The sequence below is a fragment of the Burkholderia sp. RS01 genome, assembly GCF_039748055.1.
GTDB lineage: Bacteria > Actinomycetota > Actinomycetes > Actinomycetales > Micrococcaceae > Arthrobacter.
The window spans coordinates 1-57,671 of the sequence record NZ_JBDLAK010000015.1 but is presented as its reverse complement, the minus strand read 5'-3'; the positions used below and the strand labels follow the sequence as shown (position 1 = coordinate 57,671).

The window sequence follows — 57,671 nt, the reverse complement described above, 5'->3', positions numbered from 1 at the left end:
CCCTGGTAGTTGAAGCACCCGCCCATGATGACCAGGCCCTTCAGCAGCCTGGGAAGCTCAGGCTCACGGCGCAGGGCCAGCGCGAAGTTGGTCAGCGGGCCGGTGATCAGCCCGGTGATTTCTCCCGGGTGTTCCCGGACCGTCTCCACCCACACGTCCACGGCGTGCCGCGGTGATATCTCCTGTGCCGGCTTCGGCAGCTCCGCGTAGCCGATCCCCTGCGGGCCGTGGGTCTCCTCGGTGGTCACCAGGGGGATTTCCAGCGGCACCTCGGCGCCGACTGCCACTTCCACGCCGGTGCGGCCGCAGAGTTCCAGAAGTGCCAGGTTGTTCAGGGCCACCTGCCTGGCACCCACGTTGCCGGCCGTGCACGTGATGGCCCGGATGGCGATCTCGGGCCGGGAGAGCAAGTAGACCAGTGCAAGGGCGTCGTCAATCCCGGTGTCGACGTCCATCAGGACGGACTGCATCAGAACAGGGCCACCTTGGGTGTCTGCGGGAAGATGGCATCCAGTTCGTCCAATTCGGCCGCGTCCGGCACCCAGGCCACGGCCTCCGCATTCTGGCGGACCTGCTCGGGCCGCGTGGCGCCGGCTATGACGCTGCCGACGGACGGCTGGGCGGCCAGCCAGGAGAAAGCCACCTGCACTTCGGTGAGGTCCCGGGCAGCCGCGAACGCACTGAACTGCTCCAGCTGCTGCCAGTCCGCATCCCGTACCAGGCTGGTGCGGGTGTGGCTGAGCCGCGAGCCGGCGGGGGCCTGGTCCGGCGCGTACTTTCCGGTCAGGAGCCCATTGGCCAGCGGGAAGTACGGCAGGAGGCCGATCCCGTAGGCCTCGGCCGCGGGGGTGACCTCCAGTTCGGCACGCCGGTCCAGCAGGTTGTAGTGGTTCTGTGACGAGATGAAGCGCGAGCCGCCGCGGGCACGGGCCACGAATTCGGCCTCGGCGATCTGCCAGCCGGCCCGGTTCGAGTGGCCGATGTACCGCACCTTGCCGCTCGTCACCAGCTCGTCGAGGGCGTCGAGGGTCTCGTCGATGGGGGTCAGCGGGTCCGGGGTGTGGAACTGGTAGAGGTCGATCCAGTCTGTACCGAGCCGGCGCAGGGAGGCCTCCGCGGCGCGGATGATGTAGCGCCGCGAGCCGCGGGCCCCGAAGTCCTTGCCGTTGCCACCCTGCATGTCCATGCCGAACTTGGTGGCCACGATGGCTTCCTCGCGCCTGCTGCCGAGCGCCTTGCCGAGCATGGTCTCGCTGAGTCCCGGCTCGCGGCCGTAGGTATCGGCGACGTCGAACAGCGTCACGCCGGCGTCAAGGGCGGCATGAACGACGGCGTCTGTCCCCTCCTGCGATTCCGTCACCGTATTGGCCCGGCCCAGGTTGTTGCAGCCGAGCCCGACCACGGAGACAGTCAATCCGGATTTTCCAAGACGGCGATATTCAGTCATGGAAACACCCTATAACGGCACGGACGGCCGCCCGTTGGCCGGCGTAAGCTTGCGGCCGCCCTGGCGCCCGCACAGCCCCGTCAGCCCGCGCAGCTCAGGCGGATTGGAATTCCAGTCCGTGCTCGTCGAGGGCGTCCTGAAGCTGCGCCAGGGTCTTGGCGCACATGCCCGGGAGTGCCGCCACCTGGCGCTGCCCGAGCTGCGCCACCTGCTCAAGCGTCTCCACCCCGGAGTGGGCGAGAAGCCGGCGCGCAGGCGAGGCGATGCCCCGCGGAAGCGGTGTCCGGCCTGGTTGGACTGACTTCGGTGTCATGACGTCCTGCCTTCCTTGTGCGTGGAACTACTCTTAGAGGCTGAAGCTGGCGGCCTGCTTGGGTGAGTGCTTAAGCTTCAACGCCGTCGGGTCGCTGAACGGAGCCGCGCCGATGCTCAGCTTGGTGAAATCCAGGTCCTCGCCGCGTATGCAGACCTTGATGGCGGCCACGGCCTTGTTCACATCCGGGCACAGGCAGAAGATATTGAGCTTGGAGTCGCTGAATTCCGAGCGGTCCACGACACCCAGGCCGCGCCACGCCAGGTGGCTGATCAGGGCGTCCTTGGCCTTTTCCTCAAGGTAGCGGTCCCGGCTGGTGCCTTCCTTGGTCTTCAGCGCGTACTGCGCGACCACCCAGAACTGCTCCTCCTCCGGAATCTCGGCGTAGCCGTCCTCGGCACACTGCACCGCGAAGGCGTCCATCAGCCTCTCGGCGGCCTCGGCATCCGGTACGTCCGTCTCCTCGGTCTTGCTCTGGTGCCCCACTACCCCGTGGTTCATGATGAACTGGCTGTAGTCCTCGTCGAACCAGGCTTCCCTAAACTGGAGGGCCCCTTCTTCATCGCGCTTGTAGACCCGGATAATTCCGCTCATGCCCGTCCTTTCCTAAACCATTCACGGTCTGTGCCGTCGAACGGTGGCTGTTGTGCCTTTACGGCCTGGTAGAGCTCGTCGGATGCCGACCTGATCCGGTCAACAAGCTGCACGGGGTAAGCCATCTCAATCCTGTGCTCTGCGAATTCGTCCTCGTCATCGACGAATACGCCGCGATCCGCCGAGCGGATCACGTCAAGGTCCATGTCAATCACGTGGAATTCCGCCACGCCGGGCCTGACGTTCTTCCATTCATGGGCTGTGGCGAGGTCGACGTAGACGCGGAAATCACCGGGATAGGCGTCGTCATAGAACGTGACCACGAATTCACCGGTCCGGGGAACCAGGAGCACCGCGTCTGACGCCGTGTAGAAGGCAGCGCCGGGACGGGCGCAGAATTCGTTGGTGCCCTGGAAAATCCACCAGCCGTGCGCGTCCTCGCCGAGGTACCGGCCGGGAACCACCCAGTGTGCCCGGCCGTCCCACTTGCGGTTGCGGGCCACCACCAGGTCGCCCTGCTTCAGTCCGTGCGGAATCCTCACAGGATTGGCAGGCTGCCGGTGCTGGGGTGTTCCTGGCCCGGCAGGGGACGGGCAAAAGGCACCTTCGTCCCGAGAACCTGCGCCACGACGTCGTGCGTGATCTTCTTGGCGGTGAGTCCCACCCGTTCCAGGACCTGGCCGCGGGTGCCGTGGTCAAGGAAGTCGACCGGGAGTCCGACCTCGTTCAGGGCGGTGTCCACGCCGGCGGCGCGCATCTCCTGGCGGATCCGCGATCCGACTCCGCCGGCGCGCACGCCGTCTTCGATGCAGATGACGAGGCGGTGGTGGGATGCGAGGGCCACGATGGACCGGCGCACGGGAAGGACCCACCGGGGATCCACCACCGTGGAGCTGATCCCCTGTGCGCCGAGCCGGTTGGAGACATCCAGGGCGAGTTCGGACATGGCGCCGACGCTCACGATCAGGACATCGTTTTCGCTGGATCCGGCGGGGCGGCGGGCCAGCACATCGACGCCGTCGCCCAGCCGTTCTATGGCTTCGACTTCCGCGCCGACACTGCCCTTGGAGAACCTGACCACGCTGGGGGCGTCCTTGATGGCGACCGCTTCCCGGAGCTCCTCGCGGAGGCGGGAGGCATCGCGGGGTGCGGCGAGGTGGAGTCCGGGAACGATCTGGACCATGGCCATGTCCCACATGCCGTGGTGGCTGGCGCCGTCCGGGCCGGTCACGCCGGCCCGGTCCAGGACGATCGTCACGCCCGCCTTGTGCAGGGCCACATCCATGAGCAGTTGGTCGAACGCCCGGTTGAGGAACGTGGCGTAGATGGCCACCACCGGGTGGAGTCCGCCGAAGGCCATGCCGGCCGCGGACGTGAGGGCATGCTGTTCGGCGATTCCGACGTCGATGACCCGCTCAGGGTGGCGCGCGGCGAACTTGTGCAGCCCTACGGGGATTAGCATGGCGCCGGTGATGCCGACGATGTCCGGGCGTTCGTCCGCGATATCGGCAATTTCATTGGCAAAGACGGAGGTCCAGGACTGGGCGCCCGAGCCTTCGGTGGGCTCGCCGGTCTCGGGATCGATGACGCCGACGGCGTGGAACTGATCCGCCTCGTGGGCGCGGGCCGGGGCGTAGCCGTGGCCCTTCTCCGTGATGGCATGGACGATCACCGGCCCGGCGTACTGCTTGGCCTGCGCGAGGGCGTGCTCCATGGCGTGGAGGTTGTGCCCGTCCACGGGCCCGATGTACTTCATGCCCAGGTCCTCGAACATGCCCTGGGGTGCCCACCAGTCCTTGATGCCCTTTTTCATGGCGTGCAGGCTGCGGTACGTCAGCTGGCCGAGCGGGCCGCCGTTCTGGAGCTTCTGCTTCCACCAGTCCAGGGTGCCCTCGTAGGCCGGGGCCGTGCGGAAGGAGTCGATGGTGGGGCGCAGCGAGGCCAGGTAGTCGGCGAAGCCGCCCACCGTGGGCGCATACGAGCGGCCGTTGTCGTTGACGACGATCACCACGCGGCGCTTCTTGTCCGCGGCGATGTTGTTGATGGCCTCCCAGGCCATGCCGCCGGTCAGGGCGCCGTCGCCCACCACCGCAATGACGTAACGGTCGCCGTCGCCGGTCAGCTGACGGGCCCGTGAAATGCCGTCCGCCCAGGACAGCGAGGAGGACGCGTGCGAGCTCTCCACGATGTCGTGTTCGGATTCGCCGCGCGCCGGATAGCCGGACATGCCGCCCTGCTGGCGCAGGGTGCCGAAGTCCTGCCGGCCGGTCAGGAGTTTGTGCACGTAGGACTGGTGCCCGGTGTCAAACACGATGCTGTCCCGGGGCGAGTCAAAGATGCGGTGCACGGCCATGGTGAGTTCCACGACGCCGAGATTGGGTCCGAGGTGTCCACCGGTCTGTGAGACGTTGCTGATCAGGAATTTCCGGATGTCGGTAGCCAGCTGTTCGAGCTGCGCTGCGGACAATTTGCTCAGGTCCTGCGGGTTCCGGATGGTCTCCAAGATTCCCAACGGCCCCTCCTTCGGTGGTAGACGTGCCTTTTAACTCTAACGCCTCTGCCGTTGCCGCCGCGCCGGAACGCGAAAGCCCCGGCTGGTCTGTGACCGGCCGGGGCCTTCGCGTGCGTTACCGGTATTGGCCGGCGACTCCGCCTAGTTCGCGGAGATCTGGCGCAGAACGTACTGCAGGATGCCGCCGTTGCGGTAGTAGTCGGCTTCGCCCGGGGTATCGATGCGGAGCACGGCATCGAACGACTTGGCGGTGCCGTCTTCGGCGGTGGCCGTGACCTTGAGGGTCTTCGGCGTGGTGCCTTCGTTCAGGGCGGTGACGCCCTCAACAGCGAAGGTTTCCGTGCCCGTCAGCCCCAGGGTGGCAGCGGACTCGCCGGCCGGGAACTGCAGCGGAAGGACGCCCATGCCGATCAGGTTCGAGCGGTGGATGCGCTCGTAGCTTTCGGCGATGACAGCCTTGACGCCCAGCAGCGCGGTGCCCTTGGCGGCCCAGTCGCGGGACGAGCCGGAACCGTACTCCTTGCCTGCCAGGACCACCAGCGGGGTGCCGGCTGCCTGGTAGTTCTGGGCGGCGTCGTAGACGTAAGCCTGCGGGCCGTCCGCCTGGGTGAAGTCGCGGGTGAAGCCGCCCTCCACGCCGTCAAGCAGCTGGTTCTTGATCCGGATGTTGGCGAACGTGCCGCGGATCATGACCTCGTGGTTGCCACGGCGCGAGCCGTAGGAGTTGAAGTCCTTGCGCTCCACGCCGTTGGCCAGCAGGTACTGGCCGGCCGGGGTGTCCGACTTGAACGAGCCGGCCGGGGAGATGTGGTCCGTGGTGACGGAATCGCCGAGCTTCAGCAGCACCCGGGCGCCGGAAATGTCCGTGACCGGCTCCGGCTGTGCCTTCATGCCTTCGAAGTAAGGGGGTTTCCGGACATACGTGGACTTCTCGTCCCAGGCGAAGGTGTCGCCGGCCGGGGTGTCGAGGGCCTTCCAGCGGTCGTCGCCGTCGAAGACGCCCTCGTAGCCGCGGGCGAACATTTCCTTGTCGATCGAGGAATCGATGACCTGCTGGACCTCGACCGGGTTCGGCCAGATGTCCTTCAGGAAGACATCGTTGCCGGCCTCGTCCTGGCCCAGGGCGTCGGTGTCGAAGTCGAAGTCCATGGAACCGGCCAGGGCGTAGGCGATGACGAGCGGCGGGGAGGCCAGGTAGTTCATCTTTACGTCCGGGTTGATCCGGCCTTCGAAGTTGCGGTTACCGGACAGGACGGCGGTGACGGAAAGGTCGTTGGCCTGGATGGCCTCGGAGATTTCGGCGTCCAGCGGTCCGGAGTTTCCGATGCAGGTGGCGCAGCCGTAGCCCACGATGTAGAAGCCGAGCTTCTCCAGGTACGGGGTGAGGCCGGACTTCTCGTAGTAGTCGGTGACGACCTTGGAGCCGGGAGCAACCGAGGTCTTGACCCACGGCTTGGAGGCCAGTCCCTTGTCCACGGCGTTGCGCGCCAGCAGGGCTGCGGCGAGCATCACGGACGGGTTGGACGTGTTGGTGCAGGACGTGATCGACGCGATGGATACCGCGCCGTGGTCCAGCTCGAACTCGCGGCCGTCTTCGGTGACAACGTGCACCGGGTTGGACGGGCGCCCTGCGGCGCCGTTGGCTGCGGACTCAACGCGTGCCGTTTCCGTGGTGTGGGAATCGGCGTGCGTGAAGGAGGGCGGATCCGAGGCCGGGAAGGACTCTTCCAGGGACTCGTCGACGCTGCCGTCTTCGATGCTCACGTAGTTGTGGATGTCCTTGCGGAACTGCTCCTTGGCATCCGTGAGCACGATGCGGTCCTGGGGACGCTTCGGGCCGGAGATGGAGGGAACAACCGTGGACAGGTCCAGCTCGAGGTACTCGGAGAACTTGATCTCGTGCGAAGGATCGTGCCAGAGGCCCTGTTCCTTCGCGTAGGCCTCGACGAGGGCGACGTTCTCCTCGGAGCGGCCGGTGAGGCGCAGGTACTCGATGGTGACGTCGTCGATCGGGAACATGGCGGCCGTGGAGCCGAACTCCGGGCTCATGTTGCCGATGGTGGCGCGGTTGGCCAGCGGCACTGCCGCCACACCCTCGCCGTAGAACTCCACGAACTTGCCCACAACACCGTGCTTGCGCAGCTGTTCGGTGATGGTCAGCACGACGTCGGTGGCCGTGGCGCCGGCCGGGATGGACCCGGTCAGCTTGAAGCCCACGACGCGCGGGATCAGCATGGACACGGGCTGGCCCAGCATTGCGGCCTCGGCTTCGATGCCGCCGACGCCCCAGCCGAGCACGCCCAGGCCGTTGACCATGGTGGTGTGCGAGTCGGTGCCGACGCAGGTGTCCGGGTAGGCCCGGACGACGCCGTCAATTTCGCGGGTCATGACGGTGCGGGCCAGGTATTCGATGTTCACCTGGTGCACGATGCCGGTTCCCGGCGGGACGACCTTGAAGTCATCAAACGCGGTCTGGCCCCAGCGCAGGAACTGGTAGCGCTCACCATTGCGCTGGTATTCGATCTCCATGTTGCGCTCCAGTGCGCCGGAGTTACCGAATGCGTCGATCTGCACCGAGTGGTCAATCACCATCTCGGCAGGTGCCAGCGGGTTCACCCTCTTCGGATCGCCGCCCAGCTCCTTGACCGCTTCACGCATGGTGGCCAGGTCAACAACGCAGGGCACGCCAGTGAAGTCCTGCATGATCACGCGCGCCGGCGTGAACTGGATTTCAGTGTCGGGCTCGGCATTGGGATCCCAACCGGCCAGTGCTCGGACGTGATCGGCCGTGATGTTCGCGCCGTCCTCGGTCCTCAACAGGTTTTCAAGCAATACCTTGAGGCTGAACGGAAGGTTTTCTGCACCTTCAACGGAGTTCAACCGGAAAATTTCGTATTCGGTACCGGCTACATTAAGTTTGCCTTTTGAACCGAAGCTGTCCACAATGCTCATCGCAGGACTCCTCTCGCAACAGTTTCATCTTTGTCGCGCGGTAGACCGCTTGCTAGTTAGGGGAACCTAATTAGTGCAGGCCCTGACAAATTGCATGGGTCAACCGTGATTACGGAGCGCGACGTGGGACTACTAGGCCCATAGTAGTGGTATCAGCCGCGGGGAGTCAGCAGTGCCACCGTCTCCAGGTGGTGGGTGTGCGGGTACAGGTCGAAGGCCCGAAGCGCCGACAGGGACCAGCCGCCCTGCTGGAAGTACCCGATGTCGCGGGCAAACGATGCCGGGTCGCAGGACACGTAGGCGATGGCACGGGGGCTTGAGGCCACCAACTGGTTGACCACTGCCTTGCCTGCTCCGGCGCGCGGCGGATCCAGCAGGAGGGCGTCAAAGCTGCGCGGCCGCTCGCGCAGCACGCGCTCCACGCGGCCCTGCACGATTTCGACCTGCGGTGCACCGTGCAGGTTTTTCCGCGCGTCCCGGCTCGTTCCGGGCGCGCCTTCCACCGACAGCACCGAACCTGTCTCGCCGACGGCGTCCGCGAGCGGTGCCGTGAACAGCCCGGCCCCGGCGTAGAGATCGGCGACCGCCGCGCCCGGCTCCAGGAACCCGCCGTCGTGCAGGAAGCCCGTCACGGCGCCCACCAGCGTCTCCGGGGCGTCGCGGTGGATCTGCCAGAAGCCGGCACCCGTGACCCTGTAGTCGTGCCCGGCGGCGGACTCCTGCACCCACGTGCGGCCGCGCAGCTGCAGCGTCTCGTCCTTGAGGGGATCGTAGCTCGCCACGGAAACGTCCGCGGGAAGCTGGGCGAGGATGGTGCTGAGCCGTTTGGCGCGGGTCCCGGGCGCCGGTGCCAGGAGCACCAGCGGCCGCGAGCCGTTGGCCGGCACCGCCACCTCCACGCGCTCGATGCCCTGCAGGTCGATCTCCCACAGGCGCAGGGCGTTGACGCCGTCAACGGCGAGTGGCATCTCCCGCACCGGAATGATGTGGTCCGAGCGGTGGGCGTGCATTCCCAGCTTTCCGGCGGCGGTCACCGCAAAACTCGCCCGCGTGCGCCACGCGAGGCCGTCACCGCCGTCGTTGGTTGCCGCGTCTGCGGCGCTGGCCGCGCCCACCGGCTCAACATCGGTGGACAGTTCGACGCCGGCCAGCCGCTTGAGCTGTTCGGTCAGTACCTCACCCTTCAGGCTGCGCTGGCGGGACAGGGAGACGTGGCCCAGTTCGGCACCGCCCACCGGCGGGTGCCCGTGGGCCCAGGAACTGGAGGAGTCGGCCACACGCCAGAAGTGCGGGACACGGTCGGGCGACGGTTCGAGGACGTCCACGACGTCGGCGCGCCAGAATTTGGCGGACTCTCCCGCGTCGGTGAGCCGGATCCGGGCGCGTTCCCCGGGGATGCCGTGACGGACGAACACCACCCGGCCTTCGTGGCGTGCCACGCAGTGGCCGCCGTGGGCCACGGGGCCGATGTCCACGACCAGTTCGGCGCCGATTGAATGGGTGGTCTGGGTGTCCGGCACGCTCATTGGATGTCCTGCAGTTTCTTTGCTTCTTCGGATGATTTGAGTTGCCACGGAACGCTGGCGACCATGACCCCGGGCTCAAAGTGGAGCCGGGTCTTGATCCGCAGCGCCGTCTGGTTGTGGACCAGTTGCTCCCACCACTTGCCCACCACGTATTCCGGGATGTACACCACGATGAGGTCGCGGGGAGAGTCCCGGCGCATGCTCTTGATGTAATCCATGATCGGGGTGATGGTCTCGCGGTAGGGGCTCGCGAGCACCGTCAGCGGCACCGGGATTTCGAGCTTGTCCCAGTCGGCCAGCGTATGCGCCGTTTCCTCGGCGTTGATGTCCACGGTGATCGCATCCAGCCGGGAAGGGCGGGAGGCGCGGGCGTAGGCGAGGGCCCGGAGGACGGGCTTCCGGACGTGGGACACGAGCAGCACGGCATGGACGCGGGTCGGGAGCGCGCGGGGCGAGGAGTCCTCGTCCACGGCCAGTTCCTTGGCCACGTTGTCGTAGTGGGCGCGGATGCTCCACATGATCAGGAACAGCACGAACATCGCCAGCAGGGCGATCCAGGCGCCCTGCTCGAACTTGGTGATGAGCACGATCACCAGCACCAGCGCCGTCATGCCGAAGCCGATCATGTTGATGGTGCGGGACTTGATCATGCGGCGGCGCAGCGCCTTGTCCTTGGCCAGCTTCAGCTCCCGGCCCCAGTGCCGGACCATGCCGATCTGGCTCATGGTGAACGAAATGAAGACGCCCACGATGTACAGCTGAATGAGCTTGGTGACGTCGGCGTTGAAGGCGAGGATGAGCACGAGCGCACCGGCGGCCAGGGCGAGGACGCCGTTGCTGAACGCCAGCCTGTCGCCGCGGGTGCGCAGCTGGCGGGGAAGGTAGCCGTCCTGGGCGAGGATGGATCCCAGGACCGGGAAGCCGTTGAAGGCCGTGTTGGAGGCAAACACGAGGATGACGCCGGTGGCGGCGACCACGATGTAGAAGGGGATGGAGCCGGCCCCGAAAATTGTCTGCGCAATCTGGCTGATGGCCGGGTTCTGGATGTAGTCCTCCGGCAGCGGCTTGCCGTTCAGCAGGAACTCTTTGGCCGGGTCCAGGACGATGTGAACCTTCGTGGCGTTGGCAAGGTAGATGATGCCGGCCAGCATGGCCGAACCGATGACTCCTAGCAACAGCAGCGTGGTGGCCGCGTTTTTGCTCTTCGGCTTTTGGAAGTTGGGGACACCGTTGCTGATGGCTTCCACCCCGGTCAGGGCGGCGGCTCCGGAGGAAAATGCGCGGAGCAGCAGGAACGCCCCGGCCAGTCCGACGAGGCCCTGATCGAAACCCGGGTCCGGGACAATGGTGAACGCGGCCGACGGCGCCTCGCCAAGCTGGCCTGTTACCGCCTGGAACACGCCGACGGCGGTCATGCCCAGGATCGACGCCATGAAGATGTAGGTGGGCACGGCAAACACGCTGCCGGCCTCCTTGATGCCGCGCAGGTTGACGAGCGCCAGGATCACCACGCCGATGGTGGCGATGATGGCCTGCTGGCCGTGGAGCGACGGAACGGCGGTGGTGAGGTACGCGGCCGCCGACGACATCGACACGGCCACGGTGAGCACGTAGTCCACGAGCAGCGCGGAAGCCACGGTCAGGCCGGCGAACTTCCCCAGGTTCACGTTCGCGATCTCGTAGTCACCGCCACCGGAGGGGTAGGCGTGGACGTTCTGCCGGTAGGAGGCCACGACCGTCAGCAGGACCACCATGACGGCTAGGCCGACGAGCGGCGAGAACGCCACGGCGCTGACGCCTGCCAAGGCCAGCGTGAGCAGGATCTCGTCCGGAGCGTATGCCACGGACGACAAAGCGTCCGAGGCGAAAATGGGCAGCGCGATCCGCTTCGGCAACAGCGTGTGGGCCAGCCGGTCGTTCCGGAAGGGCCGCCCCACCAGCACCCGCTTCACGGCATTCAAAATTGTCAGCACCACACAAAGTTAGTCTGATTCGGACGCGATGTCATGGCAGGATTCCGGCGGTAGAGTCTTACGGAGCAGTCGGCGAGAAGTTGAGGAGACAGTGTGGCGCACTTCGTGATCATGGGTTGTGGACGCGTAGGGGCAACCCTGGCGCACACGCTGGAGGATGCAGGCCATTCCGTGGCCATCATCGACCAGGATGACCGCGCATTCCGCCGGCTCCGTTCCGGCTTCACCGGCCGGAAAGTGACGGGCGTCGGCTTTGACCGTGACACGCTCAAGCAGGCCGGTGTCGCCGACGCGTACGCCTTCGCCGCGGTGTCCAGCGGCGACAATTCCAACATCCTCGCCACGCGGGTGGCCCGCGAAACCTTCCATGTACCGCACGTCGTCGCCAGGATCTACGATCCGGGCCGTGCCGAGATCTACCAGCGCCTGGGCATCCCCACAGTCGCGGCAGTGCGCTGGAGCGCCGACCAGGTCCTCAGGCGGATCCTGCCGGAACAGCACCTCGCCGGTGACTTCCGCGAGCCGTCCGGCCGCCTGGTGCTGGCCGAACTCGAACTGGATCCCGCCTGGATCGGCCATACCGTGTCCTCGATCGAGAAGGCCGCCGATGTCCGCGTCGCGTACCTGACCCGGTTCGGCGAAGGCGTCCTTCCTTCCCCCGGCACCTCGTACCAGGAAGGCGATACCGTCCACGCCATGCTGCGTGTGGACCGCAGCGCCGAAGTGGCCCATGTTCTGGCCAAAGCACCCGCCAAGGAGTCTTAAGTGAAAGTCGTCATCGTCGGAGCCGGAAGCGTGGGCTCCTCGATCGCCCGTGAGCTGCTTTCCCACAAGCACGAGATCCTGCTCATCGATCTCAAACCGGAAGTCATTGGCCGGAGCGGGCTGCGCGGGGCGCACTGGCTGGTCGGTGACGCGTGCGAGCTCAGCACCCTGCAGGACGCGAAGCTCGACGACGCGGATGTGGTGGTGTCGGCCACGGGTGATGACAAGGTGAACCTCGTCGTGTCGCTGCTGGCCAAGACCGAGTTCGGCGTCGGGCGCACCGTGGGGCGCGTCAACAACCCGAAGAACGACTGGATGTTCAATGATTCCTGGGGCGTCGACGTCGCCGTCAACACGCCGCAGCTCATGACGGCCCTCGTGGAGGAAGCGGTGGAGATCGGAGACCTCGTGCGGCTGCTCACGCTGCAGACCGGAGTGTCGTCGCTCGTGGAGTTCACGGTGCCCCATGACTCGCACGCGATCGGGCTGACCGTGGGCGACATCGACTGGCCGGAGGACTCGACGCTCGTGGCCATCCTGCGGGACCAGGCCCCGATTACCCCCAGCCGGGACGACGTGATCGACGGGGGCGACGAACTGTTCTTCGTCACCACCATCGCCGCGGAGGACCAGCTGCGAGAACTCCTGTCACCCGGTTCCAGCGTAGGATCCGGCGCCGGTGAAGAGTCAGCAGGGGAAGCCGGGGCGCAGTTGCCGGCCGCCGTGCAGACCCGGCTGGATCAGTCGCCGGAGGCTGACGGCTTCGACGGCTGAACCGCGGCAACGCCCGCGGGCCGGGTGACCAGCCAGGCCAGCCATACGCCCAGGATGTACAGCGGCGCACCCATGATGAGCCTCGTGGTTGCCAGCGCCGCCAGGCCGTCGGGGCCCATCAGATACAGCGGCACCTGCACCAGCAGGCGCAGGGCAAGTACGCCGACGATGATCCACGTGCCGAGCCGGTAGGCGCGGACCCTGGCAGGGTGCCGGCGCCAGTCCAGCCCCTCGTTCCGGATAAAGCCGAACAGCAGCCCGGCAATGGGCCACCTGACGGCAATGGAGATCACCATCGCGACGATGTAGGCCGCGTTGGTGAGGAATCCGGGCAGGTAGAAGTCCTCCGCCTTGCCGGTGCTGTTGGCGAACCACGCGGAGATGGCGACGCCCACGATCCCTGCCAGGGCCTGGGTCAGGGGGCGGCGCTGCACGAGCCGGACCACGGTAAACACGGCTGCTGCGCCGAGGGCCGCGATGAGCGACGGCGTCAACGCACCGGTCGCGGTGAAAGTAATGAGGAAGACCAGCCCGGGCAGGATGCTCTCCGCGATGCCCTGGTAGCCGCCGGCGCTCTTGAGCACGTCGATGCGCCCGTCATCGGTACGGTGCAGGCCGGCTTTGGACGCATACCCTTCGGCCAGCCCGGCAAAACCGGGAGCTTCCGGCGCCGAGTCCGGCTCCGGCCGTCCAGTACCCCGGTCCGGGTTCTCGGGCAAAGTCATTGGTTCTCCTGGTGGGACAGTATTTCGTAGCGGGGGTTGAAGATGGTGGGCAGTCCGTCCCGTACCGTCAGCATGCCTTCGAGCCGCAACTCCGTTCCGGCATCGATGCCCGGAATGCGGCGGCGCCCCAGCCAGATCACCCGCAGGCGGTTCCGTCGCCCGGACGAAGGACGGTTCCTGCCGGCACCGGCAGGGGCCTGGGACGATGCCGCGGGGGCGGGTTCGGCGGGCCGGGTCCGGCCCGGACGGTCGTGGTCCGTGACAATCGCGGTGAACGCCGCCACCTGCGTTGCCGGCGCGTACGTCACGGATTCAATGAAGCCCTCGCAAAGGACGCGCCCCCGCTCCGGCAGTCCGCTGATGTGTACTGCCGCGCCCGGGGGTTGGCTGGTATCAACCAATCTGGGTGATCTCCGGACCGCGTTCGGGCTGCTCGAACTCCGGCGCGCCGGGCGGCACCGAGCCCGTGGCATCCTTGGGGAGCCGCAGCTGCAAGAGGTCACGGGGAGGCATGGGGTTGTCGCCGCGGATCACAACGATTTTACGGAACAGATCCTCCAGGCCGGCTGCCGCACCGCGGTCAATCGCTGCTTCGCCGCCGAATACCCCGCGGAGGAACCAGCGGGGACCGTCGATGCCGATGAACCGGGCAACGCGGTAGCCCTGGCTGCCGTCGGCAGCTCCGGCCGGCAGCTTGGCCACCAGCTCCGTGCCGAAGTCACCGGTGACTTCCTCCACCTGGCCGCCCTGGCTGCCCACGGACTGGCCGATCTGTTCGCGGATTTCCTCCCAGAGGCCTTCCGAGCGCGGCGCAGCGAAGGCCTGCAGCTGCAGGCTCGAGCCGTCCAGGTCCATGGTCACTGCCACGACCCGCTGCGTTGCCTCTTCGACCTCAAGCCTCAGCTGGAGACCCTCACGCGGTGCAATGAGGAGGGCGCCGAGATCCACGTAGCCGTCGCGGCTGCTGATCTCGGAGACATCGAAGGGGCCGGTGGCGCTGCGGCCGTCGGCGGCGTCGTCAGCTGAATCGGCCGCGATGTCCGCCTGGACGTCCTCAGGCTCTGCCGCCTCGTGCTTCTTGGCTTTCCTGCCACGCCCAAAAACCATGGGTTGTCTCCTTAGTTGTGATCTTGCCGCGCCAGCCCCGCAGGCGCCGCGTCATGTCTTGCTGACCGCCGGCGGCGTCGCGGGAGGCTTCGCCCTCGCGGAACGCTCGGGGTGTCCGGTGTGAAGCTAGGCGTCCGGAACGTTGAAGCCGCCCGTGGAGCCGAAGCCTCCGGCACCGCGGACGGAGTCGTTCAACTCCCCCACGGCGACGAACTGCGCATGCTCCACGCGCTGGATGACCATCTGTGCAATTCTATCGCCGCGGCGCAGTTCTATTACCTGGTCACGGTCGGTGTTTAGCAGCGTCACGGCGATTTCGCCGCGGTACCCCGCATCGACGGTGCCCGGCGCGTTAACCACCGTCAGCCCGTGTTTCGTGGCGAGGCCCGAGCGCGGGTGGATGAGGGCCACAAAGCCGTGCGGAAGGGCGATGGAGACGCCGGTCGGCACCAGCCGCCGCTCGCCTGGCTGCAGCACAACATCCTCGCGGGCCCGCAAATCGGCTCCGGCGTCGCCGGGGTGGGCGTAGGACGGTGCTTCCAGGCCGGCGTCGAGCATTTTCAATTGAACCTGCACAGTTGGCGACCCGAACCCTGCGGGAAAGGGCTCTGCCGGGCCGGCGGGTGCCGCTGCATGCGGCGGAGGCGTAATAGGCGTTGTTTCGTCAGTCACAGTCCCTCACTCTATCGCCCGCGCGGTGCATACTCCTACCGGCCGCGGGGGCGTTCGGCGCCGTACCGCGCGGGATGAAAAGACTCGGCAAAGGTGGAAAGCTGGGTGCATGCCCGATTCAAGCGCAGCCATGCCTGCCCACCACCAGTCCTCCCCCGATGAGACCGTTCTTTTCAGCGAAAAGCTGTGGCCCGGCGTCTGGATCTGGGTGGTCGCGGCGGGCATCGCCGGCGCCGGCATCCTGGTCTTTGCCCCCATCAGCATGGCGGCCGGGATCACGGCTGCCTGCGTGCTGTTTGCCATCGAGGCGGTCCTGCTGATTGTGTCCACCCCTGCCGTGACCGTGACGGCAGGGCGGCTCCAGGTGGGCCGGGCCAGCATTGAGCGCAGCCTCACGGGACAGGCGTCCGCCTACCGCGGCAGCGAGGCGACGGCGGAACGCGGCACGCGCCTGAACGGCCTTGCATACCTTTGCATCCGCGGCTGGATCGATCCCGTGGTGCGGATCGAGATCACCGACCCCTCGGACTCCACTCCCTACTGGCTGACTTCCACGCGCCGCCCGGACGAACTCGTGGCCGCGCTGACGGGAAAATAGGCAGACGGAAAAAATAGGCAGGTCGGCAGCCTGGCCGGTGGGGCCTAGCCTTCGCAGTCCTTGCAGTACAGGTGGCCGTCCTTTTCGCGGGCGATCTGCGAGCGGTGCCGGACCAGGAAGCATGAGGAACAGGTGAACTCGTCAGCCTGGGCGGGCATGACGCGGACCAGCAGCTCTTCACCGGACAGGTCCGCCCCGGGCAGCTCGTATCCTTCCGCGAGATCGGCTTCATCCTCTTCGACGACTGCCGTCGGTTTGTCGGCGCGGCGGGTTTTCAGCTCCTCGATCGAGTCCTCGTTGAGGTCCTCTTCGGATTTCCTCGGCGCATCATAGTCTGTCGCCATGGTCTGCTGTTCACGCTCCGTCGACTCGCTTGATTAATTCACCGTACACAACACCGAACACGTGCGATTTGTGCCCGATCACGGGCACATTTTTCCCTAAGCCGCAAGGAAAAGCCAGAGTCCAGCCGAAGACTGGCGATGCCTTGGCCCCACGGCACCGAAAGTCCCGGAATATCGCGGCGCGCCCTCCGTCCTAACAGGAAATGACCGCCTTGGGTGGCAGAGTTTCGATTGATAGTAATGCCAGGGTGGAGGATTGTATGCAGGATCTACGGCTTGTAGGCGTCCACGACGACGGGGAGCATCTCCTGTTAAGCGGCACCGGCGGCGAAATGTTCCAGTTGCCGATCAACGAAGCATTACGGATGGCGGCCAGCCGGCCCTCGGTGAGGACATCGGCGGCCAGTGTTGTGGCCATGTCCCCCCGCGACATCCAGGCCAGGATCCGCAGCGGCTCCACGGCTGCGGAGGTGGCGGCGGCTTCCGGCATGCCGCTCGAAAAAGTTGAACGTTACGAAGGCCCGGTCCTGGCCGAGCGCGAATACGTCGCCCAGCAGGCCCGCAAGGTGGAAGTCGCTTCGCCGGCCCCCGGCCACGACATCTACCGGTCGGCGTTCGGTGACAACCCCGCCACACTGGCCGACATGGTGGCCCACCGGCTCACCGCGCACGGCATTGATTCGTCCTCGCTTGAGTGGGACTCCTGGCGGCGTCCCGACGGCACCTGGACTGTAGTGGCCCGGTTTGAGGTCGCGCCGGGCGGTCATGCCAGCATTGGCGAAGAACCCCCGGCCATGTGGACGTTCAATCCCTCGCGCAAGTCCCTGCAGAACGCCAACCGTTGGGCGCAGCAGCTCAGCGAGCTGGAGCCCCTGGACGGGCCGGTGCCCGCCCGCCGGCTCTCCGCCGTCTCAGACCGGCCCTTTGATTTCGAAACCGATGCCGAGGCCGCAGCCCGCACCGGAGCAGAGCAGCAGAAGGACCCTGACGGGCTCCTGGACATGCTGCGCTCCCGGCGGGGCCAGCGGATCGGTGTTGACGAAGATGGCGATGACGCCCTCGCCCTGCTGCTGACCAACGGCGTCCCCGCGGCCCACCCGAGGCCTTCCGAAGTTCCTGCCGCCGTCGACACCGACCCGGAGCCGGAAGAGCAGGAACAGGGCCCGGCCGAAGGGGATCTGTCCGATTCCCCGGCCGCCCAGTTTGGCCAGCCGGGCCGCAGGCGCGATGGCCGGCCCTCGATGCTCTCCCGCCTCAGCCTTGCACCCCAGCACCAGGATTCCGACGACGATTCCCTGAAGCTGCACGACGGCGTCAGCACGGACACGCGGGAAATCACCATTGTGCCGTCCCGGCTGCGCCCAGTCAGCACTGCGGGTAAGGACACCGCCGCGGTTTCCGCGGCGGGTCCGGCAGCCGACGACGCTGCGGCGGACCAGCCTGCCGAGGCCCCGCAAAGGCCGGCGGCCGGCAACGTCGGGTTGGACGAATTGCTGGGCCGCGGTACTCCGCGCCGCCGGCTGGAAGCCAACCGGACACAGCCGGGCCAGGGAACCACGCCCCGCCCCGACCAGGAACGCGATGAACCCGAACGCCAGCCATCGAGGCCGAAGCGCTCCAGCGTTCCCAGCTGGGATGAAATCGTCTTCGGCACCCGGGGCGACTAAGCGGTCCTGTCGCCGGTCCCGTGCCAGAGGCATGCATCAACCTCGAACGGCAGCAACTGGTCCTGCTGGGCCATGATGTTGGCTCCGTGGGCGGTGACGCGGCGCATGAAATGGCGCCGGCACAGTGTCTCGTAGCCGACTGCCGGCATGTGGCCGGTCTCCGCGGACACCGCATCGCCTGCCATGTCGACGTCGCCCACCACCACCTGCGCACCTTCCATCACCATGACGCCGTCCACTGTCCTGGCGTTGTGCGTGGCGCGGCGCCCGCACCAGCACAGGGCTTCCACTTGGAGGACCTGGACGCGGTCCGCAAGTTCAATCAGCCGCTGCGATCCGGGGAAGAGCCGCGTGCGGAAATCTGCGGTGATCCCGAAAGCAAAGACGTCGACGTCGATCTCGTCCACCACCCGGGCAAGCTGCTCCACCTGGGCCGGCGAATAGAACTGGGCTTCGTCGCAGATGAGGTAGTCAACGCGGATCCCCCGGGTGCGGCGGAGCACCACTTCGTCCCAGAAATCGGTGGTGTCCACGACCTCGACGGCGTCCGTCTCCAGCCCGAGGCGGCTGGAGATACGGGACCCGCCGGCGCGGTCGTTGCGGCTGAACCGCACTCCGCCGCGTCCGCGGGCGCGGTGGTTGTAGTCCATCTGGAGCGCCAGTGTCGATTTTCCGCAGTCCATGGTGCCCGAGAAAAAGACGAGCTCAGCCACGGGCTCCCCTCCGGCCGGCGGGCTTCCCTGCCGCCTTGAAGCAAAGCAGCGGAACTTCCCGTTCCGCCTTGGTCAGGGAGCCGTGCTGACCCACCACCTCCAGGGCGGTCGCCCGCACGCGGCGGGTGTCGTACAACGCCAGGGCATCGCGGGCGGCGATCATCACATCCCCCACGCGCCCGGCAACTTCCGGCCGGACCGGGCCGAAGAGTCCGGCAGCCAGGGCTTCTTCCCGGGTAAAGGCCCAGATCCTGTCGCCGAACCGGCCGCGCCAGGCGTCCAGCAGCCGCTGCCGGGCGTTCCCGTCGGCACCGTCTTCCAGGTACAAGTGGACCATCCGCGGCTCGCCGGCCGTGTGCCGGACCCCGGCGACCAGCGCAGGCTCGGCGGAATAGTCGATGCGCTGGGCCTCGGCGACGTCAAGCATTCCGTGATCGGCTGTGACCAGGACTGTGGTCCCGGTAGGGAGGGTGGCGTCCAGGCGTTTGACGGTGGCGTCCAGCTCTTCAAGCTGATGCTCCCACTGCGGCGATTGGGAGCCGTAGCGGTGGCCGGCCTTGTCGAGGTCGTTCAGGTAGAAGTACATGAGGCTCGCGTCCGCCCCGGCCATCGCCTCGGCGGCGGCAGCGGTCCGGGCGTGCGAGGTGGTAGCAGAGATGAACCTGCCGCCGCGGAGCGCCGCGAGGGTCATGGGCGAGCTGCCGAACTGCGGAAGGCTGACGGTGGCGACGTCAACGTGCTCCGCCGCGCGCTCGAAGACCGTGGGGAAGGGCTGCCATTTCAGCGGGTCGACGCCGGCATCCCAGTTGCCCAGCATGTTGACCACCTTGTCCTGGGCCGGGTCCAGGACGTCGTATCCCACCAGTCCGTGCTGGCCGGGAGCGAGCCCCGTGCCCAGGCTGGCCAGGGAAGCCGCCGTGGTGGAGGGGAACGCGGAATCCAGCCACACGGGGACTGCGCCCTGCCCCTGCTGCATGATTCCGCGGAGGAAGGGGGTATGGGCGGACTTCTGCTTGAGCAGGCTGCGGCCCAGCCCGTCTGCGAGGACCACACAGATGCGCTTGGCCGGCGGCAGGCCCAGCGCGTTCTCGAACCCGTCCACACCCAGGCTGGCCGCCGCGCTGCTCAGTACTTCAGCGACCGAGCGGCGCCCGTAGGCCGGGGCGGCGGGCAGTTCAGCCGCTGCCGGTTGCGACTGCACGGCCGCGGATAGCTGCGGGGAAAGTGTTGACCGGGTGGCGGAGGAGGGCGTTTCGTGTTCCGGCCCCATCTCAGCGCTGGTGCCCGCGGCTCAGGCGGTTCGAGAACACGCCCATGCGGGGACGCGGCTGGGGTACGGGCAGCCCGTGCGGAACAGGGGCGGCGGACGCGGTGTTGACGGCCCGGAGGGCACGGGCAAACAGCTTGGCGTCCTGGACCGCCTGCAGTCCGTCCGCCTCGGCGCTGATGCGCAGGACGATGTCCTCCTGGGCGATGGTTCCGCTGTACCCGTGGTCGGCCTCGCACTGCGGATCGCCGCAGCTTGCCGGGCCCATGTCGAGCCGCTGCCCGCCGGACCAGGCAATGGAAAGGGTCACTTCGCGGACCGGATCCGACGGCTTGTAGTTCTGCGGCTGCGAGTACATGTAGCTCAGCACCACCGAACGGATCTGGGTCACGGGCACGGACTCCGTGGAAATCTGCGCGACGATCTGTTCGCCCGCCTCATCCAGCTGCTGGTCGTCAACGTGGGTGATCACCAGCATGTCGTCGGTGAGTACCAGCACGGTGATGTGCCGCCGCACCTCGGCGCGGTCAAAATGCGTCTCCAGGTGGACGAGGTGGGCCACGCAGTCGCGGCCGTCCAAGGCGTCATCGACGACGTCGGCCACCAGCCGGGGGTAGAAGCCGGCCTGCTGGAGCGCGCCTTCAAGGCTCTGGCCCTGGGCGCTGTGGTTGTGTGAGCCGTGGTGGAAAACCTGCTGCGGGCTGTGGTCGGGCGCTTGAGGCTTCGAGGTGGGAGGCTGGGAGCTCATTTCCCCATTTTCACAGATCGGCTTGGCACATGCTAACCCGGCGTCAACTGCGCATGGCCCGCCGTGCGCTGTCGGTCCGCTGCGCGGCGTTGCCGATCCGGACGTCGGCGGCCAGGATGAACGCCCCCTGGGGGGTGGCCTGGACGGGGTTGAACTCCACGAGGGCAATTTCCGGGTGGGCGTCCTTGAGCCGGGCCAGCCGTGCGGCCAGGTCCTCGAGGGCTGATACGTCCACGGCGGGCAGGCCCTGGTAGCCGAAGAGCTTGCGGGACGCCCGCGGGCTGCGGATGAACTCCCGCAGGTCGGCGGCGGACAGCGGCGGCACCCGGTGCGCCCAGTCGTCCAGCAGGTTCACCGCGTCGCCCGCCAGCCCGAAGGAGACCACGGGCCCCAGCAGCGGGTCCTCGATGGCCCGGAACGTGCAGGCCTGGCCCACCGGCGCCATCGCCTGGACCTCCAACGAGGACGAACCGTACGGCTCAAGGGCGCGGCGCATCTGGAGGATGTTCAGCCGCAGTGACTCCGCGTCCTGGATGTCCAGCCGCACGCCGCCCAGGTCCAGCCTGTGCCGCAGGGTCGGATCAGTGGTCTTGAGCGCCACCGGCCAGCCCAGTTTTCCGGCTGCCTCCACCGCCTCATCGGCGGTGTCGAAGCCGGCGGCGGGCAGCACGTCGATTCCGTAGTGGCCCAGCAGGCGGGCGGCGTTCGCGGAATCCAGTTGCTTCAGCTGTTCACCGCTGACGTCGGCCAGCAGCCGCTCGAGATCGGCATGGGCGGCTTCCGCGTCGCACCCGTCGGGTTCCGCAAAGAGGCCCTGGTCCCGCCCCGCCCACTCGGCGTAGCGCACCACCGCTGCCAGGGCGGCGACGGCGGCTCCGGGGTTTGAGTAGCACGGGACCGGCGACGTGCCGGCGTCCGCCGCCACCATTCCCTCGACGTACACGGACGGGTCCAGGATGCCGGTAAAGGCCGCGACCACGGGCTTTCCCGCCTCGGCCGAAGAGTCAGCCAGGACCCGGGCGATGTTCTCCACGGTCAGTCCCCGGGCCGGAAGGAACGCTACCACCGCCGAGTGCACTGGCTCCCTGGCCAGGACCTCCCGCAGCCTCTCCCGCAGGGCCGGCAGCGCGAGCGACATGCCGGCGTCGAGGTCCAGCTCCGCGACAAGTTGTTCCACACCGAGGCCGTGGGCGGACGCACTGTCCGCCACCACCTTCCCCAGCGCCCCCGAGTTGCTGAAGACCGCCACTCCGGCGCCCTTGGGCAGCGGCTGCCCGGACACGATCTGCGCGACGTCCATGAGCTGCTCGATGGTCTCCACGCGGATCACGCCCGCCTGGCGCATCATCGCATCCAGGGCATCGGCGGGGGCCTGCGTGGTCCGCACGGCATGACCGGGCGGAAGCTGCAGGCCCATGGAGTCGGACTTGGCCACGATGACGGGTTTGGTCAGGGCAAGCCGGCGGGCCAGCCGGGAGAATTTGCGCGGGTTGCCGATCGACTCCAGATACAGTCCCACGGCAGTGGTGTCGGCGTCGTCCTCCCAGAACTGCATCATGTCGTTGCCGGAAACGTCGGCCCGGTTGCCGGCGGAGAGGAAGGTGGAGATGCCCGCGCGGCGGCGGCTGGACGCCGCGTACAGCGCCACCCCGATGGCCGCGGACTGGCTGAACAGCCCCAGTCCGCCGCGCCGGGCCAGGCTGGGCGCCATGGAGGCGTTGAGGGAGACGGCCGGATTGGTGTTGACAATGCCCAGCGACGCGGGCCCGATCACCCGCATGCCGTTGGCCCTGGCCTGCCGGACAAGGGCCCGCTGGCGCGCCAGGCCGCGCTCACCGTCCTCGGTGAAGCCTGCCGAGGCCACAAGGACTCCCTTGACGCCGGCGGCTGCGCAATCATCCACCACCTTGGGGACTTCGTCGTACGGGACGGCGACAATGGCCAGCTGTACGGGCCCGGGCACTTCGGAGAGCCGGCCGAAGGACAGCATTCCGGCAAGCTCAAACGCCTCCGGATTGATGGCGTAGACGGGGCCGGTGAATCCGCCTTCAATGATGTGCTCCAGGAACTGGTACCCCACCTTGCCCCATTTGCGGCTGGCGCCGATCACGGCCACCGACGACGGCGCCAGCAGGTCCCGCACGCTCCTCGCCTCCGCGCGGTGCTCCCGGGATTCCATCACGGCGCGCGATTTGTCGGTGGGGTCGATGTTGAATTCCAGGCTCACCACGCCGTCGTCGAAATGGCGCTTGACGTCGTAACCCGCGTCGGAAAAGACCATCAGCATCTTGCGGTTCTCGGGCAGCACCTCGGCGCTGAACCGGCGGATCCCGTTTTCCCGGGCGGCTGCCGCCAGATGCTCGAGCAGGATGGATCCGATGCCGCGGCCCTGGTGGGCGTCGGCGATGTTGAAGGCCACTTCCGCCTCCGCGGGATCGTCCAGCCGGTCGTAGCGGCCGATCCCGATGATGTCCCCGCCGATGGTGATCACCAGCGCCACCCGGTCCCTGTAGTCCACCTCCGTGAACCGCTTGAGCTCCTTGCTCGAGAGCCTGGCCTTGAACGCGAAGAACCGCATGTAGATGGAGTTCTGCGACTGGCCCGTGTGGAACGCCTGCACCGCGTCAGAATCGGACGGGTGAATGGGGCGCAAGTGTGCCGTCCCGCCGTCCCGCAGGACGACATCGGCTTCCCAATATTCCGGATATACGCCGTCCGCGGGCTGATCCACCATAGGCTTAGCCTAGCCAAGACTCCCGAAGTGCACCCCAAAAAGGATTTACCAGCCCCATGGCCCGCCGCCAGAATTCAACCCCCGCAGGGGAAACCGTCCAGGACTACGTCGAAAACATCGTTGACATAGACGTCACTTCCGAGATGGAAGGCTCGTTCCTCGAGTACGCCTATTCGGTCATCTACTCGCGGGCCCTGCCCGACGCCCGGGACGGCCTCAAACCGGTCCAGCGGCGCATTCTGTACATGATGAGCGAGATGGGCCTGCGGCCGGACCGGGGCCACGTCAAGAGCGCCCGCGTGGTGGGCGAGGTCATGGGCAAGCTCCACCCGCACGGTGACACGGCCATCTACGATGCCATGGTCCGCATGGCCCAGGACTTCTCGCTGCGGCTTCCGCTGATCGACGGCCACGGCAACTTCGGATCGCTCGACGACGGCCCGGCGGCGCCGCGGTACACGGAGGCCCGCCTCGCGGCGGCGGCGCTCACGCTGACGGACCACCTCGACGAAGACGTGGTGGACTTCGTCCCGAACTACGACAACCAGCTCACCCAGCCGGAGGTCCTGCCGGCAGCGTTCCCCAACCTGCTGGTCAACGGTGCCACGGGCATCGCCGTCGGCATGGCCACCAACATGGCCCCGCACAACCTCGTGGAGGTCATCTCCGCGGCCCGGCACCTCATCGCCCACCCGGATGCCACGCTCAAGGACGTCATGCAGTTCGTCCCGGGCCCGGACCTTCCCACCGGCGGGCGGATCGTGGGCCTGGACGGCATCCGCGACGCCTACGCCACCGGCCGCGGGTCCTTCAAGACGCGCGCCAAGGTGGAGGTGGAACAGTTGTCCGCCCGCCGGACCGGCCTTGTGGTCACCGAGCTGCCCTACATGGTGGGCCCGGAGAAGGTGATCGAAAAGATCAAGGACGCCGTCAACGGCAAGAAGCTCGCCGGCATCAGCGACATCGTCGACCTCACAGACCGCAAGCACGGCCTGCGCCTGGTGATCGAACTCAAGAACGGCTTCAACCCGAACGCCGTGCTCCAGCAGCTCTACCGCTACTCGCCGATGGAAGACTCCTTCGGCATCAACAATGTCACGCTCGTGGACGGGCAGCCGCAGACCCTCGGCCTGCTCAAGCTGCTGACCGTCTACGTGGACCACCGGATCGACGTGGTGCGGCGCCGGACAGCGTTCCGGCTCGGCAAGAAGAAGGACCGCCTGCACCTGGTGGAGGGCCTCCTCATCGCCATCGTGGACATCGACGAGGTCATCCAGATCATCCGGTCATCCGACGAGGTGTCGGCAGCCCGGGAACGGCTGATGTCCATCTACGACCTCTCCGAGGTCCAGGCAAACTACATCCTGGAACTCCGGCTTCGCCAGCTGACCAAATACTCCCGGATCGAACTCGAGAAGGAGCAGGACCAGCTCCGCCGGGAGATCGAGGAACTCGAAGCCATCCTCGCTTCCGACGAGCTGCTGCGCGAGCTGGTGTCCGGGGAGCTGGCGGAAATCGCCGAGAAGTACGGCACCCCGCGGCGCACCGTGCTCCTCGAATCCGAGGCCGTCTCCCCCACCGTCGCGGCCGCGGCGCTCCCCGGGATCAAGGGCAAGGCGGCCCCGCTGGCCCTCGAAATAGCGGACGATCCCTGCTGGGCCATTCTTACGGCGTCGGGCCAGATCGCACGGACGTCCAACCAGGACAGCCTCGCGGAAGCCGGGCCGCGCTCGAAGCACGATGTATTCCGTTCCGTGGTCAAGACCTCGGCCCGCGGCGAGATCGCGGCGGTCACTTCGCAGGGGCGTATGCTGCGCATCCAGGTGATGGACATGCCGGTCCTACCTCCGATGTCCGGCCTGCCGAACCTGGCAGGCGGAGTGCAGGCCAGGGACTTCATCACGCTGCTCAAGGGGGAATCCCTCGTGGCCTTCGCACCGCTGGACGAGGTGCTGGCGATCGGCACCGCCCAGGGCGTGGTCAAGCGTGTCCAGCCCGACTATCCCCTGAACCGCGAGGACTGGGAGGTCATCGCACTCAAGGACAAGGACACCGTAGTGGGCGTTTCGCCTGCGGGATCCGACGACGCCGACCTCGTGTTCCTCACGGGGCAGGCCCAGCTTTTGCGGTTCAGTGCGGCCAACGTCCGGCCGCAGGGCCGGACCGCAGGCGGCATGGCGGGCATCAAGCTGGCGCCCGGCGACCAGGTGATGTTCTTCGGCGCCGTCGCCCCCGGTGACGACGCCGCCGTCGTCGTCACGATTTCCGGCACCGACGGTGCCCTGCCGGGCACCGCGCCGGGGGCCGCGAAGGTCACGGCTTTCTCCGAGTACCCCGTCAAGGGCCGCGCTACCGGCGGGGTCCGGGCGCACCGGTTCCTTAAGGGCGAAGACACGCTGCTGCAGGCATGGGCGGGGCACGGCCCGGCGAAAGCCTCGTCCCTCGCCGGAGTTGCCCGGTCCCTCCCACAGGAGCACGGCCGGCGCGACGGTTCCGGCATCCCGCTGTCCCAAGCGGTGGAGGCAATCGGGCCCAGCATGACCTGGGCCGACGAGCAGCCCGCCTGACCGGCGCCGGGCCGGATCCGGCCTACACTACTGCCATGCCTATCATCCCGGATGAAAAAGACTGGACGTGGGTCCTGTCCCGCCCGTGCAGCGACTGCGGATTTGATGCCTCCACCGTTACGCCGGCGACTGTTCCCGGCAGCGTCGAAAACATGCTGCCCCGCTGGCGCGCCGTACTCCGCCGGCCGGATGCCGCCGAACGCCCCGATGACAGTACGTGGTCGCCGCTGGAGTACTCCTGCCACGTCCGCGATGTCTTCAGCCTCTTCGACCAGCGCCTGAACCTGATGCTGGGCCAGGACAACGCTGAGTTTGCGAACTGGGACCAGGACGCCACCGCGGTGGAGAAGGATTACGCCAATGCGGACTCCGCCGTGGTGAGCGCCGAACTCACCGCGGAAGGCGAGCAGGTGGCTGCCTCCTTCGCCCGCGTTGCGGAGTCGCAATGGGGCCGGACCGGGCTCCGCAGTAACGGCTCGGAGTTCACCGTGCTGACACTGGCGCAGTATTTCCTGCACGACGTCGTTCACCATCTCCACGACGTCGACGGCTGACCGGGCCCGCCAGGAAACAATTCACTGCCCCCGGACCATTGCCTGTTGCGGCGCCGGTGAATAGTCTTTGGCTTGGGAGTGTCCGTCAAACCTGATTGGGGGGCGGCTTGAACGGTCTTCGCCTCGGGGGACACTGCCGTTAAGGGCTGGCTCCACGGTCTCTCCCGCGGCGGGTGGAGCCAGCTCCGGCAGGCCGGTTCAGAGGACCTTGTCCCAGGCCACGCTCCGGTTGACGGGGTGGTACCCCATCTTGAGATACAGCGCCAGCGCACCCGTCGGGTTTTCGGAATCCACGTCCAGTGAAGCCTTGTCCATTCCCGCGGCCGCGAACCGCCGCATGGCATCGGCCAGCAGGGCCTGCGCAATGCCCCGCCCGCGGAATTCACGGCGCACGCCCAGGAGTTCCGTGTAGCCCTCGCTGAAGCCGCGCGTCGCCGCGCTCTCGGGGTCATGGCTCGCCAGCTGGTAGCCGGCCACATCACCGGTGCCCGTTTCCAGGACAACCGCACTGAGGTCTGGGCGGGCCAGGGGGTCGTTGACGGTAAACCTCCACGATTCCTCGTCGCGCGGCTCGCTGCCCCAGTGATCGGCGAAGGCCTGGTTGTGCGCCAGGCGAACGGCTTCGCTCAGGTGCGGCTCCATGGTCACGAGCTCCAGGCCGGCGTCTAGGACCGCCTGGGGCAGCGGCCCTGCCAGCGGCCGGTGCATTTCATTGAAGTACCGGACCACGTGGTAGCCACTGCTGGCCAGGAGGGCGGCCTGGTGCTCATGCTTTTGCTCGATGAAAATCCTGAGCCGGGGTTCGGCACCGGGCCCGCCGGCAGCGCCGGCATCCTCCGCGAACCGCTGCCGCGTCCGCGCCTCCAGCCACTGCAGGAGGGCTGAGCCGACGCCGCGGCGCTGCCACTGCGGATCGACGCAGCCGAAGCCGTGCGCTTTCTCGCCGTCCCTGTTCTTGGAGATGCGGGCGTAGGCCCGCGGGACGCCGTCGGGGTCGAATCCCAGCACGGTGTTGGACCGGGGCGGGTTCTTCCGGGACTCCATGAGCTGCTCCAGTTCGGCGCGGTGCTCAAACCAGACGGGCTTCTCGGCCGCTGCCGTGCGGGCGATGAGCGCCGCCCACGAGTCGAGGTCCCCGGCCTCTGCGTTCCGCCAGTGCAGCGCCGGAAAGTCAACGGCGCAGGCGGCGGCAACATCGTTTTGCGTCATGGCATCAGGCTAACCGGCGGAAACTGAGCGCGCCATCACCCCGTCCACGTCCGGCCGGCCGTCCCCGTCGAGGGCAAGCAAGGCGTCATGGGGGCTGATGTCGGCCGGGTTGTGCGTTACCAGCACCACCGTCCGGGCGCTCAGTCCGGCCCGGAGGTCCGCCATCAGCTCCCGGCCCGATGCGGCGTCCAAATGCGCCGTGGGCTCATCGAGTAGGATCACGTCGGCCTTGGTCATCAGGGTCCGGGCAACGGCCAGCCGCTGGCGTTCGCCGCCGCTGAGGAACGCGCCGCCCGGGCCGATCCGCGTGTCGAGGCCGTTCTCCAGCCGGGCGACGAGCGGTGCCAGGCCGACAGCGGCGAGTGCGTCCCGCATGTCCCGTTCGGCGCCATCTCCGTCCGCCGCCTGCTGCCCCTGGCGTCCGAGCAGCAGGTTGCCGCGCACCGTGGAATCAAAGAGGTGGGCCTCCTGCGGACACCACGCCGCGGCGCCGGTGACTGCTATCGCTCCCCCGCTGGCCGGGAGGAAGCCAAGGGCCACGGCCAGCAGCGTGGATTTGCCCGCACCGGACGGCCCCGTGACGGCGAGCCAGCGGCCGGGTTCCGCGACGGCAGAGAGCCCGCTGAAGACGGTTCCGCCGCCGGGCCATGCCGCGGACAGTCCAGCCAGTTCCAGTCCGGCCCGGTCCCCCTGGCGCGCACCGGGCTTGACGGACACGCCCGCGTCCGGCCCGCCGGGGCTGAGGACACCGGACTCACCGATCCGCCGCAGCACGGCACGCAGGGCCGGGAACTGGCGCACCGCCGTCGTCGTGGCCGCAAACGGTTCCACGAGCGCCAGTTGCAACAGGACGACGACGGCGACCATCGGGGCCGCGACGGACCCCGCCAGCACCTGCGGCGCCGCCATGACGGCAGTGGCCAGCGCGCCGGCGCCGCAGGCGGCCACCGTCATCGCTGTGCCCAGTCCTTCGGCCCAGGCCGAACGCTGGGCGGCACGGGTGGCCGCGCGGTCCAGGGATCGGATGTCCGCGAGCACGGGCAGAGCCGCGCCGTTGGCATGCAGTTCGGCCCTGGCGTCGAGCGCTGCAGCGATGCGGCGGAGGACTCCGGAGCGCAGACGCTGCTCGGTGGTTGCCGACATCCGGTCTGCAACGAGTGCGGCCGCCGGCGCCGCAACCAGGCTGGCCACAGCCGCGGCAAGAACGGCTGGCAGGGCGGCCGGCAGTATCCACGCCGAGGTGCCCGCGGCGGCGGCCGCGACGGCGAGCGCCGTGACCGGCGGCAGGACAACCCGCGGAAGCAGGTCCCGGACGGTGTCGACGTCGTCGATGATGGCACCCAGCACGTTGCCGCCCTGCAGGAGGCGCCGGAGGGACAGGGCCCGCTGGCTCAGCGACTGCCAGAGGGTGCCCCGCAGGACGGTCAGTGAGGCGAAGACGGTTTCATGCACCAGGAGCCGTTCGCAGTAGCGCAGGACTGCCCGGCCGATTCCGAAGAACCGGACACCCACGATGGCCGTCAGCAGGTACAGGATGGGCGGCTGTTCGCTTGCCCGCAGGATGAGCCACCCCGACAGGCCGGAGAGTGCTGTGGCAAAGAGCGCGGCCAGTATGCCGACGACGCCGGCCAGGGCGAACCTGCCGCCCACCGGTGCGAGCAGGCGGCGCAGGAGCATGGCCGTCGGAGGAGCGGAGGGCGGGGTGTGCGCGGCACCGGCAGTGTGCGCGGCGCGGGCGGTGTGCGCAGCGCGGGCGGTGTGCGCAGCGCGGGTAAATTGCGCGGTTCCGTAGCCGGAGCCGACAAGCTGCCGCCCGGATGCCGCCGTGATGCCGCCGGCACCCGGCGCTTCGGCACCTGCGGCTTCTGTGGCTCCGGCGGCACGGCCGGACCCCGCCAGCGGCACCAGTTCGTCGGCGAGCTCGCGTGTCTGGCGGTCATGGGCCACCAGAATGACCGTGGCCCGGCCGCGCAGGGCCCGGATGGCGTCATGGACCACGTTGGCTGATGCCCGGTCCAGGTGCGCCGTCGGCTCGTCGAGCAGGAGGACCGTGGCGCCTGCCTCGATGCGGGCCAGGCCTCGGGCAAGGGCAACGCGGCGCAGCTCGCCGGGGCTGAGTTCGGCCGGGTGCTTGCCGGCCAGGTGCCCGGCGCCGGCGGCCGCAAGACAGCGCAGCACGTCACCGTCCGGTGCCGGGTCCGCGGTCCCCGGGCCGGTGCCGGCCTGGCCCGCGGCTGTCTGGCCGTTAGCCGTGAGATAGAGCAGGATCTCGTCCCGCACCGTCTCCGCCACCATCACGGGGTGCTGAGGCACCCAGGCAACGTCCCCGGCCATGTAGCCGCCGACGACGCCGCTCACGTCGGCGCCTCCTCCGGAGCCGATGATGCCGGCGAGGACGCCAAGGACCGTGCTCTTGCCTGCTCCGCTGGGGCCGTCCAGCGCGGTGACCAGGCCGGCCGGTGCCGAAAAGGTGAGGGGGCCGACGGCGGCGCCCTGCCTCCCCGCGTAGCTGACGGTCAGGTCCCTGACGGTCAGGTCAGCCGGAACGGCCAGCCCGGTCTGGCCTGGCGGCACGGGCTCCAGCCGCTGCTGCCCGGCTGCTTCCAGCACCGCCGTCGTTTCCGTGAGTGCGGCCCTGCCGTCGTCGCTTGCGTGGTGTGCCGTTCCCAACTCCCGAAGGGGCAGGTAGCAGTCCGGCGCCAGAATCAGCGCGAGCAGGCCGGCTTCGAGGACCATGTCGCCGTGGACCAGCCGGACGCCGATGAAGACGGCCACCACTGCCACCGAGATCGTTGCGATCAGCTCCAGGGCCAGGGCGGACAGAAATGCGGTCCGGAGGGTCCCCATGGTGCGCGACCTGTACTCCTCGGAGATTTCCTCCAAGGCTCGGCGCTGGGCTGAAGCGCGGCCCAGGCCAACCAGCACCGGCAGCCCCTTGGCCAGTTCAAGCATGTGCGCGGACAGCCGGGCCAGCGCCGCCTGCGCTTCCTGGACCCTGTCCTCCGTGTAGCGGCCGATCAGCACCATAAACACAGGCACGAGCGGAACCGTCAGCACGATCACCACCGCGCTGACCCAATCGGCGAGAAGGATGCGGGCGCCCAGCAGCAACGGAATGGCGGCGCAGTTCACCAGTGCCGGGAGGTACTGGGTGTAGTAACTGTCCAGGGCATCCAGCCCCCGGGTCGCGAGCACGACCAGCCCGCCGTCGGCGGGGCCGGCCTCGCGGACACCGTTGCGCAGCGCCGTTTCAAGGAGCCGTGCACGCAGCTCCTCCTTGACGCCAAGGGCGGCCCGGCGCGAGGCGACTCCCTGCGCCCAGACGGTCAGGGACCGGAGGAGGACGCCTGCCGCCCCCCAGCCCAGCTGAGCAGCCCAGGCGGCGTCGTGCGCCATGAGCCCGGCCAACACGGAGGCCACGGCCTGGGCCATGAGCACCAGGGACAGGGCCTTCAGCGCTGCGAGCAGGCCAAGGCCGTAGAGTGCGCGGCGCGTTGAGGGACCGGCGGGGAACTGCGATCTCACGGCCGGTTAGTCATTCCTGGTGAAGGCCTTGGCGGCAACCGCCGGCAGGAAGCTGTGCGCCTCCGGGATGTGCGAGGCGCTGACCCGGCGGCGGAACACCCAGTAGGTCCAGGCCTGATAGGCGATCACCAGCGGCAGGCCGACGCATGCCACGATGCTCATGAGGCCCAGCGTGTAGTCGGACGATGACGCGTTGGAGATGGTCAGGCTGAACGCGGGGTCGATGGTGGACGGAAGGACCACCGGGAACACGGCTCCGAAGATGGAGGCCGAACCGCACAGCAGGAACACGCCGACTGCAAGGAAAGCCCGGCCTTCGTTGCCCCTCCGGGCCTGGAGCCAGGCGGCAGCCGCCGCGACCACCGCAACGGCGAGCACGGCCACCGTCCAGGCCTCGCCGCTGAGCAGCTGCACGCTGACGGCCCAGCCGGCCAGCGGAAGCAGCAGGACCGGCAGCAGCCGCACAAACCAGCGCCGGGCCCGGTGCCGCACATCGCCGTCGGTCTTCAACGCCAGGAAGGCCAGGGCGTGCAGCAGGGCGAACCCCGCCACCGCGAACCCGCCAAGCAGCGCGTATCCGTTGAACCAGGAGAACGGGCCGCCGTCGCGGTCTCCGTTGGCGTCCAGGGGCAGGCCCGTTGTGGTCAGCGCCAGGGCGGCGCCCACCCCGAAAGCGGCAAGGAAGGATCCGGCCGCGATGGCCCAGTCCCAGGTGTTGCGCCACCGGTCGGTGTCCACCTTGCCGCGGTACTCAAATGCAACCGCCCGGAAGATCAGGGCGACCAGAACCAGGAGCAGCGGCAGGTACAGGGCCGAGAAAAGGGACGCGTACCAGAACGGGAACGCCGCAAAGGTGGCACCGCCCGCCGTCAGGAGCCATACCTCGTTGCCGTCCCAGACGGGACCGATCGTGTTGAGGAGCACGCGGCGTTCAGTGTTGTTGCGGGCAAAGATCTTCATCAGCATTCCCACCCCCAGGTCGAAACCCTCGAGGAAGAGGTATCCGGTCCACAGGACGGCGATGGCGATGAACCAGATGGTCGGCAGCAGTTCCATGCTCAGTATCCTCAGCTCTTAGTAGGCGAATGCCAGGACGTCGTCGGCTGTTCCGGACTTCCCCGGCCCGCCCGGGCCCGGAATGTTGTCCTCGTTCTCGTCAACCGGTGCGTGGACCAGTTCCGGCATGGCCGAAACGACGCCGCCGCGGACGTACTTGACGAGGAGTTTCACCTCCACCACGAGCAGCACCGCATAGATGGTGGTGAGCACGATCAGTGACGTGAGGATCTCACCGGCTGAGACTCCGGGCGAAACGGCCGCCGCGGTGAACATGAAGACCTGGTCGATGCCGTTGAGGTCGGGGTTGGGCGCCACGACGAACGGCTGGCGGCCCATCTCCGTGAAGATCCAGCCGGCGGCGTTCGCACCAAACGGAGCCAGGATGCCGAACACGGCGAGCCTCATGAGCCAGCGGGACTCCGGCACGGTGCCGCGCCGGGTGACCCACAGGGCCAGGAGTGCGGCCAGCGCCGCGACGCCCCCGAAGCCGATCATCATGCGGAACCCCCAGTAGGTGACCTCCATGACGGGCACGTACTGGACCTCTTGGCCGGCCCGGTCGCCGTAGATCGGGTCATTCGGCACGTGCGTGCCGTAATCGGCCTTGTACTGGTCCAGGAGGCTGTTGACGCCCTTGACCTCGGTGGTGAAGTCACCCTTGGCGAGGTAGGAGAGGATGCCCGGGACCTCGATCAGCGCCACGATGTCGTCGCAGTTCCGGGACCCGAGGTTGCCGACGCTGAGGACCGAGAAGCCCGTCCCGTCGTGGCAGGCGGCCTCGGCGGCGGCCATTTTCATGGGCTGCTGTTCGAACATCAACTTTCCCTGCAGGTCTCCGGTCAGCGCGGTGCCTGCGAAGGAGATCATGGCGACGACGGCGCCGATCCGCAGCGAGCGGATCCAGACGGTGTGGTCGGTAAGGTCGCGTCCCGGAATGTCGGCAGCGCCCGGGATGACCTTGCCGTCGGCCCCGACGGTGTCGATGCCGTCCCTGCGCCGCCGCCAGAGGTGGTACCAGGCGATGCCGAGCAGGAAACCGCCGGCCACCGCGAGTGCGCCGAAGAGGGTGTGCGGCACGGCCACGAGTGCGGTGTTGTTGGTAAAGACCGCCCACGCGTCGGTCATGACCGGCCGGCCGTCGATCATCTTGACGCCCACCGGGTGCTGCATCCAGCTGTTGGCCACAATGATGAAGTACGCGGAAAAGAAGGATCCGATCACGGCGATCCAGAGGCAGGCCAGGTGGACGCCTTGCTTGAGCTGCTTCCAGCCGAAGATCCAGAGGCCCAGGAAGGTCGATTCAACGAAGAACGCCAGCAGCGCTTCCAATGCCAGCGGAGCGCCGAAGACGTCGCCCACGAACCGGCTGTATTCGCTCCACGCCATGCCGAACTGGAATTCCTGCACGATTCCGGTGGCCACGCCCATGATGAAGTTGATCAGGAAGAGCTTGCCCCAGAATTTCGTCATCCGCAGGTAGGCCGGGTTGCCCGTCCGGTGCCAGATGGTCTGGATGACTGCCACGACGAGGCCCAGGCCAATTGTCAGCGGCACCATCATGAAGTGGTAGACGGTGGTGATCCCGAATTGCCAGCGTGCGATTTCCAAGGCTTCCAAGGCGGTCCCTACTTTTGGCTAGGTCTCAAGCTCTCATGCGCTGTTTTCTACGTTACGTAGAACATCAACTTCTACAGAGTGTAGAACACGGCATCCGACGCTGTAAACATCGTTACACCGCCCGCGCCGGGCTGCAATGAGACGCGGCGCGCCACGCCTTCTACTTCATGTAGAAAGAACGGCACAAACACGCTAGATTTGAACTTGAAGAATTGGAATCACAGCACGGGGCCAGCCGGCCCTAAGGCAGTGCGTTGTCAAAAGGATGTACACATGGCAAGTCTTGGGGAACTGGAACGGGCGGTCATGGACCTGCTCTGGGCGGGCCACGAAGCAGCCACCGCCAACACGCTGCGGGATATGCTCGCGCAGAGCACGGTTGCCCATGGCGGCGCAGCGGGGCACGAGGGCAAGGACCTGGCAGTCACCACGGTCCTGACCGTCCTGTCGCGCCTTGAAAAGAAGGGCCTGGTGGAACGGGAACGCGGCATGCGGCCCCACCGCTACCAGGCGGTATCCAGCCGCGAGGACCACACCGCCGAACTCATGCACGAGGTGCTGGGATCCGCCCCGGACCGCGAGGCCGTTCTCGCCCGGTTCATCGGATCCGTCACCGAAAGTGAAGCCGAGACGCTGCGCAAACTGCTTGGCCACAGCTAGCGGCAGATGTTCTGGACCTCATACTTCCTGGCGGTCCTGGCGATAGTACTGGCCTGGCCGGTGCCTATCCTCCTTTCCCGCGCCCACTGGCCGGCCCGGGATCCGTTCACGGCCATGCTGCTCTGGCAGGCCATCGGCCTCGCCGGCGGCCTGTCGATGATCGGCGCCATGCTGGTCTACGGCCTCGAACCGGTCGGGGACAACCTAATCGCCGGGCTGCAGGCCCTGGCCGGAATGGTGCTCCACAACGCACCCACCACGGCGCTGGGCTTCTGGCACCTGTTTGCGCTCTCCGCGGCCGCCCTGCTGACGGCGCACCTCGTCTTCACGCTGCTGCTGACCTATTACAAGATCGAGCGGCAGCGCCGGCGCCACCGTGAACTGCTGGCGCTGCTGGCCTCGCCTTCGGCCGACGGCACGGGCACCGTGGTGATCAACCATGACTCGCCGGTGGCGTACTGCCTGCCCGGCGGGGCCCGGTCCGTCACCGTGCTCTCCGACGGACTGATGGCAGCACTGGAACCCGCGGAGCTCCGCGCTGTCCTCATTCACGAGAACGCCCACCTGAACCAGCGCCACCATCTACTGCTGTGGGCCTTCGCGGCCTGGCGTCAGGCCCTGCCCTGGCTGCCCACCACCCGCCTCGCCCAGGAAGCCGTGAACTCCCTGATCGAGATGCTCGCCGACGACGTCGCCCTCAGGACCGAAAGTAAGGTGACGCTGATTAAGGCCATTGCGATCGTGGCCAGCGGCTCCGCCGTTCCGCAGGCGGCACCGGCCATGGGCCCGGGCGTACTTCCCGGCGCTGGCCTGCAGCTGCCGGACGGCTCCGCCGGTTCCGGCTCGGCAAGCACGACGGCGTCACGCGTCAGCCGTCTTCTCTCGCCCCGGCCACCACTTCCCGCCGCCCTCCGCGCCGCAGTGGTGGCGGTCTGCGTCCTGCTGCTGGCCATCCCCACCGCACTGCTGATTGTGCCCGGCCTGCTCGGCTGATTGCTCGCGGCTGGCGGCTTCCCGCTGACAGCGCCGCACTGAGGTCCGGCCGGGGTCGCCGCGCCGGCCCGCGGGCCTCAGGCGTCGATGCGGTCCCGGTCCAGGCTCGCGGCACCGGCGATGATGAAGTCCTTCCGCGGTGCAACGTCCGATCCCATCAGCAGGTCGAACGTGGCTTCGGCATGCTGGGCGTTTTCGATGTTGACCTTGCGGAGCATGCGGTGCCGCGGATCCATGGTGGTTTCAGCCAGCTGCTCGGCGTCCATCTCCCCCAGGCCCTTGTAGCGCTGGATGGGTTCCTTGTACTTCTTGCCGTCCTTGGCCAGCCTGGCCAGCAGCGCATGGAGCTCAGCTTCGGAGTAGGTGTAGATCATTTCGTTGGCCTTCTGGCCCGGGTTGATGACCTCCACCCGGTGCAGCGGCGGCACTGCAGCGAACACCCTGCCCTGTTCAACCATGGGGCGCATGTAGCGGAAGAAGAGGGTGAGCAGCAGCGTGCGGATGTGGGCCCCGTCCACGTCGGCGTCGGTCATGAGGATGACCTTGCCGTAGCGGGCGGCCTCGATCGCGAAGCTGCGCCCCGAACCCGCTCCGACCACCTGGATCAGGGCGGCGCATTCCGCGTTGGAGAGCATGTCCCCCACCGATGCCTTCTGGACGTTCAGGATCTTGCCGCGGATGGGCAGCAGGGCCTGGAAGTCGGAGGACCGGGCCAGCTTCGCGGTGCCGAGGGCCGAATCACCTTCAACGATGAACAGTTCCGAGCGGGCGACGTCGTCGGTGCGGCAGTCCGCCAGCTTCGTGGGCATCGATGACGTCTCGAGGGCGGTCTTCCGGCGCTGCGTCTCCTTGTGGACGCGGGCGGAGATGCGCGACTTCATCTCGCTGACGATCTTCTCCAGCAGCAGCGCCGACTGTGCCTTGTCGTTGCGGTTCGCCGAGTTGAGCTTGGCCGCAATCTCCTTTTCCACCACCCTGGCCACAATCGCCTTGACCGCGGAGGTGCCCAGGATCTCTTTGGTCTGGCCCTCGAACTGCGGCTCAGCGAGCCTGACGGTCAGGACGGCGGTCAGGCCGGCAAAAATGTCGTCCTTCTCGATTTTGTCGTTGCCGGCCTTCAGCTTCCTGGCGTTGGTCTCGACGGCCTTGCGGAACGTCTTGACCAGGGCCTGCTCGAAGCCTGCCTGGTGTGTGCCGCCCTTGGGGGTGGAGATGATGTTGACGAAGCTGCGGACCGCGGTGTCGTAGCCGATCCCCCAGCGCAGTGCGACGTCCACTTCGCAGTCCCGTTCGACCTCCGCCAGCTTGCTGTGGCCTTTGTCGTCCAGCACGGGGACGGTTTCCTTGAACTTCCCGGCGCCGTGCAGGCGCCAGACGTCCGTCACGCCGGAGTCGATCGCGAGGAATTCCACGAACTCCGAGAGGCCGCCGTCATGGTGGAACACTTCCTCGTGCGGGCCCAGCTCCCCCGGCGTGCCTGCGAGCTTGCGTTCGTCCCGCACCGTGAGCTTCAGGCCCGGCACCAGGAAGGAGGTCTGGCGTGCGCGGGCGGCCAGTTCGTCATACGAGAACTTGGCGTCCGGCGTAAAGATTTGCCGGTCCGCCCAGTAGCGGATGCGCGTTCCGGTCACGCCCCGTTTGGCCTTGCCCACGACGTCGAGCACGGAATCGTCCACGAACGCGGTGAAGCTGGCGGCCGGATCGGGCCGCGGGCCGCTGTCCTTGAAGCGGCCGGGCTCGCCACGGCGGAAGGACATCTTGTAGGTTTTGCCCCCACGGTCCACTTCCACGTCGAGCCGTGCGGACAGCGCGTTGACCACCGACGCGCCCACGCCGTGCAGGCCGCCCGATGCGGTGTAGGAGCCGCCGCCGAACTTGCCGCCGGCGTGGAGCTTGGTGAAGACGACCTCGACGCCGGTGAGGCCGGTCTTGGGTTCCATGTCGACGGGGATGCCGCGGCCGTCGTCGTGGATTTCGACGGAATTGTCCGCGTGCAGGATGATCTTGATGTCGTGGCCGAAGCCCGCCAGGGCCTCATCGACGGAGTTGTCGATGATTTCCCACAGGCAGTGCATGAGTCCCCTGGAGTCCGTGGAACCGATGTACATGCCCGGACGCTTGCGGACAGCCTCCAGGCCCTCCAGCACCGAAAGGTGGCGGGCGGTGTAATCAGAACTCGGTGTCACAGGTCGTGAACTCCTTCAGCAACGGGCCTGGTGAGGCGTTAAAAAGCTCCCTCTAGCCTAGTCCTGCGGGGCCGTTTCACCCTGCTGCCACTCCCGCCGCAGCGTCAGGCGGACCCCGTTCGTTACGCAGACGTGATACGCGGACAGCGAAAGTGACACATCCTTGCCATGGTTTGGCTGCGAATGCTGGTTATATAGATGTACAGATCTACTAAGGAGGCCGACATGACCACAGCAGTTGCCGACCGCACACTCACTGCGGCTGACCGTTGCGACCGTTGCGGTGCGCAGGCATACGTCCGGGTTGTACTCGAGTCCTCCGGAGGCGAGTTGCTGTTCTGCGCTCACCATTCACGTGCCGTCGAAGCGACCCTCAAGCCGCTGAGCTCGGACTGGCACGACGAGACGGGCCGGCTTCACGAGAAGGCACCGGTACCGGTCGACTAGACCACGCCGCTGAAAAGCGCGAAGCAAAAAGCCAGGGCTCCCGGCAAGGGACCCTGGCTTTTTTCTGCCTGAAAGCAGAAGCCAGGTTCTGCCAAAAAGCAAAAGCCAGGGCCGCCACCCGGATTATCCGGCGGCGGCCCTGGCTCTAGCGTCCAATCCAAAGCTCCTGTATCAGGAAGCTCCTAGTCCAGGTAGTCCCGCAGGACCTGGGACCGCGACGGGTGCCGCAGCTTGGACATGGTCTTGGATTCGATCTGGCGGATACGCTCACGCGTGACACCGTAGACCTTGCCGATTTCGTCTAAAGTCTTCGGCTGACCGTCCGTGAGGCCAAAGCGCATGGCCACCACTCCGGCTTCGCGCTCGGACAGCGTATCCAGCACCGAGTGGAGCTGTTCCTGCAGCAGCGTGAAGCTCACGGCGTCGGCCGGAACCACGGCTTCGGAGTCTTCGATGAGGTCGCCGAACTCGGAATCCCCGTCCTCGCCGAGCGGCGTGTGGAGGGAAATCGGTTCGCGGCCGTACTTCTGGACTTCGACAACCTTTTCCGGCGTCATGTCGAGTTCGAGGGCCAGCTCTTCGGGCGTGGGTTCCCGGCCGAGGTCCTGCAGCATCTGGCGCTGGACGCGGGCGAGCTTGTTGATGACCTCAACCATGTGGACCGGGATACGGATGGTGCGGGCCTGGTCGGCCATGGCGCGGGTGATGGCCTGGCGGATCCACCACGTGGCGTAGGTCGAGAACTTGAAGCCCTTGGTGTAGTCGAACTTCTCGACAGCACGGATGAGGCCCAGGTTTCCTTCCTGGATGAGGTCGAGGAAGAGCATGCCGCGGCCGGTGTAGCGCTTGGCCAGCGACACCACGAGGCGGAGGTTCGCCTCAAGGAGGTGGTTCTTGGCGCGCTTGCCGTCATGGATGATGAATTCCAGCTCACGCTTGAACTTCGGATCCATGGAACCGTCGTCGGCGTTGATCTTTTCCTCGGCGAAGAGTCCGGCCTCGATCCGGAGGGCGAGGTCAACCTCCTGCTCAGCGTTGAGGAGGGCGACCTTGCCGATCTGCTTCAGGTAATCCTTGACGGGGTCGGCTGTGGCGCCGGCGGACATGACCTGCTGGACGGGGGCGTCGTCGTCATCGGCATCGGAGTAGACAAATCCAGAGCCAGTGGGCGCTGCGGCACCCTTGCCTGCCTCGTCGGCTTCGTCAACGAGATCCGCGCTGTCGGGTGATACGTCGTCGAGATCCTCTTCGACGTCCGCATCGTCATCGGACGTGGAGCGGCTTCCGGCAGCTTCGGCTGCCGCCTTGGCGCCGGGCTTGGGGCCGCGCTTCTTGGGCTCGGGCTTGGAAGCGGCAGACGCTGAGCCGCCATCGGCGATCGCGGCATCCTTGACAGCCTTGTTGGCGGCGCGGGTGGCTGCACGCTTGGCGTTAGTTGCCGCCTTCTTCTCCTCGGCTGACGCATCGGCCAGGGCGGCGGGTTCCTTCTTCGCGGAAGACGGGGTCACAGAAAACCTTTCTAGCGGCGGTCTGTGGAATCACCATACGGGCAACACCACTATGACCCTGTCAAGTCCGTGATTGATATCAGGTGCAACCGCGGCTGGCAGAGCCATTAAGTAGAACTGCCGGAGCGGCCGCAATGTTCCCGTTTCCGGGTTCAATTGCAAGCACTGATTCACGGACCCAACCGGGTCTCGGCAACCATTGTCTCATGTTTTCCCCGTCATGGCCGCTGGGGGTGTAATCCGGGGGCGGGGCTCCCCTTACGCGGATCCGCCACCCTGGGCGGCGTCGGTGCCGAATTTCTGCCAGGCCGCCTCGCGGCGGCTGGCCCAGCCACAGATGGTTCCCCGGCGGACCACTTCGGAAAGCAGTTCCGCGAGCCTGTATCCCGGGCTGGCCTCCAATGCCTGACTCAGCGAGGCGTGCGCGAAGGACCCCCTCCCCCGGCACCATTCGATCCATCCTTTTGCCGTCAGCGCCGCAGCCCGCGCTTCCCCCGGCCCGCGGGACGACAGCTGAAGCATCAGGTCCTCGAGCCGCTTCATCGTCTCCCAGTCGGGCAGCGCGGGGCTCAGGCCCAGGAGGACTTCGCCGTATCCGGGCACGGGCGCGGATCCGCAACCGGAGGGCGCGCCTTGGTCTGCACGGCCGTCGCTGCCGCCGGCAGGGTCAGGCCGGACTGCCGGCGCGGGCAAACCCGACGGAACCGGATCGCACGGGGACCGATCAGACAGTGCCGGACCGGACACCGGCAGGGGTGTCCGCGCCGAGAAGATCCCGAATTCCTCCGCGCCTGCCTCAGCCGCTGGACGTCCCGCGGCCGCCATGACCAGGACGGCGTCACGCCACGCCGGCACGCACAGGCAGGCCCGCAGGAATCCGGCCATTTCCGGCGGAAGGCCGGCGCCGGGTCCGCCGGGTGCGGCGGGTGCGGCCGCCAGCACCCTTTGCCACACGTCCAGGACCCGTTCGAACTGGGGCCTGCTGGCCCGCCTGCTGTCAAGCTCGCCGGCCCAGCGCTGTTCGGCGGCCTCCACGGCTTGGTCCTGCGTAGCCTGCGGGATATGGTCCCCGGCCGGGGATGTTCCGGGCGGCGCCCCGACACTGCTGCCAAGGAACACCATCTCGGCGTTGAGGCGGCTGTCGCGGATCTCAGCCACAGGGCGGCCGGGCAGCGGGCAGCAGCCGGCGTCAGTGCAGTAGGCGTTGCGCCAGTACTCATCGCCGACGTACCAGGCATCCCGCACTGGCATCCCGGCGAGTCCGAGCGCACATTCAAGATCAGCCATCAGCAGCCGGCCTGCACCCTGGACGGATTCCCCCGGCCCGGCGGCGGCCGCCCAGCCGTCATTCGTGAAGAACATCAGCAGGGAGCCGTCGGCGTGGTCGTCTGCCAGCAGGTAGCCGGCCACGGTCCGGGCGAAGTGTTCCCGTTCGCGGCGGGATCCGGTGGCGGGCAGATCGACCCGGAGCGTGGCTCCGAGGCGCTTGCCCTGCATGGTCATGGCCACCAGGCTGCGGGACGGCCAATAACCCAGGCTGTGCGGAACGTAGCCGAGGATGTCTTCGGGGCCGGTGATGGTGAGGTGCTGGGGTGCTGTCATGCATCCAGCTTCGGCCAGTTAGTTACCGCCCGGTATGCAGGACTTTGGCTATGTGAATATTTTTGGCTATGTGAATACGGCCCGTTTGTGGAGGGACAGTGCCGGTCTGGAGACCGCGGGCTGCGTGACGGCGTCTTGCGGTATTAGTCGCGGGACGGCGTGTTGCGCCGGATGTTCTTCGCCCTGCGCTGTTCGGCCATGGCCTTGAGCAGCGGCTGCACCACCACGCCCTGGGCCGCCATCTGGCGGCGCACTTTGCGGCGGACCACCAGCATGGCGACGGCGCCGATTCCGATCAGCAGGAAATGCACGGACAGGGCGACGCGGAACGGCTCCAGGCCGTACAGCACCCCGTTGGAGAACCCCGTGGCATACAGGATGTCCAGCACCGCGCCGATCAGGTAGATCGCCACAAGGGCGGCGATGAACCCGCCGACGTTGACGATGCCCGTGGCAGTACCGATCCGGTGGGCCGGGTTGAACGTGCGGGCGAAGTCGAAGCCGATCATGGACCCCGGCCCTCCGATGGCCAGCACAACAATGAGGCCGGCCAGGAGCCACAGGGGCGAGCGGCCCGGGTAGAGCAGTACGGCGGCCCAGGCTGCGGCGGTGGCGCCGGCAATGAGGAGAACCATGGTGGAACGCCGGAGCGGGTGCCGCGAAACGAAGCGGCCGATCACCGGACCGGCACCGATGGCGCCCGCCACGTACAGGGCCATGAGCGAGGCAACCGTGCTGGCGTCGAGCCCCTGGGCCGAAATCAGGAACGGATAACCCCAGGTCATGGCAAAGACGGTGCCGCTGAACTGGATGGTGAAGTGGCTCCACAGGCCAAGCCTGGTGCCCGGCTGCTTCCAGGCCCGGGAAAGGGACACGCCGGTGGCGCGCAGGCCTTTCGTCGCTGGCTGGGCAGGAGTGCCGTGCGGAAGGTCCTGCAGCAGCAGGACCACCAGTACGACGGCGACTCCGGACAGTCCTGCCAGGGACAGGAAGGCGGGCGTCCAGCCAGCCGAATGCAGCATCAGGGCGAACGGCACCACGCTGATCAGCTGCCCGAGCTGCCCGGACATGCCGGTGAGCTGCGTCAGCAGCGGCACCCGGGCGGGGGCGAACCAGAGCGGGATCAGCCGGATGACCGAGATAAACGTCATGGCGTCGCCGGCGCCCACCAGGACGCGGCCCAGCACGCCGGCCGGAACGCTGTCAGCGAAAGCGAGCTGCAGTTGGCCGAGCCCCATGAGCACTGCTCCGCCGGCAATCATCGCCCGGGAGCCGAACCTGTCCACCAGCACGCCCACCGGAATCTGCAGTCCCGCGTATACGAGCAACTGGAGGACAGTGAAGAACGAAATCGCCGAAGCACTGGCATGGAACCGCTCCGTCGCCTCGAGGCCGACCACGCCGAACGACGTACGCTGGGTCACAGCCACCAGGTACGAAAAAATGCCGATCGACCAAACGAGCCAGGCGCGGGGTGCAGTCACCCTTACATTATGCCCGGACGCCGCAAAAATCGTATTTTATTGACGGCTTATTGAGCCGGATTTTCGCGGGCCAAGTAGGCCTCCACGGCCGCACCGAGCGCATCGCCGTCGGGCAGTTCGTCGTTCTCGTCTGCCAGCAGGGATCGCCGCACCGTGCCCTCCGCCTTCTCGTCGTAGCGGGCCTCCAGCTTGGACACCACCTGCTGCACCTCTTCGGAGGCCTCGATCTGCTCGGCAATCTGCCGGCCCACTTCGCGCCCGGATTCCCGGAGCCTGTCCGTGGGGAGCATCAGCGACGTGGCAGCACCGAGATACTCAAGTCCCGCCACGGCCGCGGTGGGGTATTCGGCTTCGGCGAGATAGTGCGGAACGTGAATGACGTAGCCGGCGACGTTCCGTCCCGCCTCCGTCAGGCGGAGCTCCAGCACATGCCCCACGGCGGCAGGAACTTCGACGGTCGGCTTCCAGACCGAGATGCCCTCGATGAGTTCGGGGCGGTTGCCGTGCACCGTCACGCCCACCGGCCGCGTGTGCGGCACCGGCATGGGGATGGAGTGGATCCACGTCACAAGGTTGACGTCCAGTTCCTCCACAATGTGCACAACGGCCCGGGCGAAGCGTTCCCACTGCAGATCCGGCTCAAATCCGCCGAGGAACAGGAACGGACTCCCCAGCCCGTCAACCAGCCGGTACAGCGCCAGGCTGGGGGCCTGGTAGTCCTGCAAATGGTCCTCCACGAAGGACACGTGGGGGCGCCGGGAACGGTAATCGATCAGCTGGTCGGCATCGAACACAGCAACGCGTTCGGAATCGAGGGTGTCGAGGAGCTCGGCCGTGATCTGCCTGACCACATGGCCGGCGTCGGCAAAACCGGTAAATCCCATCACCAGATTCAGCCCGCGCAATTCGGGGCTGTGGAACAGCTCAATGTTCTTGGCATAGAGCGCATCGGGGTCCAGCAGCGAGCCGGAAATCCGTTCAAACACGGCGAGTTCCTTTCGTGGTCGGAGGGTTAATGTCCATAACGCTGGGCAACCATACGGAATTCCTCATCCTGCTGTGGCGCGGCTCTCAATGAATCCGGCTCCTGCGCCGCCGAGAGACTACGATCGGAACTGGCCTTCACTGAGGGCCACTGCTGCCGGCGGCCTCCCACACGGACCGCGGCCGGGTACCCATGGCAGGGCGCCTAACATGCACTTCCTGCCCGAAATAATCACAGAGAATTGAGGACTGATCCTCGTGGTCAAGAATACTGAAATCAACCTTAGTGCCATTGCGCGGGACCTGAAGAAGGCAGCCAGCGACGCAGTTGTCATCGGCGTCGGCCAGGGGGCGGACGGTCCTGTCCTGCTGGAGAATCCGCTGACGGCGAAGTCGGCCGAGGCCCTGGCCGATTCGTTGAAGGTTCTTGGCATCACCGGGGCCGCGGACCAGGCAGTCCGCCTGCCTGGGCTCCCCGAGACGGGTTCCGGAGTCCTGGTGCTGGCGGGAGTCGGCAAGGTCAGCAACGGCCAGCGGTTGTCCGGCGAGGCCCTGCGCCGCGCTGCAGGCTCCGCCGTCCGCCAGCTCGCCGGGCTCTCGTCTGTCACACTGGCCTTCCCGACGGCGGATGTCGCCGACGTGGCGGCTGTCGCCGAAGGCGCCGCGCTGGGAGCCTACTCCTTCACCGAGCACCGGTCCTCCAAGGACGGCCTCAAGGAACCGGTCAGCAACGTGGCCATCTTCACCGAGCTGGCCGGCGACAAGCAGCTCGAACCCGCTTTTAAGCGCGCCGGCCTCCTCGGCCGGGCAGTCAACGCCACCCGTTCGCTGGTGAACCAGCCGCCGAGCCACCTCTACCCCGAATCTTTCGCCGAAGCGGCCAAGGAACTGTCCAAGGGCCTGCCCGTCAAGGTCACGGTGTGGGACGAGAAGCGCCTCGAGAAGGAAGGCTTCGGCGGCATCATGGGCGTCGGCAAGGGCTCGGCCCGCCAGCCCCGCCTCGTCAAGGTGGAGTATGCGCCGGCGAAGGCCACCCGGAAGATCGCACTCGTGGGCAAGGGCATCACTTTCGACACCGGTGGCATCTCCATCAAGCCGGCCCTCGGCATGGGCGACATGAAGAGCGACATGGCCGGTGCCGCCGTCGTCCTTAATACAGTGCTGGCCCTCGCGGGCCTGGGCCTTCCGGTCAAGGCAACCGCCTGGCTCTGCATCGCGGAGAACATGCCGTCCGGCGCGGCGTCCCGTCCGGCCGACGTCCTCACGATGTTCGGCGGGAAAACCGTTGAAGTCCTCAACACCGACGCCGAGGGCCGGCTGGTCATGGCGGACGGCATTGTCGCGGCGAGCCAGGAATACCCGGACGCCATCATCGACGTCGCCACGCTGACAGGGGCGCAGCTGATCGCGCTCGGAAACCGCACGGCAGGTGTCATGGGTGCGGACAGCGTCACCGGCCCGCTCAAGGCGGCGGCGGACCGTGCAGGGGAGCTCGTCTGGCCCATGCCGCTGCCGGAGGAACTGCGGCCCAGCATCGATTCGCAGGTGGCGGACCTGGCCAACATCGGCGAGCGTCACGGCGGCATGATGACCGCGGCGGTGTTCCTGCGCGAGTTCGTGGGGAAGGGCAAGGACGGCCAGCCCATCCCGTGGGCGCACATCGACATCGCGGGCCCCTCCTTCAACAACGGCGCGCCCTACGGCTACACACCGAAACAGGGCACCGGCTGCACGGTGCGCACGCTGGTGGCCTACGTTGAGGATCTCCTGGCCGCGGCCTGACCGGTGACGCGGCTGTGTGACGGGCGGCGTGATCCGCCCGCCACACAGCCGCGTGACACTCGACACAAGCGCTCCACAAATGTCCCGGCAAGGTGGAGCATGGATAAGTGGTTCGCTAAGGTGAACCACGGTAGTCACAAATGAAAGGGAACCGGCCTGCTGGCATAATCACGGCAGAGCAAGTTCCAAGACCAGATGATGCGTACTCTCGTGTCATCGTTCACGCGAGGGAGCGTCTAAGTGGCCGATCAGGCAACTGCGCAAGAATTCGACATCCTGGTACTCGGTGGCGGCAGCGGCGGATACGCCACGGCCCTCCGGGCCGTTCAGCTTGGCTTCACTGTCGGCCTCGTGGAGAAGGGCAAGCTGGGCGGGACCTGCCTGCACAACGGCTGTATCCCCACCAAGGCGCTGCTGCACTCGGCCGAACTGGCTGACCACGCCCGCGACTCCGCCAAGTACGGCGTGAACGTCACCTTGGACGGCATCGACATCACGGCCGTCAACGCCTACAAGGACGGAATCGTCGCCGGTAAGTTCAAGGGACTGCAGGGCCTCATCAAGTCCAAGGGCATCACCGTCATCGAAGGTGAGGGCAAGCTCCAGGGCACCGACACCGTCGTCGTCAACGGCACCGCTTATAAGGGCAAGAACATCGTCCTCGCCACGGGCTCCTACTCCCGTTCGCTTCCCGGCCTTGAAATCGGCGGCCGCGTCATCACTTCGGACGAAGCGCTGACCATGGACTACATCCCCAAGAGCGTCATCGTCCTGGGCGGCGGCGTGATCGGCGTCGAGTTCGCTTCAGTGTGGAAGTCGTTCGGCGTGGACGTCACGATCGTCGAAGGCCTGCCCTCGCTGGTCCCGAACGAAGACGCCACCATCGTGAAGAGCCTCGAGCGGGCCTTCAAGAAGCGCGGCATCAAATTCTCCACCGGCACCTTCTTCCAGGGCGTCGAGCAGAACGACAACGGCGTCAAGGTCACGCTGGTTGACGGCAAGACGTTTGAAGCCGAACTCCTCCTGGTCGCCGTTGGCCGCGGCCCCGTCACGGCCAACCTCGGCTATGAAGAGGCCGGCGTCACCATCGACCGCGGGTTCGTCATCACCAACGAGCGCCTGCACACCGGCGTCGGCAACGTCTACGCCGTGGGCGACATCGTTCCCGGTGTCCAGCTGGCGCACCGAGGCTACCAGCAGGGCATCTTCGTCGCCGAAGAAATTGCCGGCCTGAAGCCCGTCATCGTCGAGGACGTCAACATCCCGAAGGTCACCTACTGCGAGCCTGAAATCGCCACTGTGGGCTACACGGAAAAGGGCGCCAAGGAAAAGTTCGGCGAGGACCAGGTCGAGACCCAGGAATACAACCTCGCCGGCAACGGCAAGAGCTCCATCCTCGGCACCGGCGGCCTCGTCAAACTGGTCCGCCAGAAGGACGGCCCCGTCGTCGGCGTCCACATGATCGGCTCCCGCATGGGTGAGCAGATCGGCGAAGCCCAGCTGATCGTGAATTGGGAAGCCTACCCGGAGGATGTGGCCCAGCTGCTGCACGCCCACCCGACCCAGAACGAGGCGCTGGGCGAAGCCCACCTCGCCCTCGCGGGCAAAGCCCTCCACGGCTAACGCAGCTCCGCAAAACAACAGGGCTTAGTGCACCCGGCATGATCCGCAGGGTGCACTAAGCTCGAACAAGCCAGCAATCATCCGCACTAAAGATCAATAAGGAGAACGGGGACGACATGTCTGAATCCGTTAACTTGCCCGCCCTCGGTGAGAGCGTCACCGAAGGAACCGTCACCCGCTGGCTCAAGCAGGTAGGTGACCGGGTAGAGGTGGACGAGCCGTTGCTCGAAGTCTCCACCGACAAAGTAGACACTGAAATCCCCTCTCCGATCGCCGGCGTCATCGAGGAAATCCTCGTTGCCGAAGACGAAACCGCAGAAGTTGGTGCTCCGCTGGTCCGCATCGGTGACGGTTCAGGCGGCGGGTCCGCCCCCGCCGAAGCCGCTCCGGCCGAGGAAGCACCGGCCGCCGAAGAGGCGCCTGCCGAGGAAGCACCCGCCGCCGAGGCACCCGCCGAGCAGGCTCCCGCCGCCGAAGAGGCTCCCGCCGCGTCCGGCGAAGGCCACGAAGTGACCCTCCCCGCACTGGGCGAGAGCGTCACGGAGGGCACTGTGACCCGCTGGCTCAAGGCCATCGGCGACACCGTTGCAGTGGATGAGCCGCTCCTCGAGGTCTCCACGGACAAGGTGGACACCGAGATCCCGTCGCCTGTTGCCGGCACGCTCCAGGAAATCCGCGTCAACGAAGACGAAACGGCCGAGGTCGGCTCCGTCCTCGCGGTCATCGGCTCCGGCGCTGCTGCCCCGGCCGCCGCACCCGCACCCGCCGCTGCTCCCGAGAAGGCGGCCGAAGCGCCGGCTGCTGCACCCGAGAAGCCGGCCGAGGCACCTGCCCCGGCTCCGGCCAAGGAAGAAGCTCCGGCACCTGCCGCCCAGGCACCTGCTGCTCCGGCTGCCGCTCCTGCTGCTGCCCCGGCCGAGGCACCTGCGGCCGGCGCCGAGTCCGGCTACGTCACTCCGCTGGTGCGCAAGCTTGCCAACCAGCAGGGCGTGGACATCTCCTCCCTCACCGGCACCGGAGTGGGCGGGCGCATCCGCAAGCAGGACGTGCTCGCTGCCGCCGAGGCCAAGGCAGCGCCGGCTGCAGCGCCGGCGGCCCCCGCCGCTTCCGCCGCTCCGTCCGCTGCGGCATCATCGCTGCGCGGCACGACGCAGAAGGCCCCGCGCATCCGCCAGGTCATTGCCCGCCGCATGCGCGAGTCCCTCGAGATCTCCACCCAGCTCACGCAGGTGCACGAAGTGGACATGACCAAGATCGCCAAGCTGCGCCTCAAGGCCAAGAACTCGTTCCAGGCCCAGAACGGCGTCAAGCTCACCTTCCTGCCGTTCATTGCCAAGGCAGTGGCCGAGGCCCTCAAGCAGCACCCGAAGCTCAACGCTGCGTACGACGAGGACAAGCAGGAAATCACCTACCACAACGCCGAGCACCTGGCGATCGCGGTGGACACCGACAAGGGCCTGCTGGTCCCGGTCATCTCCGATGCCGGCAACCTTAACCTGGCCGGCCTGGCGGGCAAGATCGCAGATGTGGCCGGCCGCACCCGCGACGGCAAGATCGGCCCGGACGAGCTGTCCGGCGGCACGTTCAGCATCACCAACATCGGATCCGTCGGCGCCCTGTTCGACACCCCGATCATCAACCAGCCGCAGGTGGGCATCCTTGGCACCGGTGCGATCGTCAAGCGCCCCGTGGTGGTGGCCGATGAGAACGGCGACGACTCGATCGCCATCCGTTCCATGATGTACCTGTCCCTGACGTACGACCACCGCCTGGTGGACGGCGCCGATGCAGGCCGCTTCCTGCAGTCCCTCAAGGCCCGCCTTGAAGAGGGCGCGTTCGAAGCGGATCTGGGACTCTAAGCTCCGGAATTTCGGCGGCGGCGGCCGTCCGGGACACGGTGGGAAACCACCGGCAGACCCGGCGGCCGCCGCCGTTTTCCGTTGCTGCTGGTCGCGTTCCGACCCACGCCCGGGCTTACTACGAAGCGTAGAAACATCTGGCTAGACTGATGCCATGATAATCGTCTATAACATCATGGTCTTCCTGCACATCGTCGGCGCCGCGATGATCGTCGGCATCTGGATCGGCAACATGAAGAAGCCCACCGTCCACCCCCGGCAGTTTGACGGCGCGGCTCTCCAGATCATCACCGGCATCGTCATGATGGGCCTGATTCCGGCGCTCGACATGGACGCCAACTACTTCAAGCTGGGCATCAAGTTCGCCATCGCCCTGGCCGTCGGCGTACTGGCCTTTATGGGCCGCCGGAAGTACAAGAAGGGCGAGGACATCTCAGCCGGCCTGGCACACAGCGTCGGCGGCCTGGCGCTGCTGAACGTGGCCATCGCCACCCTCTGGAACTGACAGCCACTTTTTCCATACGACGACGGCGACGCACCCACCGCGGGGGCGTCGCCGTCGTCGTTCTTCGCGTTAGCCTGCCGCCGCCTACCGCGGCCGGTCATAATCCTCTGACAGCGGACAACCCGTGCGCCCGCGCCGGCTAATCCATAGGATTGTGCAGGAAGGATCGGGCGTCAGCCGGGTCCTGATTGAACCCAAGCTAAGGAGTGGACATGGCAGCAACACGCACCGCACACACTGTATGGAACGGCGACCTGATTACGGGTGCCGGCAACACGACGCTCGACAGCTCCGGACTGGGCACCTATGAGGTCACCTGGAAGGCGCGCACGGAGGCGTCAGAAGGCAAGACCAGCCCGGAAGAGCTGATCGCCGCAGCCCACTCCGCCTGCTTCTCCATGGCCTTCAGCCACGCGCTGGCCCAGGCCGGCCACACCCCGGAAGAGGTGCACACCAAGGCGGACGTCACGTTCGTGCCGGGCACCGGCATCACCGGCAGCCACCTGACCCTGAACGCGAAGGTCCCAGGCATTTCCGAAGAGGAATTCCAGAAGATCGCCGGGGAAGCCAAGGTCGGCTGCCCTGTTTCCGGTGCCCTCGCCAGCATCGACATCACCTTGGACGCCACGCTCGCCGCTTCCTAATTTCGGGCCAGGCTGCTTAGCGGCCGGGCCGCACAGCAAAAGGCCCCGTCCCGGTCTGGAGAATCCAGCCGGGAACGGGGCCTTTTGTATGTGCGGTTCAGGGGCGCCCGGGGCGTCAGCCGTCCGCGGGCCGGCGGGCCGGCAGCGGCTCCGGGCGCAGCCGGCGGTAGCCTTCGCGGGCCGGCGGCCGGTCTGTGGGAAGCTCCTGGACCATTTCCTTCAGGGCGCCGATTCCGTACTCCAGCTGCGGGTCGCGTCCTGCCGCGTAGGCGTGCGGCGGGAACGTCACCTCGATGTCCGGCGCAACACCGTAGTTCTCGACGCTCCAGCCCACGCCGCCGGCGAACCAGGTGGCGTAGCGCGGCTGGGTCACCCCGGTGCCGTCGGCCAGCGTAAAGCGGCTGTCGATGCCGACCACTCCGCCCCAGGTGCGGGTCCCGATCACGGGGCCGATCCCGCGCAGCTTCGACACCTGGGTGATGATGTCGCCATCGGAACCGGCGAATTCGTCGGCCAGGATAATGACCGGCCCCCGCGGTGCGTGGTGCGGGTAGGTCCGCGGCTTCTCGCCGCGCGGCATGCTCCAGCCGGTCACCTTGCGACCGATCAGCTCGGCCACCAGCTGGGAGGTGTGCCCGCCGCGGTTGCGGCGCACGTCAACGATGAGCCCGTCCAGCGCCGTTTCGGTGTCCAGGTCGCGGTGGAGCTGCGCCCAGCCGTTGGCCATCATGTCCGGGACATGCAGATATCCGAAGCTTCCGCCCGAGGCTTCGCGGACGGTGCGCCGGTTCGCGGAGACCCAGTCCTGGTAGCGGAGCCGTTCTTCGTCCTTGATCGGAATGACGGCGATGCGCCGCTGGGCTCCTGCTGCCGGGCCGTGACCTGCTCCGTTGCGGATGGTGAGTTCCACCGCACGGCCGGCCGCGCCGACCAGCTGCATGGCGGGTGTGAGGGTTTCCGTCAGCCGGACACCGTCGATCGCGAGCAGGACGTCCCCGGCCTTGGCGTCGGCTCCGGGGCGGGTCAGCGGCGATGTTGCCAGCGGATCCGAGGATTCGCCGGCTAGGATGCGGACAATCTCCCAGCCCTCCCCCGTGAACGCCAGGTCGGCGCCAAGGCGCCCCTGGCCGTTGCTGCCGTTCTCGGTCGCGGCCGCGGGCCGGACGTAGGCGTGGGAGGTGCCAAGCTCGCCGTGAAGCTCCCACAGCAGGTCCACGAGGTCGTCGTGCGAGCCCAGCCGGTCGACCAGCGGCCGGTAGCGCTTGTGGATTGAGGCCCAGTCCTGGCCCGCCATGTCCTCGGTCCAGAAGAAGTCGCGCTGCAGCCGCCATGCCTCGTCGAAGGCCTGGCCCCAGACGCTGAGGGGGTCCATCAGGACGCGGATCCTCGTCAGGTCCACCTTGACCAGCTGGCCGGACTCCTCATCCGCCTTCACGTCGGAGGGCACCACCCGGACCTGCTTGTCGTGGACCAGCACCACTTTTTTGCCGTCGCCGGACACCCGGTACCTGTCGAGCGCCTCGACGATAGTGGCTGTCTTGCGCTTGGCAAGGTCGAACCGGACCAGGCCGGGCGCAGCGTCCTTGTCCTCCAGGCTCGCCCTGCCATCGCCGGTGACGCCGGCGAGGGGGCTGTCCAGCCACAGCAGGGCACCTTCGGCAGCCGTCAGTGACGAGTAGTTGCCCTGCGGGACGGGCACGCTGATGACCCGGTGTGACAGGCCGTCGGCGTCCACCCTGACTGTGGCGGGCTGTCCGGGCTGTTCTTCCGCCCCCACCGGTGCTGAATCCGCTTCGACGGAGAGGTCCACGCTGGGACCGAAGGGTGATGCTGTCTCCGCCGCAAGCGCCACCAGGTAGGGCTTGATCGGGCTGGGGAAGGACAGGTCAAAGGAATGCCCGTCGTACACGGGATCAAAACTGCGGTTGGACAGGAATGCGAGGAACTTTCCGTCCGGCGTGAACGACGGCGACTCGTCACGGAAGCGACCGTCGGTCACCTCAACGATCCCGGACTGCCCGGCGGCAACCGGGACGAGGCGCAGGCGGCTGCGGGAGCCGAACGACGTTACGGGTTCCGACCACGCCAGCCATGCGGAGTCCGGTGACCAGCACAGGTCCTCGATGCTGCCTTCGCCGATGCTCGTCACGGCCGTGATGGTCCCGTCGCGCGCGTCGGCCAGGAAAACGTCGCCGAACGCCGTGCCGACCGCCACCCAGCGGCCGTCGGGGCTCGTCTCCATGGCGCTGGCCCGCGACGGCTTCGGGAAGGAAATCTTCAGCGAGGCCGGGCCTGCCGGTGCCGTTCCCGGCCGGCCGGCCTGGTCCTCCGCCGCGGCGGCGGGAGCGACGTCCGCCGCCGAGTCATCGGCGACCGTCAGCCCGGTGCCGTGGCCAACAAGTCCGGCCGCGGACACGGGAAGCGGCAGGGAGACTCCGGAGGACGCCGGGTCCTGCTGCGCCGTGTCGGGCGCCATCGGGGAAACCGGCGCCTCTGCCTGCACTTCCAGCTGCGGAGCAATCTCCTTGATGAACAGGGACTCGTCGCCGTCAAGGTCGGCGACGTAGGCGATGCGTCCGTCCGTCAGGGGGCGCGGAAGCCGGGCGCGGACGCCCGGAGTGGCTTCGACGACCCGGGACGGCCCGTCCTTGTGCCGCAGCCAGTGGACGGTGCCGTGGGCCTCGACGGCGCTGGCGGCTCCGGTGCTGTCCGGGCGGACGTCGCCGAGGTGCTTGGCGGCCTTGAGCATGGCGGGACGCCGGCCCTGCGAGGCGGATCCGAGCTTGATCTCCAGCCGGACGGCCTCGGATGCCAGGTCAGGGAGGATCCACAGCTCGCCGGCGGATTCAAAAATGACCCGTTTGCCGTCGGTGGATGCGTGGCGCACATAGAAGTCTTCGTGGTCCGTGTGGCGCCGGAGGTCTGTGCCGCCGGGCAGCACCGAATAGAGGTTGCCGTAGCCTTCGTGGTCCGAAAGGAACGCGATCCGCCCGTCCACCCACATGGGATCGGCCAGGTTACCGTCAAGGTCCGGCAGCAACCGTTCAAACTCGCCGTTGCCGTCGGCGTCGATCCACAGCTTGCCGGCTGTGCCGCCGCGGTAGCGCTTCCACCACGCCGGTTCGCGGGACAGGACGCTGCCCAGAACCACCGGCTTTTCATCTCCGACAACAGGCCCGAAGGCCACGGATTCAACCGGCCCGAACGGGAGCTCCTCGGCCCAGCCGCCGTCGGTGGACAGCCGGTAGGCATGCGTGTGGCGGCTCTCCGCCTGCCGGAACGCGCTGGTGACGACGACGTCTCCTGCCGGCGTAAAGCCCTTTACCCTCGTGGTGCTGTGGCCAAAGAAGGTCAGCTGGCGGTATCCGCCGCCGTCGACGTCGGCGATGACAACTTCGGGGGCTGTTCCCTGCACGACCGTCCAGACCAGCCGCTTGCCGTCCGGGGTGAACCGGGGATTGCGGGCCGGCAACTGGAGCGAGGAGACGCGCCAGGCGCGGCCACCGTCGAGCGGCGCGATCCAGACGTCGTCCTCGGCCACAAACGTGACCAGATCGCCGTGAACATGCGGGAATCGGAAGTAGCTCGAAGAGGTCATCGTTCGATCATAGTCAAAGTCAACAGAGGCTTCCGGGAGGTGCCGTACCGTGCCGGGACATGGTGAGATGGATCATGCGAATCGTCATGGCCGGCTCCTCGGGGCTCATCGGATCCGATCTCTCCTCCCGCCTCATCTCGGACGGACACGACGTCACGCGGCTGGTCCGGAGGCCGCCCAACGCCGCGGCCGAAGTCCGGTGGGATCCTGCGGCCGGCAGCCTTGACCCGGCCTGCCTTGAGGGTGCCGACGCGGTCATCAACCTCTGCGGGGCCGGCATCGGCGACAAGCCGTGGACGCGCGGCCGAATCGACGAACTTTTCCGCTCACGGCTCGACCCCACCCGGACACTCACGGCAGCGATGCGCCACCTCGACGCTCCGCCGAAAATCTTCATCAGCCAGTCCGGCGCCGGATATTACGGCAACGCCGGGCAGAACCTTGTCACGGAGGAATCACCCGCGGGCGCCGGCATCATGGCACGGATCTGCGTTGAGTGGGAGGCCGCAGCCCGTGAGGCGCCGCCGGGCGTCCGTGTGGTGACTCCCCGCTCGGCCGTAGTGCTGAGCAGGTCCGGAGGTGCGCTGGGCCGGCTCCTGCCGCTGCTGCGTGCAGGCCTTGGCGGCCCCCTGGGCAACGGCCGCCAGTACTGGCCGTGGATCACTCTTCCGGACATTTCCTCCGCTTTCGCTTTCCTCATGACGTCCGCCCTCTCCGGCCCGGTCAACGTCTCAGCGCCGCAGGCCGCCGACGTCAATACCCTGGTGACCGAGCTCGCCGCGGCGCTGCACCGGCCGGCACTGCTCCGTGTGCCGGCGCCCGCGCTGCGGCTGGTCATGGGCAAGCTGGCGGACGAGCTCCTGCTCGCCAGCCAGCGGATGGAGCCCGCACTGTTGCGGGGCGACGGGTTCAGGTGGCAGCATCCTTCGGTCCAGGGCGCCGCCAGCTGGGTGGTCGGCGGCTCCTGACCGCAGGCCCGACGTCGTCCTGCCGCCGGCGCGGTGCGGTCATGCCGCGGGCAGGATGTCGGCAATCCGCCACATCCCGTTCACGGGGACAAGGATCAGGCGCAGCTCCGCGCCCGGCTGCGGACCGCCAACGGCGACCACCGTGCCGTCGGCCAGCCGCTCCTCGTATCCGGACGTGGCCGACGTCAGCGCGACCACCGCCCTGGCCTTCGTGCTTTCCTGCAAGGTCCGGACCGAGGTGAGGCTCGTGGTGAACCCGGCCAGGACGCTCCCGGAATCCTGCAGCCGCGCGCTGATCTTGCGGTCGGCCTCCGCCGCCGGCGAGTTACGCGCATTGACCTCGTCCAACAGCTCCGGCTTTCCATCCCTGAAGGCCATCGACCGCAACCAGGCCAATCCCTTGACTGCTTCAGCCGGATTTCCCGCCCGTAGCTGGCTCCGCACGGCATCGGGGACCGTTGCCGATCCCGGCTCCGGTCCCGGAGCAGCAGGCGCGGTCCCGACCACGGGCGGGCGTCCGGCAGTTCCTCCCTGGATGTGGTCCGCCGACTGCCCCCACGGCACCAGCAGGAATGCTCCGGCGACGGCCGAAGCCGTCACAAAGCCGGCCCATGCGGCGGTGCGACGACGGCGCGGACCGGCAGTTGCTGACCGCCGGGAGGAGAGCTGCTGACTCTCCGTTGCGGCCCGCCTGGCATGGCGGGGCGGCGCGGGGGCCGGCTCCGGGACAGGACGGCCACCGCCGCGCCGCTGCCTGACAGCGAGAATCAACGGGGAAGTGGACAGGCGCCTCCCCCAGGCCCGGACGCGGTCCCGGCGGGGGCCGGACGGCGGGCCCTGCCGGCGCGTCAGGAGTTCGGGCAGCACCGTCGCGTGCACGGAGCTGGACAGGTCCACGGGGGTAGCGCGGGCGCTGCGGTAAATGGCGGTGGCGAGTTCCGGGGCGGCCGGCCGCTGCCTCCGGTCTTCGCTCAGGCCCGCCTCCAGCGCCGCTGCCAATTCAGCCGGGACTTCCGGAACGAGCACCGAAAGCGGGGGCCTGTCGGCCGCCGGAAGGGGTGGCGCGCCGGTGAGGCAGTACCAGCCGAGGGCTGCCACAGCATAGACGTCGCGTTCAGGCTGCAGCCCTGCCCGGACGGCATCCACCGGAGCAGGATCAGTGAAGCCGTCAGTACCAAGGTCCGCAGCGCCGGAGGGATCCCCCACCATCCGTGCCACGCCGAGGTCTGCGAGCAGCGGCTTGCCGTGCGCGGAGAACAGCACGTTTCCGGGAGAGACGTCGGAATGGGTGAATCCCCTGCCGTGGAGGTAGCCGAGAACCTGCGCGACAGGCGTCAGCACGGTCACGGTTTCGCCGACGCTGAGCCTGCCGCGGGCGCGGATGAGCTGGCCCAGTGAACCGCCGGAGGCATAGTCCATGAGCAGCCCCACCCCGTCGCCTCCCGGTTCGACGATCCGAACGACGTCGTGGGCCTTAACCAGGTGCTCGTGGTCAAGGACGGACATGATTAGGATTTCCCGGCGGAGGTCCTCCTCCAGAACGGCGCCTGTCCCGGCGGCACGGTTGCCCGCGCCTGCGTCCAGGCATTTCAGGGCCAGCGTCCGTCCGGTTGCTTCCTCGGTCACAAGCCACACCGCAGCGCTCCCGCCGCGGCCCAGCCAGCGGCAAACCCGATAGCCGGCTGCCCTCGGTTCGCCGCCGGACTGCCCCGTTTCCTGCCCCACCTCGTCCATGGCTTAAGGATTACCGGAAACGGCGGCATCCTGCAGAAGTTATCCACAGGCGGCGCAGGCGTGAGCCGGCCCGCAGCCGGATGAGAGCTTGGGCACAGTATCGGGCAGGATTGCGCCCGGGGTCTAAGCTGGATGCCATGACTCTTGAGTTCACACAGCTGGGTCTCGCCCCGGAATTTGTGGATTACACGCATGCCTGGGATCTCCAGCGCGAAATCCACGAGAATGTCCTGGCCGGCAAGGCCCCCAGCACAGTACTCCTGCTCGAACACGCCGCCGTTTACACCGCAGGTAAACGCACGGAAGACCACGAGCGCCCATTCGACGGCACCCCGGTGGTGGCGGTGGACCGCGGCGGCAAGCTGACGTGGCACGGCCCCGGCCAGCTCGTTGGGTACCCCATCATCAAGCTGAAGAACAAAGCCGGAATCCGGGACTACGTCGAACGGCTTGAGGCCGTGATCATCGCCGTCCTCGCCGACTACGGCATCACCGCCGTCCGGATCAAGGGCCGTGCCGGCGTCTGGATCGCCGAGGACGACAAGGGTCCCGCCCGCAAGATCGCTGCCATCGGCATCCGCGTCAACGAGGGCGTGACCATGCATGGATTCGCTATCAACTGCAACAATGATTTGGCCCCGTACGGCCAGATCATCGCGTGCGGAATCACCGATGCCGGCGTGACCACCATCGCCCGGGAGACCGGCCGGGACGTCGCCCCGGCAGACCTCGTTTCGCGGATCACCGAAGAACTGCGCAAGAATGAAGACGCCCTAGTTGCAACCCCCGAAGGAGCTCTACTGTGACACTGGCACCAGAAGGCCGGAAGATGCTGCGCATTGAGCAGCGGAACGCGGCCACCCCGGTGGAGCGCAAGCCGGAATGGATCAAGGCCAAGGTCCAGATGGGCCCGGAGTTCGTCCAGCTCAAGAACCTGGTCAAGAAGGAAGGCCTCCACACCGTGTGTGAGGAGGCCGGCTGCCCGAACATCTTCGAGTGCTGGGAAGACAAGGAAGCCACGTTCCTGATCGGCGGCTCCGAATGCACCCGGCGCTGCGATTTCTGCCAGATCGACACCGGCAAGCCCTCCCCGGTGGACGTCTTCGAACCCACCAAGGTGGCCCGCTCGGTC

Annotated in this window: 45 protein-coding genes and 1 pseudogene (1 of these 46 running past the window's edge); 17 read left to right on the top strand and 29 right to left on the bottom strand. The window is 67.4% G+C overall.

What is annotated here, in order from left to right; translation table 11 throughout:
• The 9 genes from ABFP37_RS14625 to ABFP37_RS14585 form a co-directional block, all read right to left on the bottom strand.
• Positions 1-470, bottom strand: partial view of a nucleoside hydrolase gene (locus ABFP37_RS14625; RefSeq protein WP_347033999.1) — the 5' portion only. It extends 580 nt beyond the left edge of the window; only the first 470 of its 1,050 coding nucleotides appear in the window; its start codon is at positions 468-470; the stop codon falls past the left edge of the window.
• On the bottom strand, positions 470-1,447 hold the full coding sequence (locus ABFP37_RS14620; protein WP_078026812.1) for an aldo/keto reductase: 978 nt from the start codon (positions 1,445-1,447) through the stop codon (positions 470-472). Before ABFP37_RS14620 ends, ABFP37_RS14625 begins: the two co-directional genes overlap by 1 nt.
• A gap of 94 nt (positions 1,448-1,541) precedes the next feature.
• Complete coding sequence (locus tag ABFP37_RS14615) at positions 1,542-1,760, bottom strand: hypothetical protein (protein ID WP_078026813.1); 219 nt, start codon at positions 1,758-1,760, stop codon at positions 1,542-1,544.
• Positions 1,761-1,793: 33 nt separating this feature from the next.
• Positions 1,794-2,354: a hypothetical protein gene (locus ABFP37_RS14610; protein ID WP_078026814.1), complete on the bottom strand. Its 561-nt coding sequence runs from the start codon at positions 2,352-2,354 to the stop codon at positions 1,794-1,796.
• Positions 2,351-2,896, bottom strand: coding sequence for a DUF402 domain-containing protein (locus ABFP37_RS14605; RefSeq protein WP_078026815.1), 546 nt, complete (start codon positions 2,894-2,896; stop codon positions 2,351-2,353). Before ABFP37_RS14605 ends, ABFP37_RS14610 begins: the two co-directional genes overlap by 4 nt.
• Positions 2,893-4,866 (bottom strand): 1-deoxy-D-xylulose-5-phosphate synthase, encoded by a 1,974-nt coding sequence (gene dxs, locus ABFP37_RS14600; RefSeq protein WP_347033998.1) that lies wholly within the window; start codon positions 4,864-4,866, stop codon positions 2,893-2,895. The genes ABFP37_RS14605 and dxs overlap by 4 nt, the downstream gene beginning before the upstream one ends.
• 141 nt (positions 4,867-5,007) lie before the next feature.
• Entirely contained in the window at positions 5,008-7,818 is a 2,811-nt protein-coding gene (gene acnA / locus ABFP37_RS14595) for an aconitate hydratase AcnA (RefSeq protein WP_078026817.1), read from the bottom strand.
• A 152-nt stretch (positions 7,819-7,970) separates the two neighbouring features.
• On the bottom strand, positions 7,971-9,344 hold the full coding sequence (locus ABFP37_RS14590) for a TRAM domain-containing protein (protein WP_347033997.1): 1,374 nt from the start codon (positions 9,342-9,344) through the stop codon (positions 7,971-7,973).
• Entirely contained in the window at positions 9,341-11,317 is a 1,977-nt protein-coding gene (locus tag ABFP37_RS14585; protein ID WP_185982397.1) for an APC family permease, read from the bottom strand. Before ABFP37_RS14585 ends, ABFP37_RS14590 begins: the two co-directional genes overlap by 4 nt.
• Positions 11,318-11,410: 93 nt before the next feature.
• Between ABFP37_RS14585 and ABFP37_RS14580 the strand changes: the two genes are divergently transcribed.
• Together ABFP37_RS14580 and ABFP37_RS14575 are read left to right on the top strand one after the other, a co-directional pair.
• Positions 11,411-12,082, top strand: a complete 672-nt coding sequence (locus ABFP37_RS14580; protein WP_078026820.1) for a TrkA family potassium uptake protein — start codon at positions 11,411-11,413, stop codon at positions 12,080-12,082.
• The gene (locus ABFP37_RS14575; RefSeq protein ID WP_078026821.1) at positions 12,083-12,856 is read left to right on the top strand and encodes a TrkA family potassium uptake protein; all 774 of its coding nucleotides are present in this window, start codon (positions 12,083-12,085) and stop codon (positions 12,854-12,856) included.
• On the opposite strand, the gene ABFP37_RS14570 is transcribed toward ABFP37_RS14575, so the two are convergent.
• The 4 genes from ABFP37_RS14570 to dut form a co-directional block, all read right to left on the bottom strand.
• Complete coding sequence (locus tag ABFP37_RS14570; protein ID WP_078026822.1) at positions 12,823-13,581, bottom strand: DUF3159 domain-containing protein; 759 nt, start codon at positions 13,579-13,581, stop codon at positions 12,823-12,825. The two genes, ABFP37_RS14575 and ABFP37_RS14570, sit on opposite strands and share 34 nt — an antisense overlap.
• Positions 13,578-13,889: a hypothetical protein gene (locus ABFP37_RS14565; protein ID WP_347033996.1), complete on the bottom strand. Its 312-nt coding sequence runs from the start codon at positions 13,887-13,889 to the stop codon at positions 13,578-13,580. The genes ABFP37_RS14570 and ABFP37_RS14565 overlap by 4 nt, the downstream gene beginning before the upstream one ends.
• Positions 13,890-13,974: 85 nt before the next feature.
• Positions 13,975-14,688, bottom strand: a complete 714-nt coding sequence (locus ABFP37_RS14560; RefSeq protein ID WP_078026824.1) for a DUF3710 domain-containing protein — start codon at positions 14,686-14,688, stop codon at positions 13,975-13,977.
• 126 nt (positions 14,689-14,814) lie between these two features.
• Positions 14,815-15,360 (bottom strand): dUTP diphosphatase, encoded by a 546-nt coding sequence (gene dut, locus ABFP37_RS14555; RefSeq protein WP_347033995.1) that lies wholly within the window; start codon positions 15,358-15,360, stop codon positions 14,815-14,817.
• Positions 15,361-15,469: 109 nt separating this feature from the next.
• Here dut and ABFP37_RS14550 point away from each other — a divergent pair, with 109 nt between their 5' ends.
• On the top strand, positions 15,470-15,958 hold the full coding sequence (locus ABFP37_RS14550) for a DUF3093 domain-containing protein (protein ID WP_078026826.1): 489 nt from the start codon (positions 15,470-15,472) through the stop codon (positions 15,956-15,958).
• Between the two features lie 44 nt (positions 15,959-16,002).
• On the opposite strand, the gene ABFP37_RS14545 is transcribed toward ABFP37_RS14550, so the two are convergent.
• A complete protein-coding gene (locus ABFP37_RS14545) occupies positions 16,003-16,302 on the bottom strand; it encodes a DUF4193 domain-containing protein (RefSeq protein ID WP_078026827.1) in 300 nt (99 codons plus the stop codon).
• A gap of 260 nt (positions 16,303-16,562) precedes the next feature.
• Here ABFP37_RS14545 and sepH point away from each other — a divergent pair, with 260 nt between their 5' ends.
• Positions 16,563-17,969, top strand: coding sequence for a septation protein SepH (gene sepH, locus ABFP37_RS14540; RefSeq protein ID WP_347033994.1), 1,407 nt, complete (start codon positions 16,563-16,565; stop codon positions 17,967-17,969).
• Here the strand turns inward: sepH and ABFP37_RS14535 are convergent.
• From ABFP37_RS14535 to ABFP37_RS14520, 4 genes are all read right to left on the bottom strand, one after another.
• Positions 17,966-18,682 (bottom strand): thymidine kinase, encoded by a 717-nt coding sequence (locus tag ABFP37_RS14535; protein WP_078026829.1) that lies wholly within the window; start codon positions 18,680-18,682, stop codon positions 17,966-17,968. The two genes, sepH and ABFP37_RS14535, sit on opposite strands and share 4 nt — an antisense overlap.
• Entirely contained in the window at positions 18,675-19,883 is a 1,209-nt protein-coding gene (locus ABFP37_RS14530) for a nucleotide pyrophosphatase/phosphodiesterase family protein (protein WP_347033993.1), read from the bottom strand. Before ABFP37_RS14530 ends, ABFP37_RS14535 begins: the two co-directional genes overlap by 8 nt.
• 70 nt (positions 19,884-19,953) lie before the next feature.
• Complete coding sequence (locus tag ABFP37_RS14525) at positions 19,954-20,697, bottom strand: DUF5998 family protein (protein WP_078026831.1); 744 nt, start codon at positions 20,695-20,697, stop codon at positions 19,954-19,956.
• A 43-nt stretch (positions 20,698-20,740) separates the two neighbouring features.
• Positions 20,741-23,431, bottom strand: coding sequence for a GNAT family N-acetyltransferase (locus ABFP37_RS14520; RefSeq protein WP_347033992.1), 2,691 nt, complete (start codon positions 23,429-23,431; stop codon positions 20,741-20,743).
• A 56-nt stretch (positions 23,432-23,487) separates the two neighbouring features.
• Between ABFP37_RS14520 and ABFP37_RS14515 the strand changes: the two genes are divergently transcribed.
• Positions 23,488-25,998: a DNA topoisomerase IV subunit A gene (locus ABFP37_RS14515; protein WP_078026833.1), complete on the top strand. Its 2,511-nt coding sequence runs from the start codon at positions 23,488-23,490 to the stop codon at positions 25,996-25,998.
• A gap of 35 nt (positions 25,999-26,033) precedes the next feature.
• Positions 26,034-26,552: a DinB family protein gene (locus ABFP37_RS14510; RefSeq protein WP_078026834.1), complete on the top strand. Its 519-nt coding sequence runs from the start codon at positions 26,034-26,036 to the stop codon at positions 26,550-26,552.
• 198 nt (positions 26,553-26,750) lie between these two features.
• Here the strand turns inward: ABFP37_RS14510 and ABFP37_RS14505 are convergent, their stop codons facing one another.
• From ABFP37_RS14505 to ABFP37_RS14490, 4 genes are read right to left on the bottom strand one after another with little or no spacing between them, the layout of a single operon-like run.
• Positions 26,751-27,761 carry a GNAT family N-acetyltransferase gene (locus ABFP37_RS14505; RefSeq protein WP_347033991.1) on the bottom strand — a complete coding sequence of 337 codons (1,011 nt, stop codon included), beginning with the start codon at positions 27,759-27,761 and terminating at the stop codon, positions 26,751-26,753.
• A 9-nt stretch (positions 27,762-27,770) separates the two neighbouring features.
• Positions 27,771-31,286 (bottom strand): thiol reductant ABC exporter subunit CydD, encoded by a 3,516-nt coding sequence (gene cydD / locus ABFP37_RS14500; RefSeq protein ID WP_347033990.1) that lies wholly within the window; start codon positions 31,284-31,286, stop codon positions 27,771-27,773.
• A gap of 6 nt (positions 31,287-31,292) precedes the next feature.
• Complete coding sequence (cydB, locus tag ABFP37_RS14495) at positions 31,293-32,342, bottom strand: cytochrome d ubiquinol oxidase subunit II (protein WP_078026837.1); 1,050 nt, start codon at positions 32,340-32,342, stop codon at positions 31,293-31,295.
• Positions 32,343-32,360: 18 nt separating this feature from the next.
• Complete coding sequence (locus tag ABFP37_RS14490) at positions 32,361-33,962, bottom strand: cytochrome ubiquinol oxidase subunit I (RefSeq protein WP_078026838.1); 1,602 nt, start codon at positions 33,960-33,962, stop codon at positions 32,361-32,363.
• 273 nt (positions 33,963-34,235) lie between these two features.
• Here ABFP37_RS14490 and ABFP37_RS14485 point away from each other — a divergent pair, with 273 nt between their 5' ends.
• Both ABFP37_RS14485 and ABFP37_RS14480 read left to right on the top strand, forming a co-directional pair.
• The gene (locus tag ABFP37_RS14485; RefSeq protein ID WP_078026839.1) at positions 34,236-34,622 is read left to right on the top strand and encodes a BlaI/MecI/CopY family transcriptional regulator; all 387 of its coding nucleotides are present in this window, start codon (positions 34,236-34,238) and stop codon (positions 34,620-34,622) included.
• Positions 34,623-34,628: 6 nt separating this feature from the next.
• The gene (locus tag ABFP37_RS14480; protein ID WP_078026840.1) at positions 34,629-35,615 is read left to right on the top strand and encodes a M56 family metallopeptidase; all 987 of its coding nucleotides are present in this window, start codon (positions 34,629-34,631) and stop codon (positions 35,613-35,615) included.
• A gap of 77 nt (positions 35,616-35,692) precedes the next feature.
• On the opposite strand, the gene ABFP37_RS14475 is transcribed toward ABFP37_RS14480, so the two are convergent.
• Positions 35,693-37,801 (bottom strand): DNA topoisomerase IV subunit B, encoded by a 2,109-nt coding sequence (locus ABFP37_RS14475; protein ID WP_078026841.1) that lies wholly within the window; start codon positions 37,799-37,801, stop codon positions 35,693-35,695.
• A 225-nt stretch (positions 37,802-38,026) separates the two neighbouring features.
• Between ABFP37_RS14475 and ABFP37_RS14470 the strand changes: the two genes are divergently transcribed.
• The gene (locus ABFP37_RS14470; RefSeq protein WP_056628651.1) at positions 38,027-38,248 is read left to right on the top strand and encodes a hypothetical protein; all 222 of its coding nucleotides are present in this window, start codon (positions 38,027-38,029) and stop codon (positions 38,246-38,248) included.
• Positions 38,249-38,430: 182 nt separating this feature from the next.
• Here the strand turns inward: ABFP37_RS14470 and ABFP37_RS14465 are convergent, their stop codons facing one another.
• From ABFP37_RS14465 to ABFP37_RS14450, 4 genes are all read right to left on the bottom strand, one after another.
• Positions 38,431-39,756: an RNA polymerase sigma factor gene (locus ABFP37_RS14465; RefSeq protein WP_078026842.1), complete on the bottom strand. Its 1,326-nt coding sequence runs from the start codon at positions 39,754-39,756 to the stop codon at positions 38,431-38,433.
• 258 nt (positions 39,757-40,014) lie between these two features.
• Positions 40,015-41,358, bottom strand: coding sequence for a DUF4192 domain-containing protein (locus tag ABFP37_RS14460; RefSeq protein ID WP_078026843.1), 1,344 nt, complete (start codon positions 41,356-41,358; stop codon positions 40,015-40,017).
• Between the two features lie 143 nt (positions 41,359-41,501).
• Positions 41,502-42,842, bottom strand: a complete 1,341-nt coding sequence (locus tag ABFP37_RS14455) for an MFS transporter (RefSeq protein WP_078026844.1) — start codon at positions 42,840-42,842, stop codon at positions 41,502-41,504.
• 47 nt (positions 42,843-42,889) lie between these two features.
• Positions 42,890-43,828, bottom strand: coding sequence for a PAC2 family protein (locus tag ABFP37_RS14450; protein WP_078026845.1), 939 nt, complete (start codon positions 43,826-43,828; stop codon positions 42,890-42,892).
• Between the two features lie 256 nt (positions 43,829-44,084).
• Here ABFP37_RS14450 and ABFP37_RS14445 point away from each other — a divergent pair, with 256 nt between their 5' ends.
• The 5 genes from ABFP37_RS14445 to ABFP37_RS14425 all read left to right on the top strand — a co-directional run bounded on the left by ABFP37_RS14445 (position 44,085) and on the right by ABFP37_RS14425 (position 50,239).
• Positions 44,085-45,608, top strand: coding sequence for a leucyl aminopeptidase (locus ABFP37_RS14445; RefSeq protein WP_078026846.1), 1,524 nt, complete (start codon positions 44,085-44,087; stop codon positions 45,606-45,608).
• Between the two features lie 240 nt (positions 45,609-45,848).
• Positions 45,849-47,231 (top strand): dihydrolipoyl dehydrogenase, encoded by a 1,383-nt coding sequence (lpdA, locus tag ABFP37_RS14440; protein ID WP_347033989.1) that lies wholly within the window; start codon positions 45,849-45,851, stop codon positions 47,229-47,231.
• A gap of 116 nt (positions 47,232-47,347) precedes the next feature.
• Positions 47,348-49,090: a 2-oxoglutarate dehydrogenase, E2 component, dihydrolipoamide succinyltransferase gene (sucB, locus tag ABFP37_RS14435; protein ID WP_347033988.1), complete on the top strand. Its 1,743-nt coding sequence runs from the start codon at positions 47,348-47,350 to the stop codon at positions 49,088-49,090.
• Between the two features lie 154 nt (positions 49,091-49,244).
• Complete coding sequence (locus tag ABFP37_RS14430; protein ID WP_078026849.1) at positions 49,245-49,595, top strand: hypothetical protein; 351 nt, start codon at positions 49,245-49,247, stop codon at positions 49,593-49,595.
• Between the two features lie 212 nt (positions 49,596-49,807).
• A complete protein-coding gene (locus ABFP37_RS14425) occupies positions 49,808-50,239 on the top strand; it encodes an OsmC family protein (protein ID WP_078026850.1) in 432 nt (143 codons plus the stop codon).
• Between the two features lie 115 nt (positions 50,240-50,354).
• On the opposite strand, the gene ABFP37_RS14420 is transcribed toward ABFP37_RS14425, so the two are convergent.
• Positions 50,355-53,837 carry a S41 family peptidase gene (locus ABFP37_RS14420; protein WP_347033987.1) on the bottom strand — a complete coding sequence of 1,161 codons (3,483 nt, stop codon included), beginning with the start codon at positions 53,835-53,837 and terminating at the stop codon, positions 50,355-50,357.
• Positions 53,838-53,911: 74 nt separating this feature from the next.
• Here ABFP37_RS14420 and ABFP37_RS14415 point away from each other — a divergent pair, with 74 nt between their 5' ends.
• On the top strand, positions 53,912-54,805 hold the full coding sequence (locus tag ABFP37_RS14415; RefSeq protein WP_347033986.1) for a TIGR01777 family oxidoreductase: 894 nt from the start codon (positions 53,912-53,914) through the stop codon (positions 54,803-54,805).
• A gap of 39 nt (positions 54,806-54,844) precedes the next feature.
• Here the strand turns inward: ABFP37_RS14415 and ABFP37_RS14410 are convergent, their stop codons facing one another.
• Positions 54,845-56,539, bottom strand: a complete 1,695-nt coding sequence (locus ABFP37_RS14410; protein WP_347033985.1) for a serine/threonine-protein kinase — start codon at positions 56,537-56,539, stop codon at positions 54,845-54,847.
• A gap of 137 nt (positions 56,540-56,676) precedes the next feature.
• Here ABFP37_RS14410 and lipB point away from each other — a divergent pair, with 137 nt between their 5' ends.
• Together lipB and ABFP37_RS14400 are read left to right on the top strand one after the other, a co-directional pair.
• Positions 56,677-57,345: a lipoyl(octanoyl) transferase LipB gene (gene lipB / locus ABFP37_RS14405; protein ID WP_078026854.1), complete on the top strand. Its 669-nt coding sequence runs from the start codon at positions 56,677-56,679 to the stop codon at positions 57,343-57,345.
• Positions 57,342-57,671: pseudogene (locus ABFP37_RS14400) on the top strand (lipoyl synthase); the annotation flags it as partial. The gene lipB and the pseudogene ABFP37_RS14400, both read left to right, overlap by 4 nt.

Coding starts and splice junctions, on each gene's coding strand:
- ABFP37_RS14620 (WP_078026812.1), bottom strand. CDS start 1,447: ATGACTGAATATCGCCGTCTTGGAAAATCCGGATTGACTGTCTCCGTG.
- ABFP37_RS14615 (WP_078026813.1), bottom strand. CDS start 1,760: ATGACACCGAAGTCAGTCCAACCAGGCCGGACACCGCTTCCGCGGGGC.
- ABFP37_RS14610 (WP_078026814.1), bottom strand. CDS start 2,354: ATGAGCGGAATTATCCGGGTCTACAAGCGCGATGAAGAAGGGGCCCTC.
- acnA (WP_078026817.1), bottom strand. CDS start 7,818: ATGAGCATTGTGGACAGCTTCGGTTCAAAAGGCAAACTTAATGTAGCC.
- ABFP37_RS14590 (WP_347033997.1), bottom strand. CDS start 9,344: ATGAGCGTGCCGGACACCCAGACCACCCATTCAATCGGCGCCGAACTG.
- ABFP37_RS14570 (WP_078026822.1), bottom strand. CDS start 13,581: ATGACTTTGCCCGAGAACCCGGACCGGGGTACTGGACGGCCGGAGCCG.
- ABFP37_RS14560 (WP_078026824.1), bottom strand. CDS start 14,688: ATGGTTTTTGGGCGTGGCAGGAAAGCCAAGAAGCACGAGGCGGCAGAG.
- ABFP37_RS14550 (WP_078026826.1), top strand. CDS start 15,470: ATGCCCGATTCAAGCGCAGCCATGCCTGCCCACCACCAGTCCTCCCCC.
- ABFP37_RS14545 (WP_078026827.1), bottom strand. CDS start 16,302: ATGGCGACAGACTATGATGCGCCGAGGAAATCCGAAGAGGACCTCAAC.
- sepH (WP_347033994.1), top strand. CDS start 16,563: ATGCAGGATCTACGGCTTGTAGGCGTCCACGACGACGGGGAGCATCTC.
- ABFP37_RS14525 (WP_078026831.1), bottom strand. CDS start 20,697: ATGAGCTCCCAGCCTCCCACCTCGAAGCCTCAAGCGCCCGACCACAGC.
- ABFP37_RS14520 (WP_347033992.1), bottom strand. CDS start 23,431: ATGGTGGATCAGCCCGCGGACGGCGTATATCCGGAATATTGGGAAGCC.
- ABFP37_RS14515 (WP_078026833.1), top strand. CDS start 23,488: ATGGCCCGCCGCCAGAATTCAACCCCCGCAGGGGAAACCGTCCAGGAC.
- ABFP37_RS14510 (WP_078026834.1), top strand. CDS start 26,034: ATGCCTATCATCCCGGATGAAAAAGACTGGACGTGGGTCCTGTCCCGC.
- ABFP37_RS14505 (WP_347033991.1), bottom strand. CDS start 27,761: ATGACGCAAAACGATGTTGCCGCCGCCTGCGCCGTTGACTTTCCGGCG.
- cydB (WP_078026837.1), bottom strand. CDS start 32,342: ATGGAACTGCTGCCGACCATCTGGTTCATCGCCATCGCCGTCCTGTGG.
- ABFP37_RS14485 (WP_078026839.1), top strand. CDS start 34,236: ATGGCAAGTCTTGGGGAACTGGAACGGGCGGTCATGGACCTGCTCTGG.
- ABFP37_RS14480 (WP_078026840.1), top strand. CDS start 34,629: ATGTTCTGGACCTCATACTTCCTGGCGGTCCTGGCGATAGTACTGGCC.
- ABFP37_RS14470 (WP_056628651.1), top strand. CDS start 38,027: ATGACCACAGCAGTTGCCGACCGCACACTCACTGCGGCTGACCGTTGC.
- ABFP37_RS14460 (WP_078026843.1), bottom strand. CDS start 41,358: ATGACAGCACCCCAGCACCTCACCATCACCGGCCCCGAAGACATCCTC.
- sucB (WP_347033988.1), top strand. CDS start 47,348: ATGTCTGAATCCGTTAACTTGCCCGCCCTCGGTGAGAGCGTCACCGAA.
- ABFP37_RS14430 (WP_078026849.1), top strand. CDS start 49,245: ATGATAATCGTCTATAACATCATGGTCTTCCTGCACATCGTCGGCGCC.
- ABFP37_RS14425 (WP_078026850.1), top strand. CDS start 49,808: ATGGCAGCAACACGCACCGCACACACTGTATGGAACGGCGACCTGATT.
- ABFP37_RS14420 (WP_347033987.1), bottom strand. CDS start 53,837: ATGACCTCTTCGAGCTACTTCCGATTCCCGCATGTTCACGGCGATCTG.
- ABFP37_RS14415 (WP_347033986.1), top strand. CDS start 53,912: ATGCGAATCGTCATGGCCGGCTCCTCGGGGCTCATCGGATCCGATCTC.
- ABFP37_RS14410 (WP_347033985.1), bottom strand. CDS start 56,539: ATGGACGAGGTGGGGCAGGAAACGGGGCAGTCCGGCGGCGAACCGAGG.
- lipB (WP_078026854.1), top strand. CDS start 56,677: ATGACTCTTGAGTTCACACAGCTGGGTCTCGCCCCGGAATTTGTGGAT.